The organism is Vibrio harveyi NBRC 15634 = ATCC 14126 = KCTC 12724 (assembly GCF_001591145.1).
GTDB classification, from domain to species: domain Bacteria; phylum Pseudomonadota; class Gammaproteobacteria; order Enterobacterales; family Vibrionaceae; genus Vibrio; species Vibrio harveyi.
The window spans coordinates 1-57,671 of record NZ_BCUF01000006.1 but is presented as its reverse complement, the minus strand read 5'-3'; the positions used below and the strand labels follow the sequence as shown (position 1 = coordinate 57,671).

56 protein-coding genes and 1 pseudogene (1 of these 57 running past the window's edge) are annotated in these 57,671 nt (G+C 44.7%); 32 read left to right on the top strand and 25 right to left on the bottom strand.

What is annotated here, in order from left to right; all coding sequences use genetic code 11:
• A protein-coding gene (locus tag VHA02S_RS04955; protein WP_005444837.1) for a patatin-like phospholipase family protein crosses the window boundary here: on the top strand, positions 1–509 show its 3' portion. Its footprint begins 637 nt before the window's first position; the window shows 509 of its 1,146 coding nt (coding positions 638–1,146); the start codon falls outside the window, past its left edge; its stop codon occupies positions 507–509.
• Between the two features lie 49 nt (positions 510–558).
• Here VHA02S_RS04955 and pyk read toward each other — a convergent pair whose 3' ends face one another.
• Complete coding sequence (pyk, locus tag VHA02S_RS04950) at positions 559–2,001, bottom strand: pyruvate kinase (RefSeq protein ID WP_038897693.1); 1,443 nt, start codon at positions 1,999–2,001, stop codon at positions 559–561.
• Positions 2,002–2,320: 319 nt separating this feature from the next.
• Here pyk and mlc point away from each other — a divergent pair, with 319 nt between their 5' ends.
• Both mlc and VHA02S_RS04940 read left to right on the top strand, forming a co-directional pair.
• Complete coding sequence (gene mlc, locus VHA02S_RS04945) at positions 2,321–3,538, top strand: sugar metabolism global transcriptional regulator Mlc (RefSeq protein WP_005444840.1); 1,218 nt, start codon at positions 2,321–2,323, stop codon at positions 3,536–3,538.
• Between the two features lie 232 nt (positions 3,539–3,770).
• Positions 3,771–4,718 (top strand): chemotaxis protein CheV, encoded by a 948-nt coding sequence (locus tag VHA02S_RS04940; protein ID WP_005444843.1) that lies wholly within the window; start codon positions 3,771–3,773, stop codon positions 4,716–4,718.
• Positions 4,719–5,062: 344 nt separating this feature from the next.
• Here the strand turns inward: VHA02S_RS04940 and VHA02S_RS04935 are convergent, their stop codons facing one another.
• The 4 genes from VHA02S_RS04935 to VHA02S_RS04920 form a co-directional block, all read right to left on the bottom strand.
• Positions 5,063–8,137, bottom strand: coding sequence for an error-prone DNA polymerase (locus VHA02S_RS04935; RefSeq protein WP_038897694.1), 3,075 nt, complete (start codon positions 8,135–8,137; stop codon positions 5,063–5,065).
• Between the two features lie 27 nt (positions 8,138–8,164).
• On the bottom strand, positions 8,165–9,568 hold the full coding sequence (locus tag VHA02S_RS04930) for a Y-family DNA polymerase (protein WP_038897695.1): 1,404 nt from the start codon (positions 9,566–9,568) through the stop codon (positions 8,165–8,167).
• 4 nt (positions 9,569–9,572) lie between these two features.
• Complete coding sequence (gene imuA / locus VHA02S_RS04925) at positions 9,573–10,265, bottom strand: translesion DNA synthesis-associated protein ImuA (protein ID WP_038897696.1); 693 nt, start codon at positions 10,263–10,265, stop codon at positions 9,573–9,575.
• Between the two features lie 131 nt (positions 10,266–10,396).
• Entirely contained in the window at positions 10,397–11,143 is a 747-nt protein-coding gene (locus tag VHA02S_RS04920; RefSeq protein ID WP_005444850.1) for a YciK family oxidoreductase, read from the bottom strand.
• A 278-nt stretch (positions 11,144–11,421) separates the two neighbouring features.
• On the opposite strand from VHA02S_RS04920, the gene sohB reads away from it, so the two are divergent.
• The 8 genes from sohB to VHA02S_RS04880 all read left to right on the top strand — a co-directional run bounded on the left by sohB (position 11,422) and on the right by VHA02S_RS04880 (position 20,339).
• Positions 11,422–12,483, top strand: coding sequence for a protease SohB (sohB, locus tag VHA02S_RS04915; protein ID WP_005444853.1), 1,062 nt, complete (start codon positions 11,422–11,424; stop codon positions 12,481–12,483).
• 212 nt (positions 12,484–12,695) lie between these two features.
• The gene (gene cmk / locus VHA02S_RS04910) at positions 12,696–13,376 is read left to right on the top strand and encodes a (d)CMP kinase (RefSeq protein ID WP_038897697.1); all 681 of its coding nucleotides are present in this window, start codon (positions 12,696–12,698) and stop codon (positions 13,374–13,376) included.
• Positions 13,377–13,486: 110 nt separating this feature from the next.
• Positions 13,487–15,157 (top strand): 30S ribosomal protein S1, encoded by a 1,671-nt coding sequence (gene rpsA / locus VHA02S_RS04905; protein WP_005444855.1) that lies wholly within the window; start codon positions 13,487–13,489, stop codon positions 15,155–15,157.
• Positions 15,158–15,370: 213 nt separating this feature from the next.
• Entirely contained in the window at positions 15,371–15,655 is a 285-nt protein-coding gene (gene ihfB, locus VHA02S_RS04900; protein WP_005444856.1) for an integration host factor subunit beta, read from the top strand.
• Positions 15,656–15,795: 140 nt separating this feature from the next.
• Positions 15,796–16,089 carry a lipopolysaccharide assembly protein LapA domain-containing protein gene (locus VHA02S_RS04895; protein ID WP_005444857.1) on the top strand — a complete coding sequence of 98 codons (294 nt, stop codon included), beginning with the start codon at positions 15,796–15,798 and terminating at the stop codon, positions 16,087–16,089.
• 18 nt (positions 16,090–16,107) lie between these two features.
• Complete coding sequence (lapB, locus tag VHA02S_RS04890; protein ID WP_005444858.1) at positions 16,108–17,283, top strand: lipopolysaccharide assembly protein LapB; 1,176 nt, start codon at positions 16,108–16,110, stop codon at positions 17,281–17,283.
• Between the two features lie 83 nt (positions 17,284–17,366).
• Positions 17,367–18,068: an orotidine-5'-phosphate decarboxylase gene (gene pyrF / locus VHA02S_RS04885; RefSeq protein WP_005444860.1), complete on the top strand. Its 702-nt coding sequence runs from the start codon at positions 17,367–17,369 to the stop codon at positions 18,066–18,068.
• Between the two features lie 423 nt (positions 18,069–18,491).
• A complete protein-coding gene (locus VHA02S_RS04880) occupies positions 18,492–20,339 on the top strand; it encodes an extracellular solute-binding protein (RefSeq protein WP_038898656.1) in 1,848 nt (615 codons plus the stop codon).
• Between the two features lie 90 nt (positions 20,340–20,429).
• Here VHA02S_RS04880 and VHA02S_RS04875 read toward each other — a convergent pair whose 3' ends face one another.
• The 5 genes from VHA02S_RS04875 to VHA02S_RS04855 are packed head-to-tail and all read right to left on the bottom strand — an operon-like array spanning position 20,430 to position 24,191.
• Positions 20,430–22,490, bottom strand: coding sequence for a heavy metal translocating P-type ATPase (locus VHA02S_RS04875; protein WP_009698469.1), 2,061 nt, complete (start codon positions 22,488–22,490; stop codon positions 20,430–20,432).
• Entirely contained in the window at positions 22,487–22,807 is a 321-nt protein-coding gene (locus tag VHA02S_RS04870; protein WP_005444865.1) for a hypothetical protein, read from the bottom strand. The genes VHA02S_RS04875 and VHA02S_RS04870 overlap by 4 nt, the downstream gene beginning before the upstream one ends.
• On the bottom strand, positions 22,797–23,102 hold the full coding sequence (locus VHA02S_RS04865) for a magnetosome protein MamC family protein (protein ID WP_005444866.1): 306 nt from the start codon (positions 23,100–23,102) through the stop codon (positions 22,797–22,799). Before VHA02S_RS04865 ends, VHA02S_RS04870 begins: the two co-directional genes overlap by 11 nt.
• A complete protein-coding gene (locus VHA02S_RS04860; RefSeq protein WP_038898655.1) occupies positions 23,095–23,862 on the bottom strand; it encodes a YtxH domain-containing protein in 768 nt (255 codons plus the stop codon). The genes VHA02S_RS04865 and VHA02S_RS04860 overlap by 8 nt, the downstream gene beginning before the upstream one ends.
• Positions 23,859–24,191, bottom strand: coding sequence for an HMA2 domain-containing protein (locus tag VHA02S_RS04855; protein ID WP_005444868.1), 333 nt, complete (start codon positions 24,189–24,191; stop codon positions 23,859–23,861). Before VHA02S_RS04855 ends, VHA02S_RS04860 begins: the two co-directional genes overlap by 4 nt.
• A gap of 224 nt (positions 24,192–24,415) precedes the next feature.
• On the opposite strand from VHA02S_RS04855, the gene VHA02S_RS04850 reads away from it, so the two are divergent.
• Positions 24,416–24,694 carry a hypothetical protein gene (locus VHA02S_RS04850; protein ID WP_250160380.1) on the top strand — a complete coding sequence of 93 codons (279 nt, stop codon included), beginning with the start codon at positions 24,416–24,418 and terminating at the stop codon, positions 24,692–24,694.
• Between the two features lie 88 nt (positions 24,695–24,782).
• Here VHA02S_RS04850 and VHA02S_RS04845 read toward each other — a convergent pair whose 3' ends face one another.
• The 8 genes from VHA02S_RS04845 to VHA02S_RS04810 all read right to left on the bottom strand — a co-directional run bounded on the left by VHA02S_RS04845 (position 24,783) and on the right by VHA02S_RS04810 (position 31,930).
• A complete protein-coding gene (locus tag VHA02S_RS04845; protein WP_038898654.1) occupies positions 24,783–25,235 on the bottom strand; it encodes a hypothetical protein in 453 nt (150 codons plus the stop codon).
• Positions 25,236–25,342: 107 nt separating this feature from the next.
• Positions 25,343–25,582, bottom strand: coding sequence for a hypothetical protein (locus tag VHA02S_RS04840; RefSeq protein ID WP_005444872.1), 240 nt, complete (start codon positions 25,580–25,582; stop codon positions 25,343–25,345).
• A 159-nt stretch (positions 25,583–25,741) separates the two neighbouring features.
• Complete coding sequence (locus VHA02S_RS04835) at positions 25,742–26,224, bottom strand: SRPBCC domain-containing protein (RefSeq protein WP_009698463.1); 483 nt, start codon at positions 26,222–26,224, stop codon at positions 25,742–25,744.
• Between the two features lie 84 nt (positions 26,225–26,308).
• The gene (locus VHA02S_RS04830; RefSeq protein ID WP_038898653.1) at positions 26,309–27,088 is read right to left on the bottom strand and encodes a hypothetical protein; all 780 of its coding nucleotides are present in this window, start codon (positions 27,086–27,088) and stop codon (positions 26,309–26,311) included.
• 221 nt (positions 27,089–27,309) lie between these two features.
• Positions 27,310–27,879, bottom strand: a complete 570-nt coding sequence (locus VHA02S_RS04825; RefSeq protein WP_009698461.1) for a PqiC family protein — start codon at positions 27,877–27,879, stop codon at positions 27,310–27,312.
• Complete coding sequence (gene pqiB / locus VHA02S_RS04820; protein ID WP_009702050.1) at positions 27,879–29,525, bottom strand: intermembrane transport protein PqiB; 1,647 nt, start codon at positions 29,523–29,525, stop codon at positions 27,879–27,881. Before pqiB ends, VHA02S_RS04825 begins: the two co-directional genes overlap by 1 nt.
• Positions 29,518–30,849 carry a paraquat-inducible protein A gene (locus VHA02S_RS04815; RefSeq protein ID WP_005444882.1) on the bottom strand — a complete coding sequence of 444 codons (1,332 nt, stop codon included), beginning with the start codon at positions 30,847–30,849 and terminating at the stop codon, positions 29,518–29,520. The genes pqiB and VHA02S_RS04815 overlap by 8 nt, the downstream gene beginning before the upstream one ends.
• A gap of 175 nt (positions 30,850–31,024) precedes the next feature.
• Positions 31,025–31,930 (bottom strand): LysR family transcriptional regulator, encoded by a 906-nt coding sequence (locus VHA02S_RS04810; protein ID WP_005444884.1) that lies wholly within the window; start codon positions 31,928–31,930, stop codon positions 31,025–31,027.
• A 139-nt stretch (positions 31,931–32,069) separates the two neighbouring features.
• Between VHA02S_RS04810 and VHA02S_RS04805 the strand changes: the two genes are divergently transcribed.
• From VHA02S_RS04805 to VHA02S_RS04775, 7 genes are all read left to right on the top strand, one after another.
• Entirely contained in the window at positions 32,070–32,483 is a 414-nt protein-coding gene (locus VHA02S_RS04805) for a hypothetical protein (RefSeq protein WP_005444886.1), read from the top strand.
• A gap of 66 nt (positions 32,484–32,549) precedes the next feature.
• Positions 32,550–34,661, top strand: coding sequence for a protein-disulfide reductase DsbD family protein (locus tag VHA02S_RS04800; protein WP_038898652.1), 2,112 nt, complete (start codon positions 32,550–32,552; stop codon positions 34,659–34,661).
• Positions 34,658–35,170 (top strand): protein disulfide oxidoreductase, encoded by a 513-nt coding sequence (locus VHA02S_RS04795; RefSeq protein WP_009700000.1) that lies wholly within the window; start codon positions 34,658–34,660, stop codon positions 35,168–35,170. Before VHA02S_RS04800 ends, VHA02S_RS04795 begins: the two co-directional genes overlap by 4 nt.
• Positions 35,171–35,277: 107 nt before the next feature.
• The gene (locus VHA02S_RS04790; protein WP_038898651.1) at positions 35,278–35,907 is read left to right on the top strand and encodes a class I SAM-dependent DNA methyltransferase; all 630 of its coding nucleotides are present in this window, start codon (positions 35,278–35,280) and stop codon (positions 35,905–35,907) included.
• Between the two features lie 102 nt (positions 35,908–36,009).
• Positions 36,010–36,420 carry a hypothetical protein gene (locus VHA02S_RS04785; protein WP_038898650.1) on the top strand — a complete coding sequence of 137 codons (411 nt, stop codon included), beginning with the start codon at positions 36,010–36,012 and terminating at the stop codon, positions 36,418–36,420.
• 192 nt (positions 36,421–36,612) lie between these two features.
• A complete protein-coding gene (locus VHA02S_RS04780; RefSeq protein WP_009698451.1) occupies positions 36,613–36,981 on the top strand; it encodes a hypothetical protein in 369 nt (122 codons plus the stop codon).
• 4 nt (positions 36,982–36,985) lie between these two features.
• Complete coding sequence (locus tag VHA02S_RS04775) at positions 36,986–37,309, top strand: helix-turn-helix domain-containing protein (RefSeq protein ID WP_005444913.1); 324 nt, start codon at positions 36,986–36,988, stop codon at positions 37,307–37,309.
• Positions 37,310–37,369: 60 nt separating this feature from the next.
• On the opposite strand, the gene VHA02S_RS04770 is transcribed toward VHA02S_RS04775, so the two are convergent.
• Both VHA02S_RS04770 and VHA02S_RS04765 read right to left on the bottom strand, forming a co-directional pair.
• A complete protein-coding gene (locus VHA02S_RS04770) occupies positions 37,370–37,879 on the bottom strand; it encodes a GNAT family N-acetyltransferase (RefSeq protein ID WP_005444916.1) in 510 nt (169 codons plus the stop codon).
• A gap of 107 nt (positions 37,880–37,986) precedes the next feature.
• Complete coding sequence (locus VHA02S_RS04765; RefSeq protein WP_005444918.1) at positions 37,987–38,526, bottom strand: TetR/AcrR family transcriptional regulator; 540 nt, start codon at positions 38,524–38,526, stop codon at positions 37,987–37,989.
• 126 nt (positions 38,527–38,652) lie between these two features.
• Here VHA02S_RS04765 and VHA02S_RS26545 point away from each other — a divergent pair.
• The 8 genes and pseudogenes from VHA02S_RS26545 to VHA02S_RS04730 form a co-directional block, all read left to right on the top strand.
• Positions 38,653–38,778: pseudogene (locus VHA02S_RS26545) on the top strand (MBL fold metallo-hydrolase); the annotation flags it as partial.
• Positions 38,779–38,902: 124 nt separating this feature from the next.
• Complete coding sequence (locus VHA02S_RS04760) at positions 38,903–40,039, top strand: efflux RND transporter periplasmic adaptor subunit (RefSeq protein WP_005444921.1); 1,137 nt, start codon at positions 38,903–38,905, stop codon at positions 40,037–40,039.
• Positions 40,032–41,303, top strand: coding sequence for a TolC family protein (locus VHA02S_RS04755; protein WP_038898649.1), 1,272 nt, complete (start codon positions 40,032–40,034; stop codon positions 41,301–41,303). The genes VHA02S_RS04760 and VHA02S_RS04755 overlap by 8 nt, the downstream gene beginning before the upstream one ends.
• Positions 41,300–42,514: an ABC transporter permease gene (locus VHA02S_RS04750; protein ID WP_038898648.1), complete on the top strand. Its 1,215-nt coding sequence runs from the start codon at positions 41,300–41,302 to the stop codon at positions 42,512–42,514. Before VHA02S_RS04755 ends, VHA02S_RS04750 begins: the two co-directional genes overlap by 4 nt.
• A gap of 2 nt (positions 42,515–42,516) precedes the next feature.
• Positions 42,517–43,800 carry an ABC transporter permease gene (locus VHA02S_RS04745; protein WP_038898646.1) on the top strand — a complete coding sequence of 428 codons (1,284 nt, stop codon included), beginning with the start codon at positions 42,517–42,519 and terminating at the stop codon, positions 43,798–43,800.
• Positions 43,801–43,819: 19 nt separating this feature from the next.
• Positions 43,820–44,512: an ABC transporter ATP-binding protein gene (locus VHA02S_RS04740; RefSeq protein WP_038898645.1), complete on the top strand. Its 693-nt coding sequence runs from the start codon at positions 43,820–43,822 to the stop codon at positions 44,510–44,512.
• Between the two features lie 266 nt (positions 44,513–44,778).
• A complete protein-coding gene (locus VHA02S_RS04735) occupies positions 44,779–46,545 on the top strand; it encodes a hypothetical protein (RefSeq protein WP_038898657.1) in 1,767 nt (588 codons plus the stop codon).
• Between the two features lie 228 nt (positions 46,546–46,773).
• Positions 46,774–48,045 (top strand): polysaccharide biosynthesis protein, encoded by a 1,272-nt coding sequence (locus tag VHA02S_RS04730; protein ID WP_038898644.1) that lies wholly within the window; start codon positions 46,774–46,776, stop codon positions 48,043–48,045.
• Positions 48,046–48,196: 151 nt separating this feature from the next.
• Here VHA02S_RS04730 and ati2 read toward each other — a convergent pair whose 3' ends face one another.
• Together ati2 and ati1 are read right to left on the bottom strand one after the other, a co-directional pair.
• Entirely contained in the window at positions 48,197–49,684 is a 1,488-nt protein-coding gene (gene ati2 / locus VHA02S_RS04725) for a T3SS effector inositol phosphatase Ati2 (protein WP_009698443.1), read from the bottom strand.
• 42 nt (positions 49,685–49,726) lie between these two features.
• Positions 49,727–50,176, bottom strand: coding sequence for an Ati1 family type III secretion system chaperone (ati1, locus tag VHA02S_RS04720; RefSeq protein WP_005444944.1), 450 nt, complete (start codon positions 50,174–50,176; stop codon positions 49,727–49,729).
• Between the two features lie 378 nt (positions 50,177–50,554).
• On the opposite strand from ati1, the gene VHA02S_RS04715 reads away from it, so the two are divergent.
• Both VHA02S_RS04715 and VHA02S_RS04710 read left to right on the top strand, forming a co-directional pair.
• Complete coding sequence (locus VHA02S_RS04715; protein ID WP_005444946.1) at positions 50,555–51,529, top strand: DUF1852 domain-containing protein; 975 nt, start codon at positions 50,555–50,557, stop codon at positions 51,527–51,529.
• Positions 51,530–51,557: 28 nt separating this feature from the next.
• Positions 51,558–52,586, top strand: coding sequence for a methionine synthase (locus VHA02S_RS04710; RefSeq protein ID WP_005444948.1), 1,029 nt, complete (start codon positions 51,558–51,560; stop codon positions 52,584–52,586).
• A gap of 87 nt (positions 52,587–52,673) precedes the next feature.
• On the opposite strand, the gene VHA02S_RS04705 is transcribed toward VHA02S_RS04710, so the two are convergent.
• Entirely contained in the window at positions 52,674–53,567 is an 894-nt protein-coding gene (locus tag VHA02S_RS04705) for a DMT family transporter (RefSeq protein ID WP_038898643.1), read from the bottom strand.
• Positions 53,568–53,750: 183 nt separating this feature from the next.
• On the opposite strand from VHA02S_RS04705, the gene VHA02S_RS04700 reads away from it, so the two are divergent.
• Positions 53,751–53,936 carry a hypothetical protein gene (locus tag VHA02S_RS04700; protein ID WP_227740459.1) on the top strand — a complete coding sequence of 62 codons (186 nt, stop codon included), beginning with the start codon at positions 53,751–53,753 and terminating at the stop codon, positions 53,934–53,936.
• Between the two features lie 41 nt (positions 53,937–53,977).
• Positions 53,978–54,451 (top strand): MarR family winged helix-turn-helix transcriptional regulator, encoded by a 474-nt coding sequence (locus tag VHA02S_RS04695; protein ID WP_038898641.1) that lies wholly within the window; start codon positions 53,978–53,980, stop codon positions 54,449–54,451.
• 95 nt (positions 54,452–54,546) lie between these two features.
• On the opposite strand, the gene VHA02S_RS04690 is transcribed toward VHA02S_RS04695, so the two are convergent.
• Together VHA02S_RS04690 and VHA02S_RS04685 are read right to left on the bottom strand one after the other, a co-directional pair.
• Entirely contained in the window at positions 54,547–55,566 is a 1,020-nt protein-coding gene (locus VHA02S_RS04690; RefSeq protein WP_038898640.1) for a DUF2955 domain-containing protein, read from the bottom strand.
• Positions 55,567–55,575: 9 nt separating this feature from the next.
• Complete coding sequence (locus VHA02S_RS04685; protein WP_005444962.1) at positions 55,576–56,640, bottom strand: HlyD family secretion protein; 1,065 nt, start codon at positions 56,638–56,640, stop codon at positions 55,576–55,578.
• A 114-nt stretch (positions 56,641–56,754) separates the two neighbouring features.
• Between VHA02S_RS04685 and VHA02S_RS04680 the strand changes: the two genes are divergently transcribed.
• Complete coding sequence (locus tag VHA02S_RS04680) at positions 56,755–57,615, top strand: LysR family transcriptional regulator (RefSeq protein WP_005444964.1); 861 nt, start codon at positions 56,755–56,757, stop codon at positions 57,613–57,615.
• Positions 57,616–57,671 lie beyond the last annotated feature (56 nt).

Genomic DNA, 57,671 nt, shown 5'->3' with positions numbered 1-57,671 from the left:
CTTTCTCTGAATCGGAAGCCAAAGCGCAAAGTGAGCTTGGTGAAGAAGGGATCAAATGGTACCGAGAGTCCATAAACTCGGTTCAAGAATCTTGGCAAGATAAGGTCCATCAATGGAAGGAAGATTGGAGCAATTTCTTGCAGCAAAAAATTAACGCAGCACATCAATCTAAATTGTCTGGCAGAAAGTTATTAAATGGTGGGCGCTGGCTATTTGGAGCCGATAACCTCTATCGTTTGAGCCATTTGATTGGTGAGAATTTTGATTCTGGATTAGCAGACATGTTGATGATCCATTATCAAACCTTCGAGTTGACGCAAGCTTTCCTTAGCGCACCGCCTGACGATACTTTTATTTTGCAATTGGCGCCGAAAGAGGAGCTGCAATCCTCATCTCTTTTAAGTGACCCTGAAGCTCTTGAGCATGATTATCAGCTTGGTTTGCAAACCGGTTTTAACCTGATTCAGCTTTACGACAAATTAAATATGGAAGGTCGAGAGACAGCCTAGATAATAAAAAGGGCACCATTTCGGTGCCCTTGCTTATCAAGTGTTGAACTTATGCTGACAGGATTCGCATGCAGTTGGTTGAACCAACCACGTCCATAACATCACCTTGAGTGATGATCACCAAATCCCCTTCATCCAATAAGCCTTGTTCTTTTAACGTCACAATTGCATCGTGTGCGGTAGTTAGACCTGCGCCACCTTTTGAGTCAAAGTACACCGGAGTTACCCCACGATAAAGCGCAGCACGATTCAGTGTCGATTCGTTGCGTGATAACGCGAAAATAGGCAGACCTGAACTCAAACGAGACATCATGAGCGCGGTGCGACCAGATTCGGTCAAGGCAATCATCGCTTTTACGCCTTCCATGTGGTTAGCTGCGTACATAGTGGACATTGCGATGGTTTCTTCTGCGGTTGCAAAGGTGCGATCTAAGCGATACGTCGACAAGCTTGCTTCAGCCATCTTCTCTGCGCCCATACATACTTCTGCCATGGACTTGACAGTTTCTACTGGGAATTGGCCCGCCGCCGTTTCTCCAGAAAGCATTACTGCATCTGTACCATCTAGCACGGCATTGGCAACGTCCATGACCTCTGCTCGGGTTGGCATCGGTGCCGCAATCATAGACTCCATCATTTGAGTCGCAGTAATCACGATGCGGTTTAAGCTGCGAGCACGACGGATGAGTTTTTTCTGCACGCCAACAAGCTCTGGATCACCAATTTCTACACCCAAGTCGCCGCGAGCAACCATCACTACATCGGACGCAAGAATAATGTCATCAATCGACTCGCTGGTGGCTACCGTTTCTGCTCGTTCAACTTTGGCAACGAGTTTTGCTTCTAGACCTGCATCTCTTGCCAAACGGCGAGCATAGTGCATATCTTCGCCATTACGAGGGAAAGAAATCGCAAGGTAATCGACTTTGATTTTTGCGGCAGTGAGAATGTCCGCTTTGTCTTTCTCTGTTAATGCATCGGCAGATAAACCGCCACCTTTTTTGTTGATTCCTTTGTTATTAGACAAGGGACCACCAACGGTGACGCGTGTATGAACTTTATTCCCTTCGACACTAGTGACTTGCAGTTGAACACGTCCATCGTCAAGGAGCAGGATATCGTTAGGTGAAACGTCTTGCGGTAGCTCTTTGTAATCCAAACCAACGGACTCTTGGTTTCCCTCACCTTTTGGTAAATCACTGTCTAGTGTGAATTTGTCACCGACATCAAGATAAATTTTGCCATCTTTGAAGGTGGATACGCGGATTTTTGGGCCTTGTAAATCACCAAGAATGGCAACTTGACGTCCTAGTTTTGCCGCAATAGCACGGACTTTTTGCGCGCGTTGAATATGATCGTCACTGGTACCGTGAGAGAAGTTCATACGGACGACATTTGCTCCAGCTTTGATGATCTCTTCAAGGACATTGTCTTTATCTGTTGAAGGGCCAAGCGTTGTAACAATTTTGGTTCTTCTTAATATGGAAGTCATAGATTCTCCGAAGAATGCAGGTGTAGGACTAGATAACTCGAATTCTATTCTCGCTAAGTATATGCACAGTATGCGCGGATTGTTGGCATTTAGGTCAAAGTGCTGAAAAAACATCAACACACAGGTGTTGCAACCTAATTTGATGAATAAAATAAGTCATTTTTCAAACAATTTAACAGGAGTCGATTTCTAGTTATTTGATTGAATACACAAACAAACATGTTTATACGTGATGCTTGTCACGGGGATTTATCAATTCACTTCACAATTACTTCGCAAAGTAAAAAAATTATCCCGTTATAGAATTTCGGAGTGCAAGATGTACATGGCTCAACCGGGCCATATTGATCATATCAAACAGGTCAATGCTGGTCGTGTATACAAACTAATTGACCTAAAGGGTCCAATATCTCGAATCGATTTATCCAAGCAAAGTGAGCTTGCGCCTGCGAGTATCACTAAGATCACTCGAGAATTGATTGAAGCCCACCTGATCCATGAAACAACGGTACAGGAAGCAACCAGTCGCGGTCGTCCTGCGGTGGGGTTACAGGTCAATAATGAAGGTTGGCAATTCTTGTCGATGCGTTTAGGTCGAGGCTACTTGACGATTGCACTGCACGAGCTTGGCGGTGACGTTCTTATCGATACCAAAATCGATATCCACGAACGTGACCAAGATGATGTGCTGGAACGTTTACTCTACGAAATTGATGAATTCTTCCAAACCTACGCCGATCAACTTGATCGTGTTACCAGTATTGCGATTACTCTGCCCGGTCTAGTGAACTCAGAGCAGGGTATCGTGTTGCAAATGCCGCATTACAATGTTGAGAACCTAGCGTTAGGTCCTGAAATATACAAAGCAACAGGCTTACCGGTTTTTATTGCCAACGATACGCGTGCATGGGCACTAGCAGAGAAACTGTTTGGTCATTCACAAGACAACGACAACTCGGTTCTTATCTCTATTCACCACGGCTTAGGCGCAGGTATTATCTTGGATGGTCGAGTGCTACAAGGTCGACACGGTAACATCGGTGAACTCGGTCATATCCAAATCGATCCGAATGGCAAGCGTTGTCATTGCGGCAATATTGGTTGCCTTGAAACCGTTGCCAGCTCACAAGCGATTCGAGAAGAGGTTGTGACTCGTATTGCTCAAGGTGAAGCTTCAGTTCTTGCTGAACAAGAAGAAATGAGCATTGAAAGTATCTGTGAGGCGGCTGCAAATGGCGACCCTTTGGCTGTTGATGTTATCGAGAAGCTTGGTCGTTACTTAGGCTCTGCCATTGCGATTGTTATTAACCTATTTAACCCAGAAAAGATCTTAATTGGTGGGGTGATCAACCAAGCGAAAGAGGTGCTTTATCCTGCTGTTCGTCGTTGTATTGAAGAACAAAGTTTGCCGGTTTACCACCAAGACCTTGAACTGGTGGAGTCTCGTTTCTATAAACAAGCGACCATGCCGGGAGCGGCTTTGATTAAGCAAGCACTGTACGACGGTCAGTTGTTGATGAAGGTGATTGAAGGTTAATTTTTCTGACATCAGAATAGGGCATTTACTGAGGGTGAACAGGAAGGTTCGCCCTTTTTTGATCATATGAGCAGAGAAAACTCGAATCTGAGCGCTGCTTCATTGCTATATCAATAGCATTAATGTAATTTTCGTAAGTATTGTAGAACACTCATAAAAAAGTATTACTTTGTTGTTCCAACACAGTTTTCTATAAAGAGTGAAAGGTAGTCGTTCAAAGTTAGGTAGTGGTATGTCCGGAGTGTTAAATACGGTTGATCAGCGTACAAATCTAGTGGGTGAAAACCGACTAGAGCTTTTGCTGTTCACGCTAAATAGTCGCCAGTTATTTGCGATTAACGTTTTTAAAGTGAAAGAGGTGATCAAACTGCCTCCGCTTACTAAGCTGCCAGGTTCTCACTATAACATTCGTGGTGTGGCATCTTTGCGTGGTGAAGCTGTACCTGTGATTGATTTACGTTGCTCGATCGGTTTCCCTCCATTGCGTGGTGAAGTTGAAGAAGAGAACTTGATCATCACCGAGTACAACCGTTCTATTCAAGGTTTCCTTGTTGGACCGGTTCGCAACATCATCAATACTGCATGGACTGAGATTCAGCCGCCACCATCTACATCAGGACGCTCCAACTACCTAACTGCTATCACCCAAGTGAAAGATGGGGATTCATCTCAAATCGTTGAAATTATTGATGTAGAAAAAGTACTGGCTGAAATCGTTCATTATGACGTGACCATCTCTGACGGCATACTAGATCGAGAACTGGCTCAAGCAATGATTGGACAAAATGTCCTCATTGTTGATGATTCATCAACCGCGCGTAATCAGGTAAGAGACACCTTATCTCAGCTTGGTTTGAACATCATCGAATGTCGCGACGGTTTAGAAGCATTAACGGTTCTTAAGCGTTGGTGTGATGAAGGCAAAGACATCGAAAAAGAACTGCTGATGATGATTACGGATGCGGAAATGCCAGAGATGGACGGGTATAGGCTGACTCATGAAGTGCGTTCTGATTCTAGAATGTCCAAGTTGTTTATCACCTTAAACACATCTTTAAGTGGTAGCTTCAACGAAGCCATGGTGCAAAAAGTGGGGTGTGATCGCTTTATTTCTAAGTTCCAGCCTGATCTTTTGGTTGAAGTTGCACAAGACAGAATGCGTCAAGTTTTATATACGTAGAATTAATCAGTGAGCCCTAAATTAATCCATAAGGATAGGTGATTAATTGAACGGTGATTGCTAAACTGTTTTACATATTTCTGAGAATGAAATATGTAAAGTATATCGCGTCACTTTTCACCTATGAGTCTATTTAGACTTATCAATATAGGGTACTTCCGTTTAATGATATGGTTAACATCGAAAGTCATCATGACTTTATCCTTGTTACTGTATAGGAAATACAAGACTAAGCGTACGGAAACGATGACTGAAGATTAATTCAGCAGAATCAAAAAGGGAGGCTTGACCTCCCTTTACTTTTTTCGGTGCAATGCCTTTTCCTACCTCTAAAACATGATTGCTTAATGGAAGTCGCGTGATTTACTTTTCAGCTCAGCAAGATTGTGCGTGCAATCGATGAGCTTACCTGCGATCACGTGCGTGACTTCGCCTTCACGCTCTAAAATTCCTTTGACCATCAACACCTTTGAAGTGAGATAAGCTTGCTTTTGGGCGCGTGCTGTTGCTCGCCATACCACCACATTGATGTTGCCTGTATCGTCTTCCAAAGTGAAAAAGGTCACGCCAGCAGCGGTGCCGGGAGATTGTCTGCCTGTGACAACACCGACAACCGTCACTAAAGATTTATGCTCTTTTTCGACTAACTGCTTCATCCGAGTAAAACGCGGTAACTTACCAGCTTCTTCCAGCAACGTAATCGGATGGCGACTTAGTGATAGTCCGGTACTGGCATAATCTTCAACTAAGTTCTCGTATTCAGAAGGCTGAGCCTGGTAACTTACCATTGGCTCTTCCATGTGATGGAATAAAGGTAAGTCTGATAGTGAATCCATCGCTGCCCAGCGAGCGTTATAGCGATTACCTGAAAGGATTTGAAACGCATTAGCAGAAGCGAGTAACTCAATATCGCGGCGGTTTCTTAAGATTTGCTTCACCTCTTGGATAGCGCGATAGCCGGAGTTTGGTCGTCGTTCAACTAGCCGAAAGGCGCTTTCCTGATTAAAGCCCTTTACTAAGCGAAAACCCAGTTGCACACCAAGGCGACCATTCGGACGTTTGACCAAATGGTGCTGATAGGAGGAATGATTGATGCAAACAGGCAGCACTTCAACACCGTGTCGGCGCGCATCTTGAATCAATTGTGAAGGGCTATAAAAGCCCATCGGTTGGCTATTGAGTAGGGCAGTATAGAACTCAGCAGGGTAGTAATATTTCAACCATGCAGAGCAGTAAGCTAGCACAGCAAAAGAGGCTGAGTGACTTTCCGGGAAGCCATATTCACCAAAGCCGCAGATTTGGTCGAAGATGCGCTCAGCAAACTCCAAGTCATAGCCTCGCTCACGCATTCCGTCGATCAGCTTAGGTTTGAACTTGGCAAGATCGCCGTTTTTCTTCCATGCCGCCATTGCACGGCGTAATTGATCGGCTTCACCACCACTAAATCCTGCCGCTACCATCGCCAGTTTGATTACTTGTTCTTGGAAAATCGGCACGCCCATAGTGCGCTCTAGTACGCTTTTCACTTCTTCTGATGGATAGCTGATTGGCTCTTCACCATTTCGTCGTTTTAAAAACGGATGCACCATATCACCTTGAATTGGACCCGGGCGAACAATGGCAATTTGCACCACCAAGTCATAGTAACGCGCGGGTTTTAAACGCGGCAGCATGCTCATTTGCGCGCGAGACTCAATTTGGAACACACCAACGGTATCGGCTTTTTGGATCATACGATACACGTACGGATCGTCTTGCAATCGCGTGATCTCGGCAATCGACAGTGATCGCTGATGGTGTTTCTCGACCAATTGAAAGCATTTACGGATCGCGTTTAACATGCCGAGCGCGAGGACGTCGACTTTCAGTAGTTTTAAACTTTCTAAATCATCTTTATCCCATTGAATAATGGTGCGATCTTCCATCGAAGCGTTCTCAACAGGCACCAGTTCGTACAAAGGACCAGAAGAAATCACAAAGCCGCCAACGTGTTGGGATAAATGGCGCGGAAAGCCAATGATCTCGTTCACCAACTGGATAAACTGCTGACCTTTTAACGACTCTGGCTGCAATCCTAATTCGATGATTTGCGCTTGCCAACCTTGGCTGCGATCACGTCGATTAACGTTTTTGATGAAGAAATCCAATTGAGTCTCTTCAATCCCCAACGCTTTGCCCACTTCACGCACGGCACTTTTAAAGCGATAGCTGATAACGGTGGCTGCCAGAGCGGCACGCTCGCGCCCGTACTTTTTGTAAATATATTGAATGACTTCTTCACGGCGCTCGTGTTCAAAGTCGACATCAATGTCTGGCGGTTCTTTTCTTTCTCGGCTAATAAAGCGTTCGAACAGGACCGAGATTTGCCTAGGATCGACGGCAGTGATTTCTAAGCAGTAGCACACCACCGAGTTCGCTGCGGAACCTCGCCCTTGATAGAGAATGCCTTGTTGTTTAGCAAACATCACAATGTCGTGAATGGTGAGAAAGTAATAGTGATATTGCAGCTCTTCGATGAGTGTTAATTCATTCTCAATGGTTTGATGAATGTCTGAGGGTACGCCCTCAGGAAAGCGCCGCTTTTTACCACGCTCGACCAACATACGTAGATAAGTAGTAGGAGTGTAACCATCCGGAATCAGTTCTGTTGGGTATTCGTATTTCAACTCTGAAAGCTTGAATGCGCACAAGCTCGCAATATGAGTGCTTTCTGCTAGCCATTCGGATTTGTAAATTCGAGACAGTTTGTTCAATGGACGCAGTGCTCGCTCGGCATTGGATAAGCGACCAAAGCCAAGCTTGTCGACGCTACAACTATGTTTTACGGCGGTTAAGACATGTTGCAATGGTAAGCGCTCAACCGCATGCATTAAGACGCCACCACAAGCGGTAATTGGTAATTCGAACTCGCTTGCCAGTAACTCACAGTGTGTGGTGTAGGCATTATCGTCGCTGTCTAAATGACGTTGAATCGCGACCCATAATCGATGAGCGTGGTGTTGTTGGAGCCAACGCCCCCAATAATGGTCGCTTTCTTGATGAGTAGGGAGCCACAGTACTAAACAGTGACGAATCGACATCAAGTCCCATTCAGACAATTGATAACTGCCTTTCTCGCTACGTCGCCTTGCATTAGTGATGATCCGGCACAGCTCTGCATAAGCTTTACGACAAGGACAAAGCAGCACCACTTGGCACTCATCATTGAGCCAAAACATGCTGCCGACAATTTGCTTGATGTCGAGTTTATGCTGCTCGATGGTCGTATGGGCTTTCACAATGCCCGCGACGGAGCACTCATCGGTGATTGCAATGGCTTGATAGCGATAAAACGCCGCCTGCAACACTAATTCTTCTGCATGAGAAGCGCCAGTGAGAAAGGAGAAGTTGGACTGACAAAACAGTTCTGCGTAACTCATAACGATCTAATAAAAATAACTGTCGATTTAACAAAAATAGCCATGGAGAAACCAATGTTTGTGCTGATCGCGAAATACCCATAACCAGCGACCTTGCTTGGTGTGCGCAATGTAATAATCACGCATGATCTCATCACCATCCCACCATCCAGAGACAATACGCTCAGGTCCATGTACTAGAGATATTTGCTCTTGTAGCGCGATAGGTGCGGGCAATTGCATCGCGGGGCGCAGTAGAGCAGGAACGGTGTTAATTGAGACATCTGGCTCATCGGCTGGGCGATATTGGCTGGCTTTCTCTGGTCTTGGATCGCAGGCAATATTGGGTTTGAGTATTGCGCTTTTGCCCAATTTGGCTTGCAGTAAAGAGAGCAGCTCTAATGCGTTCATTTGCCCTTTTTGCCCAGCAAAAAAATCGCGTGCAGAACTTAAAGGCTCACCTTGGCGTTCTACTTTTAACGTCAGACCGATAACAGGGCCGTTTAACGTGACGGATTCCAAACTCAAACTCGCGAGCTGTTGCCAACGTTGGCACAAGTAATCACCTTGTGCGGATGTGAGCGGAAGGTGCTGCGCTTGCTTGTCTCGCTGGTGGAGGGTTAAAGAGAGTTCAAACGCGACTTTATCACGCAGCTTGAGAAAGGTTTCGAGCTGACGAAGCAACTTAGCTAGTGGCTTTTCAATCCATTGGACGTTTTCAATCTCAAACAGCAGTTCTAAATAAACTTGGAAGGATTCGGTAGGGTGATAAAAGTCGACAGGGTGTTTAAACTGTCCAGTCAGTCGGCCAACGTAGTTCACCAAATCAATATCGAATCGGCGTGCAATGTCTTGTAGTGGCAGTTCAAGTAAGCCTTGCAGTGTGGTGACGCCTACACGTTGTAACTTCTCTACAGTAGCGCTTGATAAATCTGTCAGTGTTAACGGTAGTGGCGATAAGGCTTGTTGTATGGCAGATTTGTCTTCGTTGATGACGTTCGTCCCTGCTAATGCCATCAATTTGGCAGAAAAAGGCGAAAAGCCACATCCGAATTGAAAACTCAGTTTCAGCTCCGATAAGTGAGCTCTGACTTTATTCCAATAGTTTTGGAGCCCTTCATAGAGATTAAGCATTGGAGTTGCGCGCAGTAAAATACCTTGGTTTGGCATCAATACGACGTCAGATGTGATCAAATACAGCCATTGCGCAATTTCTTGTAACTTGCTCAATTCGGTTTGCGGATGATAAGGATGCACTTGCAAATCTCGGCACAAAGAAGCCGCACTACCCAAGCCCATATTTGGTTTAATGCCTTGTTGCTCGGCAATCTCGTTGTATTGAATGATCCGACAACGTTGGCTTTCTACGATCACCACGGGTTGCTCTTGGTTATCGCCAAAGAGTGCGTCTAGCTGCAGGCGAGGGAAGTGCAAATAAATCCACAAAGCCATACCACTAACCTTGATTCGCCAATGGGAAATTGACCACAGTTGATGGAATGTGAGTCGTGGTTGGCATCACCAATTGTGGGTAGTGGTGTTGGAAATTGATGTCGACACTACCTTTGCTCCAACCGCCTTTTCGTTTGAGAACTTCCACGCTAACGCCTTGTTCATGACCTTGCAATTTCAGACTCAACGAAACAGGTAAAGACAAGCGGTTTGTCATATTAGGTTTGAGCATAAACAGAGGGCAAGATCCTTGCTCGCTCGCCACTTGCAGACGTTTTACTTGGTGGATCTCTAGTTCATCTTGCCATAGCAAAACGTTGGTACAAACACCGCTCTTGAGGCACTGCTCCGCTGCCCATAATGTATCGCGCTGATGTTGAGGCGTGACCACCCACACCTGGTTGATGTCTAGCCCAATGCCGTGTAGGAACAATGAATTCATCAATGCTGGTGGCTGAATGAATGCCGTGACTCCTCTCGAAAGGGATGCTTTTAAGTAAGGCGCAAGCAAACGCAGCTCGCCAATGCTGCCTATGGATTCCATTTCCACCACTCCGTGAGGAGGAAAGCCGCCACCAAGCAGAGCATCTAGCTCCGGAAAACCAGAACTATTAAGGAACTGATGATCGTCAGCTTTGGTTAGATTTGCTTGCCAAACAAGATGCTGGCTTTTTAAGTGTTGGATGATGTCTTGCATAAATAAAATACCTGTATGTACATACAGTATATTTCTGTGATGGAAAGTCGCAAGATTTTTATAGGCAGAAATACGAAAAAAGGCAGCATTTGCTGCCTTTTCAATCAATTATGTGAGGTAACCTAAGTGGGTTATTTACGCTTTGGTTGAGCGTCGATGCACTGACCGTTTACATCAGTGACTGCTGGGTCCATCAAGTGAAGGTAAAGCGGCATGATGTCCAGCGGTGTTTTTAACGTGTTTGCATCTTCACCTGGGTAGGCTTTTTCACGCATACGAGTACGAGTTGCACCAGGGTTAATTGCATTCACACGTATTGGTGTATCACTCAACTCATCAGCCAAGACTTGCATCATACCTTCTACAGCAAACTTAGAAATAGCGTATGGACCCCAGAAAGCACGACCAGAGTGACCAACGGTTGAAGAGGTAAAGACAATACGACCCGCTTCTGATTTACGCATGATCGGTAGTAGCGCCTGAGTCATCAGTACTTCCGCTTTCACGTTGATCTGCATGATGTCGTCGAAGTCTTCTTCATTGATTTGCTCAAACGGACACAGCGTGCTGAGAACACCGGCGTTGTGCAATAGACCATCCAAACGACCAAATTGACCTTCGATGGTTTCTGCCATGTCGATGTAGTGTTGCTTTGTTGCACCTTTTAGATCGAGTGGGATGATCGCTGGTTGAGGGTAGCCCGCAGACTCGATTTCATCGTAAATGGATTCAAGGTTTTGAACGTTTCGACCCAGTAGAATCACAGTCGCACCGTGCTGAGCGTAAGAAAGGGCGGCTTGGCGACCGATACCATTGCCTGCGCCAGTGACAAGAATGACTTTACCTTTTAGGGCATCTGCTGAAACGGAGTAGTTCACGGTAGTTAATCCTTATTATTGTATCTAGTTCCGACGTACAGGCTTCATGTTCGTTTGTGTAGAAATGCGCCTGTTTCTCAATGGAAAATCTTGGTAATCGTGACAAGTTGGTTACAATACACCAATTCATGTGTTATACCAATTCCAGAACGGTTGTCCGGTATGTTATTTGAACGCTATCAATCAGAACAAGAGGTTGCTGATTTTCTTGCCTTCTTTCTGATTTTTCTACGTAACATATTGATGACTATCACTGGTATGAGATAGAGGAACTCTCATTGGAATTTTTATTAGATTACGGTCTGTTTTTGGCTAAGATTGTTACCGTTGTTGCAGCAGTAATTGTGCTGTTGATTATCGCAAAATCAGCGAGTGGTAAGTCGGGTGCAGCAAAAGGCGAATTGGAAGTTACCAACCTTTCTGAACGTCATAAAGATGCGGTAGAGCAGTTGGAGCATCACCTGCACGATGACGCTTTCATCAAAGCTCGTGATAAAGCAGTCAAGAAAGAAGAGAAAGAGAAGAACAAATCTCGCGAGAAAGAAATCAAACAAGCGAGCAAAGAAGGTTCTCTCGATAGCAAGCGCGAACCGCATCTGTTCGTGTTGGACTTCAACGGCAGCATTGATGCAAAAGAAGTAGGCTCGCTACGTGAAGAGATCACTGCAGTATTAGCTGTCGCTCGTGAAGGCGATGAGGTTTTGCTGCGTCTAGAGTCTGGCGGTGGCATGGTTCATGGTTATGGCTTGGCATCTTCTCAACTTGACCGAATCAAAGCAGCGGGTCTGCCTCTGACGATTTCTGTCGACAAAGTTGCAGCAAGTGGCGGTTACATGATGGCGTGTGTGGCAGACAAGATTGTCTCAGCTCCGTTTGCGATTGTGGGTTCTATCGGTGTTATCGCACAGATCCCTAACTTCAACAAACTGTTGAAAAAGCACGATATCGAGTACGAACAGCTAACGGCTGGTGAGTACAAACGCACACTGACTATGTTTGGTGAGAACACTGACAAAGCGCGCGATAAGTTCAAGCAAGAACTTGAAGAAACACACGTACTATTTAAAGACTTTATCCGTGAGCGTCGCCCAGATCTAGAGCTTGAAAAAGTGGCAACGGGTGAGCACTGGTTTGGTACGCAAGCGAAAGAGCTAGGGCTGGTGGATGAAATCAGCACTTCCGACGATCTGGTTGTCGCTGCATGCAAAGAGAAAACCGTACTAGCAGTGCATTACGTGCAGAAGAAGAAACTGGCAGACAAGCTCGCTGGTGTTGCAGGTAAAGTGGCAGACAGTGTCGTGCTTAAACTTGCAGAGCGTGGTCAAAAACCGATTGTTTAATCGATAAGATAACGAGTAAAACTTAAAACGGCGAGAGTGAAAATTCTCGCCGTTTTTTATTGGAACTTTTCTCAATAGCGTGAATCCAAGTGCGCGTTGGGTGTAATGCTTTACACGACATTTTTACTCGCTCCAAAAGGCAATTACCCGTATAATACGCGCCTCGAAAACCGAGCAAATTGCTGAAAAAGAAATTATAGGTGGAGAAGAACATGTCCTCTCAAACTCCGGTTGTTACCGTAGATGGACCTAGTGGTGCAGGTAAAGGCACTTTATGTATGTTGCTGGCGAGGAAGTTGGGCTTTCATCTTCTTGATTCTGGCGCAATTTATCGTGTACTTGCACTCGCAGCGATTCACCACGGCGTAGACACTGAGTCAGAAGATGCGCTTGTTCCACTTGCTACTCATCTAGACGTGCAGTTTGTTGCTGAAGGTGACCTAGTAAAAGTGATTCTAGAAGGCGAAGACGTCTCTGGTGAACTTCGTAAAGAAGAAACTGGGATGGCGGCGTCTAAAGTGGCAGCTTTGCCACGCGTTCGTGAAGCATTATTGCGTCGTCAGCGTGCATTTGAGACTGCTCCGGGTCTTGTTGCTGATGGTCGTGACATGGGTACGGTTGTATTCACGGGTGCACAAGCGAAAATTTTCCTTGATGCGAGTGCAGAAGAGCGTGCAAATCGACGCCTTAAACAGTTGCAAGATAAAGGGTTAGATGTTAGATTTGCTGACCTTTTGAGCGAGATCCAAGAGCGTGACGATCGAGATCGTAACCGCCCAGTGGCGCCACTACGCCCTGCAGAGGATGCGCTTGTGCTAGATTCTACGTCGATGACTATCGACGAAGTGGTAGAAAAGGCACTACAATATATCGAATCGAAGCTAGCTGAGTAATTACGCTCGGCTAGGCTAAGAGCGTCGGTCGCAAGGATGATGATTGGCGAATTTAATAACCCCATGCGGTAGGATACCCGTGGACGTTTAATTTATTGAAGATTAAATAAATGACTGAATCTTTTGCTCAACTCTTTGAAGAGTTTCTAAACGAAACAGAATTCCAACAAGGCAGCATCGTTAAAGGTACTGTAGTAGCTATCGAGAACGGTTTCGTTCTTGTTGACGCTGGTCTTAAGTCTGAATCTGCTATCCCTGCTGAACAGTTCAAGAACGCTGCTGGCGAACTTGAAGTTGAAGTTGGCGCTGAAGTAGACGTAGCTCTAGACGCTGTTGAAGATGGTTTCGGTGAAACTCAACTTTCTCGTGAGAAAGCTAAGCGTCACGAAGCTTGGATCGTTCTTGAGAAAGCTTACGAAGAAGCTGAAACTGTTGTTGGTATCATCAACGGTAAAGTTAAAGGCGGTTTCACTGTTGAACTAAACGGTATCCGTGCTTTCCTTCCTGGCTCTCTAGTAGACGTACGTCCAATCCGCGACACTGCTCACCTAGAAAACAAAGAGCTAGAGTTCAAAGTTATCAAACTTGACCAAAAACGTAACAACGTAGTTGTTTCACGTCGTGCAGTTATCGAATCTGAGAACAGCGTTGAACGTGACGAGCTTCTAGAAACTCTACAAGAAGGTTCTGAAGTTAAAGGTATCGTTAAGAACCTTACTGACTACGGTGCGTTCGTTGACCTAGGTGGCGTTGACGGTCTTCTACATATCACTGATATGGCTTGGAAGCGTGTTAAGCACCCATCTGAAATCGTTAACGTTGGTGATGAGATCCAAGTTAAAGTTCTTAAGTTCGACCGTGAGCGTACTCGCGTATCACTAGGTCTTAAGCAACTAGGCGAAGATCCATGGGTAGCAATCGCTAAGCGTTACCCAGAAGGTCACAAACTAACTGGTCGCGTAACTAACCTAACTGACTACGGCTGCTTCGTTGAAATCGAAGAAGGCGTTGAAGGTCTAGTACACGTTTCTGAAATGGATTGGACTAACAAGAACATCCACCCTTCTAAAGTTGTTAATGTTGGCGACGAAGTTGAGGTTATGGTTCTTGAAATCGACGAAGAACGTCGTCGTATCTCTCTAGGTCTGAAACAGTGTAAAGCTAACCCATGGCAGTCATTCGCTGAAGCACAAGCTAAAGGCGACAAAGTTACTGGTAAGATCAAGTCTATCACTGACTTCGGTATCTTCATCGGTCTAGAAGGCGGCATCGACGGTCTAGTTCACCTATCTGACATTTCTTGGAATGTTGCTGGCGAAGAAGCTGTACGTGAGTACAAGAAAGGCGACGAGATCTCTGCAGTTGTTCTAGCAGTAGACGCTGAGCGTGAGCGCATCTCTCTAGGCATCAAGCAAATGGAAAACGACCCATTCAATGCTTACGTTGCTGACAACAAGAAAGGTGTTCTAGTTAACGCTACTGTAACTGCTGTTGACGCTAAAGGCGCTACAGTTGAAATCGCAGAAGGCGTTGAAGGCTACATCCGTGCTTCTGAAGTATCTCGCGATCGCGTAGAAGATGCTTCTCTAATCCTAAGCGCTGGTGATGTTGTTGAAGCGAAGTTCACAGGTGTTGACCGTAAGAACCGCGTAATCAACCTATCTATCAAAGCTAAAGATGAAGCTGAAGAGCAAGAAGCAATGGCATCTATCAACAAGCAAGACGAAGCTGCTTTTGGTAATGCAATGGCTGACGCTTTCAAAGCTGCTAAAGGCGAATAATTTACTCGCTTAAGCTAAAAAGGAGCCGCAAGGCTCCTTTTTTATGCTTGCTACTTTGCGAGTAGTAATACTAATGTTGATAAACTATGCTAAAAAAAGACATTTTTTGATTGCGCATTTTGTGTAAAATTTGTCTAGAATTGATAGCAAGTGTTTGTTGGAATTAGTATTACTTACTATAATGAGTGATAAAGATACTCAAAGAGGGCAACTATGACTAAGTCTGAACTGATTGAAAGACTCTGCGCTGAGCAAACACATTTATCAGCGAAAGAGGTAGAAGATGCTGTAAAAGATATTTTAGAGCACATGGCTTCTACACTAGAGAGCGGTGACCGTATCGAGATCCGTGGCTTTGGTAGTTTTTCTCTTCATTACCGCGAGCCTCGCGTAGGTCGTAACCCTAAAACGGGCGATAAAGTGGAGTTGGAAGGTAAATACGTTCCTCACTTCAAACCTGGTAAAGAGCTTCGTGAACGTGTAAATATGGTTGGCTAAGGCTCTCTTATTAGTTTGAAAAAGCGGCATACTCTCGTGTATGCCGCTTTTTTATAACTAGATTATTGGTAATATACATGGTCTGAAGAAACATTTTACTGCATAATCTTACCTACTTACTCCTCGAAGGGTGATGTAACATGAAAATTATAAAAATCGTTGCTGTTTTAGCTCTCTTTTTAATTGCACTGGCTTTAGGTTCTCAAAACCAAGAGATCGTGACTTTCAATTACCTTTTAGCGAAGGGTGAATTCCACTTATCAACGCTACTAGGTGTGGTCTTTGTGGTTGGCTTTGCTCTGGCATGGGTTATCTTTGCTAGCATCCAATTCAAGACTCAACTTCAGGTTCGTCGTCTGAAAAAGAAACTTAAAAAGTATGAGCCCGCTGAAGCAGAGAAACCTGCTAAACCAGCAGTAGCAAAACAGGCATAAGGATAAGGCTTAACTTTAATGCTTGAACTACTCTTCTTGTTATTGCCGATAGCCGCCGCCTATGGTTGGTACATGGGGCATCGCAGCGCTCAGCAAGACAAGCAGAAGCAATCTCATCAGATATCCCGTCAGTACGTGACGGGTCTTAACCTGCTTTTATCTGATCAGTCAGATAAGGCGGTTGACCACTTTATTGAATTGCTCCAAGTTGATAACGAAACGATAGATACACACCTAGCGTTAGGTAATCTTTTCCGTTCTCGTGGTGAAGTCGACCGTGCAATTCGTATCCACCAAAACCTGATTTCCCGTTCTGGTCTGACTCTGGATCAGAAAAACCTTGCTCTCCAGCAACTGGCGAAAGACTACATGGCTTCCGGCTTTTTAGACCGTGCCGAGAAGATCTTTGAGCAGCTAGTTGATGAGCCAGACCATCGTGAAAGTGCCCTTCAACAGTTGGTGACTATTTACCAACAAACCCGTGAGTGGGAAAAAGCGATTCACTACGCAAACCAGTTAGCGAAAATGGGCAAAAAACGCACTCGTATTCGCGCTAACATTGCGCACTTCTGGTGTGAGCTGGCGATGCTTGACCAAGCGGATGGCAATACCAATAAAGCCATTCAACATTTCAAGAAAGCACTTTCAGAAGATCCTAAATGTGTCCGTGCGAGTATTGCTCTTGGTCGCGTGTACTTGGAATCAGAAGACTACAAACACACCATCAAATACCTGACTGGCGTGCTTGAGCAAGATAAAGACTTTATTAGTGATGTACTGCCAACAATTGCCGAGTGTTATCACCACCTTGGTCAAGAAGATGAGCTGGTGGAATTTTTACGAGCATGTATCGATAAGAAAGCCGGTGTATCGTCTGAATTGATGTTGGCACAGTTAGTTGCGCACCATGAGAGTGTGGGAGCCGCACAAGAACTACTAACCAAACAACTATTGAAAAACCCAACTATGAAGGGCTTCTACCGCCTTATTGACTACCATATTGCAGAAGCAGAAGATGGTCGTGCAAAAGACAGCCTTTCTACACTACAAGCGATGGTTGGTGAGCAATTAAAAGTTAAACCGCACTACCGATGCAGGAAATGTGGTTTCTCCACTCATTCCCTTTACTGGCACTGTCCATCGTGTAAAGGGTGGGGGACGATCAAGCCAATCCGAGGATTGGACGGTGAATAATTTTAATGCAGCTGGCAGAGTTTCTGTCCGCTGCATTTTTTTGACCTTTATTTAATAAGAACCAAAAACAGTTAGGAGATGAAATGATCGACCAAAAAGTTATTGTCGCACTGGATTATGATAACCAAGCTGATGCGCTTGCGTTTGTAGACAGAATTGATCCTGCGTCATGTCGCCTTAAAGTAGGCAAAGAAATGTTTACGCTATTTGGTCCTGATTTCGTACGTGAGCTTCATAAACGCGGTTTCTCTGTATTCCTAGATCTGAAGTTTCACGATATCCCGAATACGTGTTCAAAAGCGGTTCGCGCAGCAGCTGAACTGGGCGTATGGATGGTGAATGTACACGCAAGTGGTGGCGAGCGCATGATGACAGCATCGCGTGAAATTCTTGAACCTTACGGTAAAGACCGCCCGCTACTTATTGGTGTGACAGTGTTAACAAGCATGGAGCAGAGCGATCTTGCTGGAATCGGTCTGAACGTCGCTCCTCAAGAGCAGGTTATTCGCCTAGCAACTCTGACAAAGAACGCTGGTCTTGATGGCGTAGTGTGCTCTGCGCAAGAGTCATCTCTACTTAAAAATGAACTTGGAAAAGAATTTAAGCTAATCACTCCAGGTATCCGCCCAGCAGGTTCTGAGCAAGGTGATCAACGCCGCATCATGACGCCAGTAGATGCAATCCAAGCGGGTTCTGACTACCTTGTAATTGGTCGTCCGATTACTCAGGCTGTGGATCCTGCATCGGTCCTTAAGTCAATCAACGATAGCTTAGCAAATATGTAATGTTGATTTGAACCGAACGAAAAAGGTGAAGTGGGAACGCTTCGCCTTTTTTGTTTTTGCTGCACTGAAAAAATAGAGGTAGCTGTAATTGATATCGTTTTGCCTTGACTGTATGGCTAATGGCACTGCTAGGTTCACACTTTGCTAACATAAACCGCTGTGATACTCGGAAAGTGCAACCATGTGTTATGGATGGGTTGCGTTACAAATGTGTAACGAATACTATGGAGTGGATGCATTCACTGCGTTGTAAGGTCAGGATGACCTAGTGAAACTCTCTGATATTTATACGGAAGTGAACAGGACTTCACTTTGTATTCGCTCCCATTATTTCCTTTACTGTGTATTAAACACAGTCGCTTCGAGATTCACTTGTTGTCGTTCTTCTGGTCTTACTGCGCAAACACGACAAGGAAGAAAACAATGATAAAAACTCTGCCATTCTCGGCATTGGCAATGTTAATGGCGAGCAGCTTTCAGTTAAATGCTGCGGAGCTACCTGCTGACATCGAATGGATTTCGAATAATAACGAGCCTCTTTTCGCTTCTGATGAAGCTGTACGAGGCGGCACTCTGCGCACATATATGATGAGCTTTCCACAGACTCTTCGTAGCGTTGGTCCTGATGCTAACTCAGGTCTACGTCACTACTTTATGGATGGCGCACCTAAATTGGCACAGCGCCATCCAAACACCGGTAAATGGATCCCACAATTAGCCAAAGAGTGGGCGTTCGGTGAAGATAATAAAACAGTTTACTTTAAGCTGGATGAAACCGCTAAATGGTCAGATGGTGAGAAGATCACCGCAGACGACTACGTATTTATGATGAAGTATTACACTTCAGAAGACATCATCGATCCTTGGTACAACGACTTCTTTAAAAACAGTATTGTGAGCGTAGAGAAGATTGATGAATACACAATTCGCGTTAATCTTTCTGTTGCGCAAAGCCACGACTCTCTCATGGTTTTGATCAATATGCCAAGTAACGGCTTCCAACCTCGTCCAGAACACTTCTTTGAGGGTGAAAAGGACGAAAACAAAGACGGTATGCCAGATAACTTCGTCCGCAAGTTCAACTTCAAGGCAGAACCGACCGCCGCCCCTTACTACCTTGATAAGATCAAAAAGGGTAAGAGTGTTACCTTTAAGCACGTTGGTGAAGATTGGTGGGGCTATAACAACCGTTATTACAAAAACCGTTACAACGTAGACAAAGTACGTATCACTGTAATTCGTGACCAAGACATCGCGATGAAGCACTTCGAAAAAGGCAAGCTTGATTACTTTGATATGGTGCTACCTAACCTTTGGCACGACAAAACAAACAGCGATGGCTACACCAAGGGTTATATCCAAAAGTATTGGGGCTTCAACCAATCACCTCAAGGTGCGGGTGGTCTGTGGATTAACACAGCAATGCCGATGCTAGGCAATATAGAAGTACGTAAAGGCATCATGGCTGCAACAGACTACGATGGCATGATTGAAAACATCATGCGTGGTGATTATTCACGTAAGCCACACGGTTTAGGCTTTGGTCATGGTGAGTATGATGATCCAAACAATACACCACCAAAATTTGATCCAGCAGAAGCGGTTAAGCATTTCGAGAAAGCGGGTTTCGATAAAATAGGGGCGGATGGTATTCGTGTTAATGACAAAGGCGAGCGCCTAAGTTTTGCGATTACTTACGGTTACAATTCTCATACTCCTAGAATTGCTTATCTAAAAGAACAAGCGAAATTAGCGGGTCTTGAGTTTACCCTTAACCTTGTTGATGGCTCCTCTGCGTTTAAATACATCCTAGAGAAAAAGCACCAACTGGCATTCTTAAATATGGGCTCAGGTGAAATCCCAGCATATTGGGAATACTTCCACTCAGCGAATGCGAACAAGCCGCAAACGAATGCACATACGAACTACAGTAGCCCTGAGCTAGATAAGTTAATTGAAGCGTATGACAACGAGTTTGAACAACAAAAGCGTTATGACTTGTCACGTCAGATCCAGAAGTATGTTGGTGATGCAAACGTGATCGTCCCAGGTTACATGGTACCTTATACTCGTGTTGCACATTGGCGCTGGCTGATTACACCAAAGGATGCAATGACCAAATCCACCGAGAGCATGTTCCATCCAATGGATATTGGTAACTTCTGGATTGATAAGTCTGTGAAGAAAGAAACAGAGAAAGCGATGAAGAGTGGCAAAGCGTTCCCAGAAGTGACAGTCATTGATGATCGTTACAAGCTTTCATCAAACTAATGCTCTCCCTTAGATAATAAAAAGCCCCGATACTCGATTGAGTCGGGGCTTTTCTCATCGCTTTCAGGAGTCTTTTCTTAAAGCGTGCATTTATCCATGTCTAAGCGCTGCAGAGCGACCAAGGATAGATAATGTTGTGCCGTTATGGAGTAGAGCACTCATCGTTGGATTGAGCCAACCTAACGCAGCAGCAAGCATGATTCCGCTATTCACGTATTCTGCGATCTTGATGTTAGAGTTGATCACATGCATGGCGATATTGGCAAGCTCACGCGCTTCTGCCAGTCCGTATAGCTGATCACGAAGAAGCACGACATCGGCAACTTGGCGGGCAAGTTCAGTACCTCGACCCATTGCGACACCGACATCCGCTGCGGTTAAAGCCGGCGCATCATTTACGCCGTCACCAACAAACATAACAGTGCGTCCTTCAGCCTGAAGCGCTTCAACGATAGTTGATTTCTCTGAAGGGACTGCTTCAGCGAAGACTCGATCTAGTTTCAGTTCATCAGCAAGAATGCTGGCTTTGAATTGGCTGTCACCAGTAATCATGATCAGCTCTTTGACACCAAACTGGTGCAGTGCATTTAGCGTGTCTAATGCATCTTCACGCAAGTGATCGCGTAAGCCAATCATGCCGATCAACACATTTTGATGCGAGATGAAGATAAGGTGACGACCTTGCGCTTCATACTTTTTGATCACATCTTCAAATGGTGTGAAGTCAACACTCTCATGCACTTCTAAGAAGTGGCGACTGCCCATTACCAACTCATGATCATTCATGGTGCTCTTGAGACCATGGGCAATCACGTATTCCACTTCACCGTGCTCGATGTGTGGTAGTTGATTGTGTTTTGCCGCGTTTACCACAGCCTGAGAAAGTGGGTGGTTGCTGTGTTCTTCGACAGACGCTGCAATAGCGAGTAAATCACGAGCCGTGTTGGAATCGCATAATGGAATCACATCCGTTACCTGCATATCACCATGAGTGAGCGTGCCCGTTTTATCAAACACACAGGTGTCTATTTTTACCAATTTTTCAATTGCGCTGCCGCCTTTGAACAAGATCCCTTGTTGTGCCGCACGGTACATGATGGATTTGAAGGTTACTGGCGTACTGAGTTTGAGCGCACAGGAGTAATCTACAAGGAATACAGACGCGACGCGGTTAATATCCTGAGTTAGCGCAAAGACTGCGGCTCCGATACCCAAGGTAATTTTCACGCGGCGGTTTGCCATGTCTTGTGTAACCTGCTGAATTTCGCTCTTTTCACTCAGCGAGTCATAAATCAGTTTGGCAATTTTTGCGGTGGTCGCTTCGCTACCGACCTTGTCGACGCGAACTTGAATTGTACCTTCGTGCACGCTAGTTCCAGAGTAGACGACAGCACTTTCCTCACGACGAACTGGCACATTTTCACCAGTCAAAGAGGATTGGTTAATCAGTGCTGCCCCTTTGATGATAGTGCCATCAACAGGAATAGACACACCAGGAGCCAGCTCAATGACATCACCAACGTCAAGCTCCGTTGAGTTCACTTGTGTGCGTTGTGTTCCGTCTACGCGCCAAACAATCGATTCCTGAGGACGCATCAAATCAGCCAGTAGTTGATCACTGTTGCGACTGGTCTTTTGCTCCATGTATTCGCCAAGACTGATTAAGCTTTGCGTCATCATCGCAGTACGGTAATCACCGCGCCAAGCCGATAAACCAACAGCAATTGCATCTAAGACTTCAACAGAAATGTTCTTGTCTTTTAGATCGCTGACCCCTTCAAATAAGGTTGGAGCAATCAATGTTGCGGTTGATAGTGCTCCCCATTTGTTGGGCAGTAAAGCCGCCGCGATAGTGCCAATCACGTTCATGGCAATGTCGCCACGCGTAAACTTGTGTTCTGCTTCTTCTTGAGTGGCTTCTGCTAAATCAAGTTGGCTTAGACGTTCTTCAACCGTTTTTGCTTGTAGCAGTTGTGTGTCATATTCGACGACAACAGATTGAGCAGACTCATTGACCCGCACAGCACTGATGCCTTGGATTGCCATTAAACTGGTTTCAATCCAAGTGCCGACATCTTTGTGATGCCTTAATGCTGATGCTTTAAAGCGGATCCGACCGGGAAAGTGATGCTTTACCTGAATCGAGATCATTCTTCGCCTTTGTATAGGTTACGGTAGTATTCCAGCTCTGCTTGTGTGTCTTCTAAGCGTTCTTTAAGCTCTTCTACTTCACCACGGACTGCGGACCAAGCTTTCTCACCAGTAGTCGTAACACCTTGCTGAAACTTTTTGTTTGTCAATAGGTAAGCAACTGCTGCCCCGGCTGCCATACCCATCATAAAATGCGTTTTTGTGTTTTGCTTTTTATATGGTTGCTCTGCAGCCTGCTGTTGTGGATCCACTGCTTGGTTTTGTTGCTGTGGGTAGCCGTAGTAAGGGTAACCGTAGTATGGGTTGTTATTGTTCATCTTTAGATTCCGAAACTTGATCCATTAAGTAAAGACCCGCTGCACCTACGCTGAGAATTGTCAGCATAGAGAGTGCAGGGCGACCGGCCATTTTTTCTGCCACATACGTTGTCGCACCAGCGATTGCTGCAGTCTTAAGTGCAGATTTTGCGGCGCTGGTAGCCATTTCATTAGTGTCGATATTGCCCGCTTTATGCTCTTTCCACTGGCTGGCAATTGTCGCGCTGCCACCTGCGATAGCACCGACTAACATGGCACGATTGGCAGAACTGAGTTTATTGGCTGAATTACTCATGTTCTTTGATAACTGGTTGACCGTTTTCACCTTCGTTTTCTTCACTAGGTGCTTTTTCGGCAACTTCTTTGATTGCAGGTTCTGCTTTGTGACGCTCTACAGATTCTTGGAAGCCTTGTTTACCCGCAGCATAAGTCTCTTTAAAGATTTCACTTCCTGTCGACACGTTCTCTTTCACTGCACTTGCAGTGTTTACGGCGCCTTCTTTTACGCTTGAACCACCAGATTTCAGCATGTCGCCAGCACCTGATATCAAGCCCATTAGTTTGCCGCGCACATTTTCATTGCTTAATAGAAGTGCTGCTGCAGCGCCTACCATAGCGCCTTTCCAAAACTCTTTATCGTTCATACCGAAAGTTCCTAATATCTCTTTAAACATGCCTGCTTCTTCACCGAGAGCGCCTTCTAGCATCGCCTGAGCTTGCTCGAATAATGGATCGCTTTCTGGTGTTTCAGAGGTTTGAGGTGGTTGTTGAGGTTGCTGTGGGTGTTGCATCATCCCCGCATGCGGCCAGTGTGGGGGCGGTGGCATCATTCCCGGGTGGAATTGTGCGCCCATGCCCGGTGGCATTTGGTGAGGATGACAAAATGCAGGATGTGGGAAATGCGGCATCATACCCATTTGATGAGGCATCATCATTGGTGGCATTTCACCGTTTTGCATGCTTGCCATGTAAGCATTCGCCATTTCCTTTTGCATTTCCATCATGGCCTTGAAGTAGGCTTCGTATGGATTTGCGTTGTTCAATGAGTCACTCATGAACGTTCTCCATCTAAGTCTAGTTGCTCAGCTATCGCGTAGCATGCTCGTTCAGCAACCTCTTTTGACTCCGAAAACAACGCGTCAATTGCTTTGGGGTTGACTGTTGTTGGGTCGTATTCAATGACGATACTGCCCGTCGCATTATTCAACTTATAGTTTTTGAATGCCGGAATTGAAGAAATGGCTTTCTCGATGTCGTCACTTCGGAAACTGGCAAGATGCGCTACGATGCCGAGCTTGTATTTGAGTCTTACTCTTCCCGGGATATGGTGGCCAATCGATACCCACTTTCTTAGTTTTAAGGCCTGGTCGACGTACTGTTTCATAAAAAAATTATACGGTAAGCGAGGTCAGATTCATTGAGAAAAAGGATCATGTGACGAACTAATTACAAATGCTTTGCGCTTAATCAATTTCAATGCTACTGTTGAAAAAAGTAATGGTTATCATTTGGATTGGCGCTAGCATGAATACTTACATTCACAAGACAAATCATAGGCTTAGGGTTCGTTCTGACTATATTAAAGATCACCCCAAAGAAGTCGAAGAATTGATTTGTCAGTTGGAAGGGATTGATGCTGTACGTGAAGTAAAGCATAAGAAATATGCAGGATCTGTAGCGATCAGCTTCGATAGTCGTGAGCTAGATTGTGACAGTTTGATGGAAATTCTAGAAAGTCATCATTGGACGCTAAGCAGCGAAAAGCCTTCTTTTGTTGAGAAAGCAATGGTGAGCGGAACAAAGAGTCTAGTGAAAGGATTAACAGGGATCGCATTGACTCGTATCGTTGGTCCATCAGTCAGCCGAGTTATCATGAATTTGGCATAAGCGGTTGAGAAAAAAGAACATTAAAAAGCCCGGCATCAAGTCGGGCTTTTTTGATCAAGTACGTTTGGCTATCGCTTTACTTGTGACGTTAAGCACTAAGCTTAAACTTCTTCGCTGCGCACTTACAAATGCCATTCGAGAGAGCTGGGCAACGCTTGCAAGGTGGTGATTTCAAGGGCAAATGACCGACTGATTTAACTGAAAATGCAGGTGTTGAATCGTTCGCTGACTGTTTTGATAACGGTACTGAGGGTTTTTTAGGCGCAGTGGTGAAATCAACGACACCGCCAGCATCGTTAAACCAAGATAATAGTGGATTGAGAGGAGCTGCGAGCTCATACGCTGCACTCATTACAGCTTGGTTTGCGACGCCTTTCAGCTCATTAACGAGTTCACTTTGTGAAGAGAAAGTGTGAGATTTTGATGTGGCAGGGCTGCCTAATGCGTTGTTCTTTAAAGCACTAAGCTGTTTATGTGAAGAAGAAGCCATTTTTCTTACGGTTTTCTTCTTCAATTTTTTTAGCGCTTTCTTCGCGTTCATTGCAAAACCTCATACGATAACTGCCGATAATTTAACAGTAATGCGATTAAAAATAAATCTCATTTAAGGTTTGAAAGCGCAATTTTTTACTTTAGCTGGCTTGGTTTCTAAGCAACTAAGTAAGAAGCCTCTAGTAGGTAAGTTTTAGCATCGCCCAACAAAGCAAATTCTTTGTCGATAGCTTTAAAACGCTCATCAATAGAGTCCGTTGCCACAATTTGGCTAAAGGCTTGTACCGAGAAAGTTTCGTTAGACTTAAAGAATTGATGCACATTTTCCAATTGGACTTTATGTATGTGCTCCACCTTGCTTAATGCGGTGGTTAGATCTGAAATGTTAATCGACATTGCTGCTCAAGCGCCTTATCTATTGACCATTAGGTCATAGGATTGGGGATTTATAGTTTTCGCTAAGGGTATCCTAAGCGACGTGCTTCAAACATGATTGAGATCAGGCTGAGCGCATTTATTGAGCATATTAAGTAGCAAGTAGAGTGTATATTTTCATTATTTCTCGCAATTGCCGTGAGATTGGCGGCACAACTCTTCTAACCATTTTAGGTGGTACTTTCTTAGCTGTTTTGGTGCAAAGTATTTTGTAAGCCAGGTCATTCCACCGCGTTGGGTACTTTCCGTTGTAATACAGCAACCTGTTTTTGTCGGCTCTAAAACCCAAGCGTGGTACATATCAACACCTCCTTTTTTACCTTTCCATGCCAAGCGTTGATTCAAGGTGTATTCGACTACTGTGCAGTGAAAATCAACCCAAGATGTTTTCCAACGAAACATGGTGTTTTTGCATAACGTGCTATCGCCACTTAAGATCTGAACCATGGTTTTAGAGTGACGCCATGCCGGCCACTCAGGAGCACGAACTAGATGTTGCCAAACAACTTCTGGTGGTTCAGGGATCTCGATTTGGCTGCGTACGTGTATATGAGAATGTTTAGGGTGGTAATAATCTGGCCAGATAACTTCCGATTTATTCATCATTAAGCTTTGCCTAAGTGAGAAGGTTATTACTAGCTTAGAAGATCCTGCGTTAGCGTGCTGCAGCACCTTATGTTGAGGGGACTAAAAATATAGTCCAAGACCAATAAGAAAACCATGAGAGGCAGTATCGTATTCGAAGGTTCCTTTATTGACATAGTCCACCCAAGTCGATTTGTAAGCCAGGTTAATGTCCGACCAATCGTTCATGTGATAACGCAAGCCTATTTGTGTCGCATAAGTAAAGTTCGTATCTGCTCCAAGACCAGCGTCTAAGCTTGCATGAAAACGCCAGTCTTTAGTGAGATTGTTTAACCAACGCACGCCCACTAAGAAATCAACCCAGTCCTCTTTGATGTTTAATCTGTCTACGAGAATGCGGTTATCGTTACGGTAGACTTTACCTTTGATGTCGTTATCCCACCAACGTAAGCCAAACATGTAATCAATCATGCCAAATGAATGGATTTCTCGTTGGAACACTTTTGCTTCAAGTACGCCTTGTCTGACGTCCAGATCTGCACGATAAGTAACATTAGGTAAAATGCCAGATAGATTATTCGCACTGCCATTTAGATCCATAAAGCTGTAATCGAGGTAATAACCCCATTTATTTTTGTACACTCCTTCAAGCCTTGCCATCGCACCAATATCAAGATGATCCATGATGAACTTAGGATCTACGTCAAGGTCAGTTGAGAAATTCCCCATTGTGGAATCGCCATTAATATTCAGAGCCTGCATGTAGATTTCAACACTATGCTGCCAATGGCTTGGTGACGAGTATGTATCGTCTGCCATTGTAAAAGGTGCAATCAGATAAGAAGAGAGCAGAGAAAGAACCGGCAGGATTTTCTTAACCATATCAACGTCCATATTTTAATTAAATGAGTTGCATAAAGATTAGCGTAGGGCATGGAGTGGGGTAATTCAAAAACGACGACTAACGGAAACGCTTTATTTCACTCACAGTATCGCTAGATATGGCTTAATAGTGTTTTCTCTGGATGATGTTGAGAGAAGAGGGCGATTAGAGATTTGAGGAAGAAAACGCCCACTCCTCAATTGGAGTGGGCGAGAGAGTTTTATAGTTGAGCAGCGATTTGATCAGTAAGGTTATTCAACCCAGCGGAAAGCGCGTCAACAAGCGCATCATAACCTTCGTCTTGTAAAGGCAGTTTGATTGTTACAGGTGCACTGTTTTTCACTTTGCCATTCGCATCAATGATAAGCCATTCGCCTTCAATTTCTGCGTTTCCTTCATAGCTACCATTAAACTTACTCAGCGATAACTGAAGTTTACTTTGGTCACTTTGGTCGAGTAAGTTGTTCACTTCTACCGGCCAGTATTGGCTTTGCTTAGCACGTAGATCATCAATCATGCGTTGAGTAATTTGCTCAGAGATACTGTGCGCCCACTGGTTGTGTTTTGCTTGAATGATTTGAGTCTCAGATGTTCGGTACACAATGCCACTGTCAGCAAGATAGCTTGCTAGTTGAGCTGGACGAACAACAAGCTGTGGACGTTGTGCAATCATGGTGTCGCTGATTTTCGCTGAGCTTGCTTCAGGCAACACATACAATGCCCCGGTGTTTTCTGGTGCACTGCTACAACCTGCCAATAGGGCAGAAATCAATAAAAGTCCGCGTTTCATTATTTTTGCCCTCTAACAGGAATTGGATCATTCACTTCATCTTCACCAAAGACCAATGAGTTTGGTTTTTCATTTAGTTGCTTAAGAACGGGCTTGAACTCCGTCATTACCTGCTCCAACTCTTTCAATGTGGACTCCATCTCACTATACATAGTGGAATTCGGGCCATAACCATCCAAGGTTTTCTGCAACTGTTCTAAGCTCTTGCGAATGTCTTGTGGAATGGCTTTGGTATCGTCTTGGTTAAGCAATTTGTCGACACTGCTTGCAACGCGCTCAGCAGAAGCGAGAGTGCGCTCTGATGTTTTCAGGGTTTTATTTAATGATTGAAGCGTCTCTTCCATCGGTAAGCTATTAATTTTGGTCAGGAAGTCATTTACTTGGCGTTGTACTTGAGCGAACCCACCTTGTTTGGTCGGGAATACGTCTAAGCCTTCAAACTCGCTTGGGACGTATGGGTCTTCATCAGGATAAAAATCGGTATCAATGTACAATGCGCCAGTCAGCAGGTTGCCGGTTTTTAGTGTTCCACGAAGCCCTTTAGCAAACTCTTCTTTCAGTTTCTGTTTGAAAAGAGGTAGCTTGTCGGCAGGCAAGTCGTTGTACACGCGTCCAAGTTCAATACGAACTAAGACAGGAATTTTTTTCGCAGAGAAATCTTCGTCTGGCGTTGGCATACGCATTGGCACTTTCATTACAGTACCGATACGTAGACCGCGATATTCCACGGGTGCTTTACGTTTAAGACCACGCACTGACTCTTCAAACATCATGACAAACTGGATGTAGTCGTCGTACATGCCTTCACGCACTTGCTTGACGTCATCGAATAAACGGAAGTGCGTCATATCCTCTTTGACTTCATCTCCCGCCCCTAAGCCTGGTAAGGTATCAAAGACAACCCCTCCAGTGATTAAGCTTTCAAGAGAGCCAAACTTCACCTCAAAACCTTCGGCGTTCAGTTGTAAGTCAACACCTGAACTTAGCCAAAAATGAGTCTTAGTGCGCACAAGGCTGTCGTATGGTTTGAAGATAAACAGTTGGTACAGTGCTCGGCGAGTATCCACGTCAAAGCTGGTGGTTTCTACACGCCCAACGGTGAAGCCTTTGTAAATCACCGGATCGCCAACGCCGAGTTTGCCTGCTTCGCGGTGGGTCAAGACAATGCGTAGACCCTCTGCATCAGGGGAGGCAACGGGTGGAACGTCAAGTACGTTAAAGTGTTCCTTTTCAACTTTGGAGTTGCCTGGTTGCAGCTGGATATAGGCACCGGAAAGTAGCGTTTCTAAACCAGAAACTCCCTCCCGACCAATACGCGGTTTGACGACCCAAAACATCGAATCTTCACGCAGCATACGATCGGCATCTTTGTTCATTTGTGCCGTGGCAATAATGTGGTCGTAATCTTTGCTGAGCTTAACATCTGTGATCACTCCCACTTTTACATTGAGTGCCTTGATTTCAGTCTTGCCGACTTCAATGCCTTCTGCTGTTGGTAGCTTCAGAGTGATTTCGGGACCAGTACTGTTGATGTATTGAAACAACATCCACGCTCCCATCGCCAGTGCAAGGATCGGGATGATCCAAATTGCAGAGACCTGCTTTTGCGGTTTTATTTGAGCGGTTGCTTTGTTCTCATCACTCATATTTAGCTTTCTCAGTTAAGTTATTCGTCATTGGCTTCTGCGCTTCGTTTTGTGGTAATTGCCATAACAAACGCGAGTCAAAAATCATGGCAGAGAGCATGGTGAAAATGACCACTGCCGCAAATGAAAGGGCAGCAGGACCAGGGTAGATCGCCATTAGGTTTTGCAGTTGTACTAACGCAACCAAAATCGCGACCACAAAAATATCAATCATTGACCAGCGCCCAATAAACTCGGTCATTCGGTACACTTTTAAACGCGAGATACTTTCCTCTGGTGGCAAGTATTGAGCTTTCTGCGCGTTGTAATAAAGCCATGCTAAGGCGAGCATTTTTGCCATAGGAATGAAGACACTAGCAAAGAAAATAACGGCAGCGATTGGGTAGGAGCCTAGTTGCCACAGCAGCACCACACCCTCCATGATGGTTGAACCTTCGGAATGACCAAGGCTAACGGTATACATCATTGGATAAAGGTTGGCTGGAATGTAAAAGATGATAGAGGCAAACAACAGTGCCCATGCTTTCTGTAAGTTATTCGCAGGATTGTATTTATGAACTGGGCTATGGCAACGAAGGCACTTTTGATGTTTAGTATCTTCGATAGGGTTAAGCTGATGGCACGTGTGGCAACCAATGTGATTATTGTCATGGTGCGTATCACCTTCTTTCACATTTGGTAGTTCGATAGATGGGATGAAATGCCCCCATAGCCAGCTCTTATCTACCATAGAAATACACTTCACCACCAAAACTGTGTACACACAGAATGCCCAGAATGAACTGCCCATGCCTATCTCAGCCAGCGAAGCAATCTTAATTAGGCTCACTAATACGCCAATTAAAAAGACATCGACCATCAACCAAGGTTCGACTCTAAACAGAATTCGACACAGAGTCTTCGCCATGCGAATTTGTTTTTTACTCAATGGATGCTTGAGCGACTTCAAGGCTTCAAGGTGAAGGAAAAGAATCAAACCGACGTAGATAGCGGGAAGGATGACAACGGTCGCAAGTAATAAAGCGCCAAGGAGCGCATTATGAAATTCCGCTAGCATCTTCGCTGCGTGCATTAGAGTGATTTCTTGAGATAAACCTTGAACGCTGAACGACATGAATGGGAAAGAGACACTCAAAACTAGCATGATCAAACAAGCGACCGAGACAGCAAGAACGCTTTGATACGGTTTCGCGTTGATTTTAGTTAGCGAATGCTCACAGCGAGGACACTGTGCTTTTTGACCTTGTTCGATATCAGGAATACGAACGACCAAGCCGCACTCTTCGCAGGAGATCAATTGACGTGAATTAGGTTGGGTGCTCATTCATTAATTATTTCGTACTTTTAATAACTAAGAATAACCCTTTTTCACGTTATGCGCTTGTTTTTGCGGGATTGTTTACACGTTTCTTACCTGTTTAATGCAAAACCAGCCTTAGAGACTGGTTGTTGCGTTATCCAGAGAGGGTGAGGAGCGACGAGACGCTCTAATGTTCGTTTTAAGCTTTCGCGTCTTGTTCAAACTTGGCTTTGATGAAATCAATGAAGGTTCGCAGACGTTTAGGCTGGTAGCGGTCACGATGGAAAATCGCTGACAGAGGTACCGATGGGATTTCCCATTCTGGCATCACTTTGACCAACTTGCCTTGCTCTACTTCTTTGTCACAGTAACTTAAGGGTACGCGAATAATGCCGTTACCGTAGAGTGCGCCCATCACAAGAGCGCGACCATTCTTACAACGTAAGTTACCTTTCACTATCACGTCACTGTGTTCAGTTGGTGTAGCAACGTTACGGTAGCTCCAACGCGTAACTGAGCCTGTGAGAGTACGGTGTTTCGCCAGCTCTTTGGGGGCGACTGGTTCGCCATGTATTTTAAGGTAACGTGGGCTCGCGAGTGTGACCATGTCGATCATCATCAACTTACGCGCAACGAATCCAGCGTCTTCCAGTTCTCCCATACGAATAGCAACGTCGAACTGGTCTTCGATCAAATCAATTCGAGGCGAAGAGAAGTCCAAATCCACAAATACATCTGGGTATTCCAACATGAATTCATTGACGTATTTAGCGACGATGTCTTCGCCGATATAACCGCCGACGCAGTTCACTCGGATCAACCCTCGAACTTCTTGAGTATCGTCGACAGCGGCAATTAATGCTTGGTCGATATCATGCAGTGCTTTTTCGCATTCTTGGTAAAAACGTTCACCGGCATGAGTCAAACGCAATGTTCGCGTAGTTCGAGTGAGTAGAGTCACGCCCATTTGCGCTTCGAGCCCACTGATTTGGCGAGATACATGGGAACGCGATACTGAAAGGGCTTCTGCCGCTTTGGTGAAGTTGCCCAGTTGAGCAATCAAAACAAAGGAGCGAATATCAGCAAGATTAACTTTATTGAGCATGTTGAATTATTTACGGAAATGGTAGTCATAAGACTATCATAATTAGCTACCAATGAGAGCGGCGCAGAAAATTCATACCACTTGAGGTTTATATAAACTTGCGTATGATTCCCGCCAACGATTGACAATCAAAACGAATATGCTTGCATCCACTTCACAATCTGCTGCATCCCAACATCAAGGGAAATGGCTCCTAGCTTTGATTGGCTGGGTGATTGTGGTGTGCCTGTTGAAAAACTCCGGCTTGATGTTCAGTTGCGCCATGCAATATGACTCGAACACGACCTCGGTGTTGGTTGATGGGGGGCGAGTTAATGATGTCACAAAGATTGAGAGAGCCGACAGTGGGCACGATACGGGTAAATGTGAGTTATCTGAAAAACTGATTCAATTTGCTCAACAGCAACTGGAAACCATGGTTGTTGTACTGTTTATTGGTCTCTTCGTATTAGCCGTGTGGCGCTGCTGCGCATTTGCTAACCAAAGGCAATGGACAGAACCGATAATCCATAAGTATCGGGTCCATCTCACCCTATGTGTATTCCGTGAATAACAAGTGATTTCTGACGAGTATTTTTCCGTCAGTAATTTCTACACTTGTTTTTAACTAGGAATCACTATGAACCACATTAAAAAAACAACTCAAGCTGCGGTTATGATCTTCATGACGTTAGCGCTGAGCTTATTCTCGTTATTTGCCCAAGCACAGACGACAGACACCGGGTGGCTGACCAACCCTCAACATCCACCTGTACAGACGCGCTTTGTACTTACCGGACAACAAGATCCCAATACCAACACACTTACTGGTTATCTTGATGTCAAACTCACCGGCGATTGGAAAACCTACTGGCGTTCACCGGGTGAAGGTGGCGTCGCGCCTTCTATTGATTGGGAAAAATCACAAAACCTAACCAAAGTGGATTGGCAATGGCCGTACCCGCAGAAATACGAACTGCTTGGTATTGAAACGCTGGGTTATAAAGGTGACACCGTTTTCCCAATGACGTTGCACGTCGAAGACATGAATAAACCAGTGACGATTGATGCGACGCTGACACTGTCTTCGTGCACGACCATTTGTGTCCTGACGGATTATCGCATTCAACTGTCTTTCCTACCTTCCGACTTACAAGTTGATGAAGGAGTGATGTTTACTTACGCGCAAGCAGTGAGCAGTGTGCCTCAGCCTTCTCCTTTTGTTGAAGTTACGCAAGCAAACTGGGATGCGAGCCAATCTAAGTTGCAAATCAAACTGACCAACTCACAAGGATGGCAGAAGCCAGAAGTGTTAGTCGATGGTGTCGATGAAACAACGAGCGATTACAGCTTCAAGTTGGAAGGGCTGCATCAAGAGGGCAATACGCTTACCGCAAACTATTTAGTGAATACTTGGTTGGGTGACGTAGAACTGGATAACCAATCGCTTTACGTCTCAATCAAAGATAACAACCTACTGGCGCAAGAAACCGCGCAAGCAAAAGCGGGTGTTATCACGCAAGCTTTGCCAACCACTTCACTGGTGAACATATTCTTGTTTGCGCTACTAGGCGGCTTGATTCTGAATATCATGCCTTGCGTACTACCAGTACTAGGTATGAAGTTAAGCAGCATTGTGGCCGCACAAGGTGTTGAACGTCGCCAAATTCGCACTCAATTCATCGCTTCTTCGTTAGGTATTCTGACTTCGTTCTGGCTTTTGGCTGGGTTTATCTTAGTGTTGAAGCTGACAGGTAATGCTATCGGCTGGGGTGTGCAATTCCAAAGCCCTTGGTTCTTAGGCTTAATGCTGCTGGTGACCGGATTATTTGGCGCCAACATGCTTGGTTTGTTTGAAATTCGCCTGTCTTCAGGTACGAATACTTGGCTAGCGTCGAAGGGCGATAACTCGCTATTTGGACACTACGTGCAAGGAATGTTCGCGACTCTGCTTGCAACGCCTTGTTCTGCGCCTTTCTTAGGTACCGCCGTTGCGTTTGCACTGGGTGCGGACGTAGCAACGCTGTTTGCTATTTTCACCGCACTGGCATTAGGCATGGCACTGCCTTGGATCTTAGTCGCTATCTTCCCGGGTATCGCGTTGAGGTTACCAAAGCCAGGGCAGTGGATGAATGTCGTGAAAATCGTATTCGGCATCATGATGCTGGCAACCAGTGCATGGTTGTTGTCATTGATGGCGAATCACTTACCAGTATTTTGGGTCATCTTAATCGGCTTGGTTGCATTCATCGTTATTATGGCGCGTGTCAAGCGAGTCTACGGTAACAAAGCGCTGGCAGTGTCAGGTACGGCATCGCTCATCTTAATCGCTGGTGGACTGATGCTAGGCAGCATGACAGCGAATCATTGGGCAACCCCATTGCCTGAAGACTTGGCTTGGGAAAAGTTATCGAATGAAGCGATTGCGGAACACGTGAAAAATGGTCGCGTAGTATTTGTGGATGTGACTGCTGACTGGTGTGTCACTTGTAAAGCCAACAAGATCGGTGTGATCTGGCAAGATCCAGTTTACTCATTGCTGCAAAGCCCTAATGTTGCGACGTTAAAAGGCGACTGGACGCATCCTAATAGTTCAGTCACCGATTTCTTAAGAGCACATGGTCGTTTTGGTGTGCCATTCAACATAGTTTATGGTCCTGCTGCACCAGAAGGTATTCCTTTACCAGTGATTTTGACTGACGATGTTGTGGTGAAAGCCATTGAGCAAGCAAGCGGAGGTGTGATTAAGTGAACACCGTAAAAAAGCGCAAGTCGCTGAAATATTGGCTTGGTCAAGCGCTACAAATCATCCTCATGGTGACTGTTATATCGGTCGCGATGGATTGGTACCGCACCAAAGACATTCCCAAAGAGCATGCGCCGCCTCTTAGTGCAATCATGGCGGACGGTGAGTTCGTCGATGTGATTGCCAAAAGCCATGACGAGCCTGTTGTCGTGTATTTTTGGGCAACGTGGTGCCCTGCGTGTAAGTTTGTTAGCCCTAGCGTGAGTTGGTTGAGCAACTATTATGAAGTCGTTGCTGTTTCTGGTGCCTCTGGTCCAGAAGAACGTGTACAAAAATTCATGCAGGCAAAAGACTACCAGTTCGATAATGTCAATGATCCCAAAAGCACCATCATGCAAGAATGGAGCATTAGCGTAACTCCGACTATCTATGTTGTAAAAGATGGGAAGGTAAGTTCAATTACAACGGGTGTTACCACACCAGTAGGTATTTTAGCGAGGATCTGGATGGCTTAAATCAATGCGTAGCACGTCGACTTTTTTCACGTTTTTACAAGGACATAAGTGTATAGGTGAGTAGGGCGTGCTACATTGGCAAGCGTTCAAGAATTCAAGGAGGAATCATGGACGTTGCCAAAATGTATGATGAAGTATCTGAGCGCTACCAAAAGTTAATTGAAGACAGCCAATATGTTGGCCCACGTTGGGTCGACGGGAAGCTAAAAACACTCAATCTACAGCAAGGCTCAGCCCTTGATTTGGCTTGCGCCACAGGCAGCATCGGGGAAGTCATAAAATCTCATTACCCTGATGTCGTTCTACATGGCTTGGACATCTCCTCCAATATGGTGAACAAAGCGCGCGAAACCAACTTATATCAAAGCGTCAATGTTCATGATCTTGACCAACCTTTTTCCCCACTTTTCAATCAAACCTTCGACATCATTACCGCTCTCGGATTCACGGAATTTCTCGTCGATCCCCAGTCGCTACTTCAATGTATTGCTGAGCTGCTAAATGCTGATGGGCGTTGCTTTATCAGTTTCCAATGTCACGACCCAGATGGAAAAGATCTGCCGAGAAACACCTACAGTGGCACAGTCGTACACACCGCTTACACCGAGAACGAAGTTCGCGAGTTCAGCCAAAACACAGGGCTTAAAGTCGTATCGCTTGAAAATCTTGTCGGTTATACATCAGGTGCAGGTTATATATGCCGTTACCTGCTCTTAGAGCTACGAAAGCCAAGTTAATCAATCAAATAAACAAGGCGTGCTGAAGGAATACACGGTATTTCCTGCGTTAAGTATGTTTCCGCAGGACTGTTTAAGTATGCGGTTTAAAAGGGGATAAGCATGAAGTGGACGCTATGGTTTATTGCTTTTATCGCGGTAGAAGTTATGGTAAAAGAACCACTTAGAGTTGCGATCAATCAAGCACCGTATTCCGCCGTTTTACGGCTCACGAGTTTTGAAGAAATAAAGCAAGGTGTTGATGCATACTACGAAATTCAAGCTGACGTACTCGAAGAGATTCGAGGGAATTTTTCGTCTCACATATCTTTCAAAATGTATGCAGCGAAGGGAGATGAGCCAAATTTAGGAGCTGCAGCATCGATTATTGTGCTCTGTCATGATGACCAAGGGTATTTTTGGCCCGGCACTGGTTCTGAGTTTAAGGCGAGTAAGCAAAATATCGCTATCGCTAAAGAGGCGGCTGAATATCAAACTGAAGAACAAGAGTTGTTTTCTCTATGCCCGCAATAGTGGATATTGAACCACGGAGACGGCAGAGGTTTGTCCTCAAGTTGATTACTTAACTTATTGAAAATTAAGAACTGTCATACCATTGTCGCCATGGTGTCACATGACAAAAAGGCGACTGTCGTCTGTGCGTCGTTTTTATAGTGTCGATCTTGCGGCACGATGTGAACATCATTGAATGAATAGGGATATGTGATGCAAACAGGGAAAACAATTTTAACCAGCTACTTTGAATGGAAAGGACATGACATTACTGTCCAAATCTCAATGTTAAGTGGCAAAGAGTGGGTTTACGTCGATGGTGAACTCGTATCCCAAAAGTCCAATTGGTACTTTAAATCCAGTCATATGATTGAGATTGAAGGAGAGAAATTAGAAGTCCAAATTTGCCTAAACGGTAAGTGGATGATAACGGTCTTCCTAAAAAAGGGTTATCGAAGTATTGATGAGTATGAATTTGGGCTAACTCATCTCCAAATTCTCAAAGGCATTGGTGTTGCTTTTGCATGTGGTTTGCTTGTTGGTTTTGTCACTATCGCTGTGTTTTTTGGTGGGAAAGGGTGAATGGATGCAATTAGATACCTCAAAAATTCGCCACCTAAGGCAGCACAAAGCATGGACCCAACAACAACTCGCCGATATCTGTGGGTTAAGTTTACGCACCATACAACGTGTTGAGCTTCACGGAAGTGCTTCTTTGGAGACGGGGCGTTCTCTGGCGGCTGCATTTGATACCGAATACACGGCACTTTTGGTCAATGCTAAACCTGATAACTATGGGAGTAACGAACCTTCATCTTTTAGCTATTCTCCTAACCTTATATTAATTAGTGTAGGAATGTTTGTATTCGGTGTATTGGTCGGTGCACTTGCAATGCTCCTATTAAGATAGATTGGGTTACACCGCATGCCCAAAGCAATGTGCTCTGGGCATAACAGATTGATTTTGATATTAGACGACTTGCTCGTCTGGATGACTCCACATCAATGGATCAGAAAAAGGTCCCTTGATGGATGAAGTGGACTCACCAACCCCAGTTAACGCGTCTGCTGTTAACTCTCGTGCAAACCAGCAATCTAAAGGCGCATTGGACGGTACAGGTAGTAATACGCTGTGAGTCGTGTTGTAACGATTCGCATAATGCATCGGATCGCCCATTACAAAGATAACGTCAGCGTTTAACTGCTTTTCTGCTTCTTCCATCAATCTTGTCGCATAACCTTTGCCTTGGAACTCAGGTAGTACCGCAAGTGGTGCAAGTACATAGCATTTTAGGTGTGGTGCTGCGTCAATCACGATAGGGGTATAGCAGGCGTGTGCTACGCCTTCGTAGACGATTGAAAAGCTGCCATCTGCAATAAGATTGTCGGCAAATTCTGCATAGAGTTTGGCGTGTCTCTCATCATATAGCCCACCGGCTTTCGCGAACGCTTCGTATTGAATTTGATAAGGTGTATTCATTGGTTTCTCCTTAGTTTTTATATTTAATTTATCAACCGACTGACCGTGCAGTCGGTTGGTTCAAGCAAAAAAATCACGCAACGAGATGTGCATGATTTTTGGTTGGTTTAGCAGTACTTTTTGATGAACTCTTGCCTGATTTCTTCGATAGGGAAGTCCTCATTGAGTAAATAGTTCATGGCAATACCATCGATCTCCGCGATGAACATTTTTGTCACGACAACAGGGTTCGGGTGCCCCAGTGAGCGAAAAACTTCTTCAGTGGATACTTGTAAACCTTGGTAGCGTTCGTCTATCAGATCGACAACAATCGCTCTGGTGGTCGGGTGAACCATCACACTAAAATTGAACTGATAAATCTTGCGGTGTTCAGGAACGGTCATACCATCGAAGATCGAGTGGATCATTGCTTCTAAGCGATCGTCATTCTCTGATACGTGTTCATCACTCTTATCTGTTTCTTCGATAATCTGAGTTATATGAACAAAAACTTCTCTTAACAGTTCGTTTTTATTTTTGAAGTGGTGAAACACCAAGCCTTTTGAAATTTCAGCCTTCTCACAAATGGTGGAGACGGGCGTTTTCTCAAAACCATGTTCCGCAAATAACTGCGTTGCAACTTCAATGATCTGTTGTCTTTTGTCCATAGTACTCGCTCTAAATACCGACTGACCAATTGGTCAGTTTTGCGAATGATAGTGTGTTTTTTGATCTTCCGTCAAGTCTTAACAGGATCAAAACAGCAGTGTTGGTGCTTTCGAAGTGAAGTAAAAAGCATTGAGTCATTTCCAAACTGCAAAATCAAAGCGGTAGTGGGTGGCTTTCATCTCGTGGGCTTGCCCGTATTTAATAGTATTGGTGGTACTTTACGCCAAGTTCAGCGATTCACTCCGGCTATTGTCTTTTAGTGATTACATAGCCATACCAAATATGACAAATATCCTACATTAAAGCCGATATTATCCTAGAACTTTGTGTTCACGAGATGGTCACAAGACTACACAACAATAACTGGTATCAATGATGGCAAAAACTTGGCTTGTCTCTGCTGTGAGCGTTGCGCTGCTCGGTGGCGGTGCGTATTACTATCTGCAATCTTCGGCTCAGCCGGAAGCGTTTCCAACTCTAGCGGTGGAAAAAGGAACCATTGAAAAACAAGCGGTCGCTGTTGGTAATATTGTTCCAGCGCACTCGGTTTCTATTAAGTCACAAATTGACGGTATCGTTGGTGAAATCTATGTCAACGTCGGCGAAAAAGTAAAGCAAGGGCAACCCTTGATTAAGGTGCGTCCTAACCCGACACCTCAAGCACTGACGGATGCGTCTACCGATTTGATGCGCAGTGAAGCGGATCTTGAATCAGCCAAACAAAAGCTTGCTAACCTAGAGAGCTTGGTCAAACAGGACATCATTCCTAAAAACTATGACGAGTATGTGAGTGCGCGATCAGCGGTTAAGTCTGCTCAAGCGAATGTATTGCAAAAACGTCAGAACCTTGAGTTGATTCGTAGCGGCGAAGCCTCTATCGGGAATGCACGTTTGACATCGACCATTTATGCGCCGATTGATGGCACTGTTCTTAACCGTAAAGTGGAAGTCGGTGAGCCGATTATTTCTACACAATCAAGCCAAGAAGCAACGGCAATGATGTCACTGGCTGATATGAATAGCCTGATTTTCAAAGGCAGCGTGAGTGAACATGATGCTGCTCAGCTTTCCCCAGGCATGCCAGTTGTGATCACTGTCGCTCCTTATCCAGATGTTGAGATCTCTGGAGTGCTGACTAAAGTGGCCATTCAGTCTGAGAACTTAAACTCACCTGCTGGAAACGCATCCGCGAAAAGTTTCGATAATGGCTTTGGCGTTGAAGTGGGCGAACTAAGTATTCCGAAAGAAGTGCGTTTGCGCTCGGGTTTTTCGTCGACGGCAAAAATCACGCTAAAGAAATCAGAAAATGTTTTAACACTGCCAGAGCGTGCGCTTCAGTTTAATGGCGATACACCAAGCGTTTTGATCCCAGACACTTCTGAACAAGGTTTCCACTCACAACCAGTCAAACTCGGACTATCGGATGGAATTAATGTGGAAGTGCTTGATGGTGTCGAACTGAATGAAGAAATCATCGACAACAGCATGATGATGGGAGCCGCTCATGGCTAAGTTAACTTTGTCCAAATTAGGCTGCGCGATATTAGCTGCCACGTTAAGTTTGCCTAGCTATGCGATTTCTATCGAGCAAGCGTGGCAACAGGCAAAACAAAACGACCCAAATTATGAAAAAGCTAAGATTGGCGTGCAACTTGGCGAGGTCGGTGTTGATGCGAGTCGCAGTTCACTTTTGCCCGGTTTGACTGCCACGGCGTCTTCAAACTGGAGTGAGTCAGCAGACAATACCAACCGCTACGGGGCATCCCTCTCTCAAACCATTTGGGACAGCAGTTTGTGGTCAGACTTAGACCGAGCAAATGCAAACTACCTTAAAGCGCAGTTGGAGTTGACTCAATCACATAACGAATTGGCGCAAAGGCTCCTATCGTCTTATCTGGATGTTGCGAGTGCGCAAGGCGATTTGCAACTGGCGCAATCTAAGCTAGAAGAAGGCAATAAGTTACTGAAAATAATCGAGAAGCGGTATCGTGCAGGTAAAGTGAAATCGGTTGATGTAGAAGAGATTCGTGCGACACAGGTTTCTGAACAAGCGGGTATTTTAAGTGCTCAAGCTGACTTAGAAGTGAAAAGAGCGACACTGGCAGCTTTAATCAACCAAACGCCACAAAATGTCGATCAAATTCGTACTGATTCGCTCATCCAGCCACCAATGTTGGTGAACTCCCAAGAGCAATGGTTGAAACTGGCAAAAGACAGCAGTCCTGAGCTATTAGTCGCTGCGCAAAATGTCAAAGCCAGTGAGTTTGCCAAAGATTCAGCGAAAGGTGGTTACTACCCCACGTTGAAAGGTGACATTGGTTACAACGATGATGATCGACGCAAAGACGGTGAGTTCAACGCTGGCATCACCTTGAGCGTGCCAATTGACCTCAACGGTGCAACGCGCGCTAAAGTTGATGAAGCGTCACTTAATATCCTCAGTGCGAAACAAGATTTGCGTAAAGTTGAAATCGATATTCATAAGCGCGTTATCCAGCAGTTTACTCAGGTCGAGATCAACTGGAACCAAGTGCTGATGGCAAACGAGCTTGTGCTTTCTCGCGAGAAAGTCTTACGCAGTAAAGAGAAGCTTTACGACGCAGGATTGTTGGAAGTCTCAGAGGTGATCAGTGCGCACAACAGTTTGTTTGAAGCCAAAAATAGCCTAAAAACCAACTTGTACAGCTATTGGCGTCAGCGCATTGGTTTGCTTCAAACCGCAGGAAAGCTGGATGATGACACGATGGCGTTGATTTCTCGAGCTTTTAACTCATGACCAATCTATTGCAGCAAACCTGGCAAACTTTGATGGCGCATCGTATGAAAAGTGCGTTGGCAATCATTGCTATTGCTTGGGGTGTCATTTCAGTGGTGGTGTTGATTGCGTTGGGAGAGGGTTTCTATCGTCATCAAACTCAACAGCTTTCTTTTTTGATGAACAACGTCCAAGTGGCATTTCCCTCAAGCACAAGTAAGGCTTGGCAAGGCTTACCGGCTAGGCGTCAAATCAGTATTTCACAAGAGCAAGTTGAGATGATCAAGAGCGCGGGTTTTGTCGAGGATGTTTCCAGTGTGTATGCCAAGTGGGATGGCAGCGTTACCAATGAAAAAGGACAACGTTTATCGAGTAATGTGAGCGGCATAGATTCGACGTATTTTTCACTAATGCAAAGCAAGTTTGAAACTGGCTCGCGCCATATCTCACCGAGTGATATCCACAATCACACACGCGTCGCAGTATTAGGTGAGCAAATCGCGAAGATGGGGGCACTTACCATCGGTAATACAGTGAAAGTTAATGGCATTCCTTTTCTGGTAATTGGCGTACTCAAAAATGAGGACTCTGGTATTTCTTTTGGTGATAACCGTACCGTCTTCATCCCTCAAACGACCTATCGAGATCTGTGGAACACCAAGCCATGGATGTTGTTGATGAAGCCTGCCGCGGGTATGGATGCCTATTCATTTAGGAAAAACGTTGCTGACTTTTATGCGAAATTGCTTCATTTTGATCCTAACGATAGAGATGCGATTGATATGCCAGATTTTAGTGAAGGAGCCTCATTGATTAAGGGGATCTTCCGTGGCATTCAGGTGTTCTTGGGCGCAAGTGGTGCTATGACCATGGCTGTTGGTGCACTTGGTGTTGCCAATATTATGTTTCTGTCGGTGACAGAGAGAACAAGAGAGATTGGGGTTCGCTTGGCGATAGGCGCTACTCAAAAATCGATACTGAATCAGTTTATTTTAGAAGGGCTCATTCTTGTTGCTGTTGGAACCGGAGTTGGGCTGATTTTTGCTTATAGTATTGTGACCTTACTTAGCTCAATCACCCTTCCTGAATGGGTTGGTATACCGGTGATAACACTCGGCTCTATTGTATGGTCACTCTTAGTCACGCTGATTTTGGCACTGATGGCGTCATACTTTCCTGCAAGACGAGCCTCTCGTCTCACACCAGTAATTGCTTTGAGTGCGAGGGCATAATCATGCTGTTACCAATGAGACAAATCTTCCAAGAGATGTCAGCAGAAAAGTTGCGTTTAGGCTTAACGATTTTGGCGGTGGCGTGGGCAACGCTTTGTATCGCTGCCATGCTGGCTGTTGGTGAGGGAATTCGACAGGGCGTGCTGAAAACGGCGCAAAATGGCAATGGTAATCTGATCTATCTGACTGGGGGGATTGCGACGGTTGATCATGGCGCTTTTCATCAAGGTAAATTTCTTACGCTTAAGATAGATGACGCTAAAGTCATCAAGGCATTACCTGAAGTAGCCAGTGTAGCACCCAGCGCGAAATGGAATGAAAACATCACGGCAGGAAACCGAGGATCATGGCAAAAGCCGCTCGCGGTTCCAACGGATTACGCATCAATGACTAATCTGAAGCCTTTACCCGGCGGGCGATGGTTGAATCCACTTGATCAAAAACAGATGCGCAAAGTGGTTGTGCTCGGTTATTCATTAGCTGCGGATTTGTTCAACCCAGTTGATGATTTTAATTGGTTTGCTGCTGTTACCTTACAAGCCGATCCGGTTGGTAAAAAGGTTAAAATTGGTAGCGAAGAGTTTACTGTGGTCGGGGTACTTGCCAAAAACAGTGGACGCGTTGAGCAAGGCGATGACATCAACTATTCGAGCTTTGTTCCGCTTGCGACTTGGCAACGCTTTCATGCAAATGGTGATATTGGTGGTATTAATGTTGAGCCAAAATCGGAGACCGACCGCAAGAGGTTGGCTGAAACCATTCGCCAAGTGATTGCGCGTAAACATGGAGCCAGTGTCAGTGATGAACAAGTCGTACAAGTGGAAGATATGTTCATGCAACAAAAGAGCATGCAGCAGTTCCTGATTGGTTTGCAAAGCTTTCTCGGCATTATTGGTTTTGTCACGCTAGCTGTGGCTGGTGTTGGGATCGCAAACGTGATGTACGCGACTGTTAAACGCTCTACCCGAGATATTGGAGTTCGTATGGCGGTAGGGGCAACGCCAACGGCGATCCGTCTGCATTACTTAGTTCAATCGTTAATGACCATGATGATGGGAGGCGCGTTGGGGCTCGGTGTTACCTACAGTCTCATTTCCGCAATCAGTGCCATCAATCTAGAAGGGAATGTCTTCTATGAGGATCTCGGTAAACCGGTTCCAGAACTTTCGTGGACTGTGGTTGCGATAGTGATCTCTACCTTGGTGTTTATCGGCGTCGCGTCAGCTTGGTTACCTGCCAATCGGGCAGCCAAAGTGAGTCCGCTGGAGGCACTACAAAGTGAATAATAATAACTCTGGAGAAAGCATGGTGAACAAGCCGCTTGTCGAGCTGACTAATATTTGTAAGTACTACGCGAGTGGTGAGGTCGAAGTACGTGCACTAGACGGCGTTGACTTAACCATCAACCAAGGAGAGTTTCTTTCTATTCTTGGACCATCTGGCTCTGGCAAATCGACGCTGATGAATATGCTTGGTTGCCTGGATAAACCGACGAATGGTGAATACCTTTTGGGTGGTCAAAATGTTGCAAGCTTAACTGCTAATGCTCTAGCAGGGATTCGCAATCAAAAGATTGGTTTTGTGTTTCAGAGCTTTAATTTGCTTGAATACGCAACGGCTCTAGATAATGTCGCATTACCGCTTGTGTATTCGGGTATCAAAGCTAAAGAGCGTCGCCAACGTGCCGCAAAATTGTTAGAACAAGTGGGGCTAGGGGATCGACTCGATCACAAGCCGAACCAGCTTTCAGGTGGTCAAAAACAAAGGGTTGCGATTGCACGAGCTTTGGTTAATGACCCGCAAATTATCCTTGCCGATGAACCAACTGGTGCTTTGGACTCCAAATCAGGTGCAGAGATTGAAGCCTTGTTCAACCAACTTCATGCAGAAGGTCGAACCCTCATCATCGTCACACACGACAACGCTTTGGCAGAGCGTACTAAACGCATCATTACGATTAAAGATGGTAAGGTGATTTCAGACCGCAAACCGGATTAGAGATTGTCCTTAGGTGTCTATCGTTCGCTTAAGCGTTGATACTTAACTGTTGATACTTGACTGTTGTCGATGAAAGCGCACTTGGATGTCTGTCTGAGATGCGCTTTTTTATTGAATATTGAGCGAAAAAAAGCGTGAGCTAGGTTTTTAAATAAGCTTATCAATCTGTTAGTTAAACTCTTCTAGTTGCTGAGATTGCGCTAATGTGCCATTGTCGAATCTACGTTTCATGCTAGCGTGATATGACATTCATAGCGGATAAACTTATGCCAAACCCAACGCCAAGAAAAAGTGGAGATCTCCACGTTCAAGCGGTTACTTCTGAAATCCAGCACTATTTACAGGCGAAAACGCTTCCGAAAGCTGATGGGATTGCTTCGGGGACTGCGCGATTTATCATTGAGCAGCAAAGTAACATCTCTCAAGTCCAGAACAAATTTGAGGCTGACAACTCAAATGTCGCTCCTGATCTAACCTTGCATCTAGCTAATGGAGACGTTGTTTGTGTCAACCTGTTCAAAATAAGGCCTAAAAGAGTGATACAGCCAAAGAATTTAGGAGCAAAAAGCTTTATTGCAAAATACTTTGGATCAGCTTCCCTTCAGAGTGAATTCAATGATTACTTTGCTAAGGTTTACCGTCAGTTTTTACTCGATAGTGCCAATCGCATAGTGGGTGATGTGCCTAGCGAGGTCACGGAAAGTGAGTTGCGGCGTTTACTAAAAGAGTCTTGTCCTAAGTTCACGCAAGAACTTGAAGAGTTTCGTAGTAAGCTTCTTTATGAGCTGAGAGAGAAATGCTTTGGCTTGTTTCTGGATGAATATAACCAAGCCTCTGAAACCATCGAAAAGGCATTTAACTCCTTATTTATGACTGACTCCTTCAATGTTATCACTCAGTATGATGGCGAAAGGTTAAAGGGTGTTGAAGAATTTAAAATTGATGTTCACGAGATAAAAAACGTCAGTATATCCAAGGTTGGCTCGAATTCCGTTGGCATTACTGCCGACAATATTACGCTGTTGATCCGATTTAAGTTTGAAAGTGGTCCTGACTCTGCGATCAAGCTAGCGACCAGCTACGCAACACCTAAAGCTGAGAATAAGATCGCTCAGGATAATGCGCGATCTTTGCAGCAGTTTAACGATGCTTTGTCTGTTACACATAAACCTGAAGGTGGGAAAGCGAATTCCAACGCAATCGGCAAGTGCTCCGAAGCTATTTTTTATGCTCAGCTTCTCAAGGTAAACCCAAATGTCATCCAGCTTGATAATCATGCGTTTATTGAGATGTTCGCGAAATATGCACCGGATATTACTGCTACAGAGTTCGAAGGGATACGAGCGACTTCTGTTGGTGCAGTGGATGGTTTAAGCGCGTTTTTGAAAGAAAAGCATGGTGACTTTAAGATCGATTCTATCGAGCTAGTGCCTGATGCGTATTTGGACAACCGCCTCAACACTGCCGATATTGAGTTAGTGCTACGAGTAGGAGATAAGTACGTAACGGAACCTATCTCTCTGAAGGCAATTGCTAAGGCGACCAATACCATTAACTGTAAAAACCCGGGTATTGGGCAAATTTTGGGGAACACTTATTTCGACCTCAGACAAGAAGAGCTCAATGGCACGCTTGAGGCGCTGAAAGAAACGTTCATTAATGATGATGCAGGACGAAGTAGGACGTTGGAATGTCTCTCGGGCAATATTGGTAAACAGCTCGCTAACGCGGTAGAAAATGAGCCACAAAAGCTCATTAAAGGCACTAAAGCGTTGTTGGGTAGTGCGCTGGTGGTTGTGGTCTATTATGCGGACAACAAGTATGCAGTGCTAGAACATGACTTTTCGATTACCAAAGTTCAGGTGCATCGAGACACTCCTTCTTTAATTCAAAACACCTTGTCTTGGTCTCATGGTGGGGATCAAGTGAGATTACGGGTCAAATTCAGTGGGGGTCAATCTCACGGCTGGACATCAATCAAGTTGGCATGCGCTTATACCTTTGCCAAAGAAAGAATCCGCAGTAATGTGTGATTGATATATACCCAAGTGACCTCAAGGCGCCGGATTCAGTGAGATTGGTTTAGGTATATGGATCGAATGTTTTCTGTTCAGCCCTTTGTTTGAAGGGCTTTCTACGGTTGAGAAGTTAAGTAGGTTGTATTTCTGCAACCTTTGTTTGGTCATATAAAACTTGCTTGTAAATGAGAATTACTTTCAATAACATGAAAGATCTCAGTTAAATGGACATCAGTATCTGGAATGCAGTCAGAATCAGTGACCAAAGTAAAGAATGCGTTTCTTTCTGGAATATGGGCGACCTTAGTCAGTATAGGCATCGGATTTACATTCAAAATCTGGCTTGCTGCTTGGGTGCCGAAAACCGACCTAGCCCTATTTCACAGTGTGGTTGATATCATCTCGCTTTCTATGATTCTAATGACTGGGTTTCGATCTTCTATGGTCGTTACTTATTCTCAAACTCAGAATGACACGGATATTATCAATATCTTTCGATTCACTCTGATTTTGGTTGTTTTGATTACTTGGGGAGGTGTGATTCCCTATATCAAACACAGCCTTAGTATCGGAGTGGAGTATCTTCAGTTAGTCGGGATAATCTTTGGTCTTGGACTTAAACTATACTTTACGAACCTCGTCGCGATGTACCGCCTGTACGATATTACTAACCGTACGACTTGGCTTGACCCTTCACTCAATGTTCTTCTGTTTTTGTTCGCCTATTATGTTGCTGGATACAGCGCACTAACGGCATTGTTTTATGGGTTGACCATTTCTTCACTCATTACCGCTTTGTACATGTACATCAGCCGCCGCAAAGTGATTTCTACTCTCCCAATTAAACCGGTACGTTTAGATCCGGACATGTTTGGTTATGTGAAGAAGAGTTTTACAGCTACGCTTGAGGCGGGTGCCAGCATTCTGATGATCTACATCGCGGTGTTACTGACGATTCGTTACTTTAGTGTCGATGAGCTGGGGGACTTTCAGGTGGTAGTTCGCCCAGTATTTACGTATATGACCATGTTGTTTGTTTTCCCTATCTACCGGTTCGTATTGCCAGAGCTGTCGGTCAAAATCCGTAACGGGGAATACCAAGAGATTCAGTTGATACGACGTTGGGTGTTTAAACTGTCGTTTATTGTCAGCGCTGTTTTCTTCACGACGATGCTGCTGTTTGGTTCAAACATTGTCGCTGGGCTTTTCCCGCCGGAATATATGGGTGCAGTACCAGTGCTGTTTCATTTTTCTATCTTCTTTATTTTCATGATGCTCAACGCTTATCAACTTGCGTATATCAAAGCGAATGGTTATTTCAAAACCAGCTTGTTTATTCGTTTGTCAGGTATCGTGACCTTAGTTGTTATGTTCTACGTGATATCCGCATTTACCCACAATGTCGTCGCCATCATTGTCGCTTTGTGTCTTGGTTATCTGATGATGTTTATCTTATCGAGTTTCAAAGAAAAGCAGATTCGTGAATCACTATTGCTCGATCCGGTTCAACCGTAGAAAGCCGCAGTTAATCGGTCTTGCGGGGAAGTGGGAGGCGGGATTGGCTCTGTCCTAAAACGTAAAAAGGTGACCTTACGATCACCTTTTGTATTCATCATTCCTATTCATCTAAATAGATTCACAAATAGGTATTCTGGTTGCGTCTGTCTTAAAGGTTAGCAACGAACTGCTGGTTAAACTGAGCGTTTACTTTGTCACTTAGCTGTTCGTATTTCTCGCTCAATGCAATTTGTTGAGTCTGTAGTTGACCTGTGGTCAGGTTAGCTGTGTGAAGCTGACCCATCTCTTCCATAAAGCCACTTGTTAGCTGGCTAAAGATGGCATCTTTGCCGATGATAAAGCTAGCGAAGTTCTCTTTTACAAACGCTTGTTCATCACTACTCAAGTTTTCTAGGCCAAGACGAGCTTGGTTCGCTGAGGTCACATCATCAAACGTCGCTTTTGCCGGATCAGTACCAGGCTTTAAGTACGCTGCTTCATTTTTGAAGTCTGCTGCTGTATGTGTTTGTGCGTTTTCAATCAGCTTTTGAGAAAAGCCTCTTACTTCAAAAGTAGACTGTACTGGCTTATGGTCGCTGATATTCTCAAAACCTTCAGTGATAACACTGGTTTCATGGTTTTGTAAGTTGCCTGTTTTGTTGGTTAAGCCGGTATTATCGAGCTCACCGAAGTCAGGACGGTCACGACCTTCTTTCTGTTTAATGTTGCCAGTGTGCTTATCAAGTTGCATGTAGGTGTGGCTATTAAGTGGTTTGAACTTAAAACCGTGCTTGGCTAGGTGCGTATCATCGTGTGCGACAGGATCGTACATTACGTCAGAACCTTCAGCGATACGCTTTTCACGCTCATTTAGGTCACCAGTGATCAGAACCTCTTCGTTCGGTTTGATCCCCTCCATCAACTTGTTACCTTCGAATTCACGTTTGACTTCTTTGTTAGAGTCCAAGTGTGCAGAAATGACGTTTAAGGCTTGACCATTGATCTCCAAAGCCGTTTTTACGCCACCCTTGTTACCAGTGATACCCATGAAGAATTCCATGTTTCGACCACCGATACCGTGACGGTATTCAGACTCTTTTTTGACATTAATATCAACGCCGTCTTTTGCAAAAACAGACATTGAAGTATAGCTAACACCTTCACCAAGACCTTTCGTCATAACTTTCATTTTGTTTTGACTCAGAAGGTTCATACCATCAAGCTCAAGATCGTTAGCAAGCAATTTAGACTCTTGTTCCGCAAACAAGACCACATCATAGTCGCCTTTTTGAATCAGGTTCTGGAAGTAGTTCTTTGTGTCTTCCGGCATCTTTTGGTTTGCTTGGTTATAGGTCAAAGTTAAGACCTTAACGTTGCCGCTGCCTTCTTTTTTATGCAGTTGCTGATTCATCTGATTTAGCTTTAAATCACCGTTTTTTGAAGAATCGGCTTTACTAAAGAAACGATTAAAAAAACTGCGATTCTCTTTTTGTTTTAGAGTAACGTCACCATCGCTATTTTTAGTTACGCTGTACTCTTTACCAAATACAGAACCAAATTTAACGGTATCGCCTTCTTTGGCGTTAGTTTTGATATTTTGAATATCTGCGAGGTCTAAATTACCTCGATGCTGGCTATTAATTTGAATTGTAGACATACATTAAACTCGTATTTTAAATAGGGGAATTCGCAGTAGAGATTAAATAAAGATCCCAGCAGGAAGTGTTTCTGGGATTGTCTCTGCGTTATCCGCTTGCTCAATAAAATGGTGCCATTGCTCCATTCTTTCTAACAGTTGCTGAAAAGTGTTCTGCACATAATCTTGAGGTTTGTTTGAGAGAGAAATAACCTTGTAGATAGTTAATCTTCGGCTATCAGGCATTAGACCGATACCAAAACCACCACGGAAAGGTTCAAGTGCGTGTTCGCCAATCGCGATGGCAATCTTTTCTGGAAGAGGGGTTGGTAACTCCACAGGGCTGGTGAGAGACATGTGTAAGTTAATGGTGGCTTCGTTCTTAAATACGGTTAAGAAAAGTGCGTCATCATGGTTATTCGTATCCGATGATAACTCGCACTGAAATAATCCGTTTTCATCAAAATCCGCGCCGTTACCTAAAAAGCTGATACTTTCTTGATAAATATCCATTGTGTTCCTTCTCTGTATTTTTCTGATGGTTCTTATTTGAATGAGAAGAATTATAAAGATGAGGGAATCGCAAGATATTAAGTATGGACGTAAGTTTTTATAATTACTTTCATTCGCTTTGTTGGCTGGTTTTGTCTAAGCCATGAATTTCTTTCATGTTCAACGTGAAGTAATACCAATATTCTTCACGTAATGAAGCAAGTATAAAAAACAGACTGCTCTAGTGTCAGGCACTGTACAGCTGTTTTTGGTCCGAATCCTTCAAGGTAGAACGCTGCACAAACTGACGATTGGGATAATCAAAAAACAAAACCATCCCCAAGAACAGAGCGAGTAATCAGTCAGCGTTTATCTAAGGAAATAGGATACCAAGTCACCATGAATAACGATTTCACCTTTGCTATCAAAAGCATTCGTTTTGATGAGAACTACCAACCGTCAGACAGCACCCGTATCACCACTAACTTTGCAAACTTGGCTCGTGGAAGCAGTCGTCAAGACAACCTACGTAATGCACTACGAATGATCGACAACCGCTTTAATGCATTGGCACATTGGGATAACCCGACTGGCGATCGTTATTGTGTGGAATTAGAAATCATCTCGGTTGATATGGATATCCAAGGCAGTGGTGAAGCATTCCCTTCCATCGAAGTGCTTAAAACCAACATTGTTGACCGCAAAACCAACGAACGTATCGAGGGGATTGTGGGCAACAACTTCTCTTCTTATGTGCGTGACTATGACTTTAGTGTTTTACTGTTGGACCACAATAAAGACCAGCCGAAATTCAGTATCCCAGCAGGTTTTGGTGAACTGCATGGCAAGCTGTTTAAAGCCTTTGTGAAATCAGAATCGTACCAACAACATTTCCAGAAGCCGCCAGTGATTTGCTTGAGTGTATCGGACAATAAAGTGTACCGCCGCACGGAAAACCAGCATCCGGTTCTAGGTTTTGAATACCAGCCAAATGAATCATCACTAACCGAGCAGTACTTCAAAAAGATGGGCTTGCAAGTGCGCTACTTTATGCCGCCAAACAGTGTCGCGCCGTTGGCGTTCTACTTCTTCGGTGACCTTTTGAATGACTATTCGAACCTAGAGCTGATCAGTACCATCAGTACCATGGAGACGTTCCAAAAGATTTATCGACCAGAGATTTACAATGCGAACGCGGTAGCAGGGCAGTGTTACCAGCCAAACTTGAAGAACCTCGATCACTCGTTGACCCAAATCGTTTATGACCGCGAAGAGCGCAGCCAGCTTGCAATTGAACAAGGGAAATTTGCTGAGGAGCATTTCATTAAACCTTATCAATCAATCCTTGAGCAATGGTCTGCCGCTTACGCGTAATCAATTTAGAATTTGAAAGGGAATGACGATGAAAACACTATTACCGACTTCAACAGCAGGCAGCTTACCTAAGCCATCTTGGCTTGCAGAGCCTGAAACGCTTTGGTCACCATGGAAACTGCAAGGCGAGGAACTCATTGATGGTAAACGCGATGCGCTGCGTGTCTCTTTACAAGAGCAAGAATTAGCAGGCGTCGATATTGTTAGTGACGGAGAGCAAACTCGCCAACACTTTGTGACGACATTTATTGAACACCTTAGTGGCGTAGACTTTGAGAACCGAAAAACTGTGACTATCCGTAACCGCTATGATGCGAGCGTGCCGACGGTTGTAGGTCCAGTAAGTCGAACCAAACCCGTGTTTGTGGAAGATGCGAAGTTCTTGCGTCAGCAAACCAAACAACCGATCAAATGGGCGCTGCCGGGACCAATGACGATGATCGATACGCTTTACGACGCTCACTATGGAAGCCGTGAAAAATTAGCATGGGAGTTTGCCAAGATCCTTAATCAAGAAGCAAAAGAGCTTGAGGCGGCAGGTGTCGACATTATCCAATTTGATGAGCCGGCATTTAACGTCTTTTTTGATGACGTGAATGACTGGGGTATTGCTTGCTTAGAGCGCGCTATCGAAGGACTAAAATGCGAAACGGCAGTGCATATTTGTTATGGCTACGGCATCAAAGCTAACACGGATTGGAAGAAAACTTTAGGCACTGAATGGCGACAGTACGAAGAAGTGTTCCCAAAACTGCAAAAATCAAACATCGATATTATCTCGCTTGAGTGTCACAACTCGCGCGTGCCTATCGAACTACTTGAACTGATCCGTGGCAAGAAAGTGATGGTTGGTGCAATTGATGTGGCAACCAACGAGATTGAAACGCCAGAAGAAGTAGCAAATACATTACGAGAAGCACTTAAGTATGTCGATGCCGATAAACTCTATCCTTGTACTAACTGTGGCATGGCACCTTTACCTCGTGAAGTTTCAACTGCAAAGCTGAATGCACTGAGTTTAGGGGCGCAAATCATCCGTAACGAGATTGCTGATTAATTTTTGTATCGATAGTTAAGGATACAGAGAAAACCAAGACTGAGTGCTTGGTTTTTTCTTTACGCACAATGTTAACGACACCAGAGGTTAATAATTGATTACTTCCTGCTCAGTAGGGAGCTTCTTCCTGTATTCAAAGAACTGGGCGATCAAGTTGCAGACGACCATTAATGTCATCACACCAATCTGTACGTGAGTCAGGGAATCTCCCATGAGCGTGACGCCTAAGATCATCGCCAGAATCGGGTTAAAGGTGCCAAAGAAGCTGAGCTCATTAGTGGTAATTAAAGGGATGGTATAGACATAAGCTCCGTAGGCCACTGAGGTTAACCCGATGACAATCCAACCCATCGCTAGCCATTGTTCTAAGTTCTCTGGCAATAAAGGAACAGTGATGACTCCCCCCGAAAAAACGTCCCAATAGGCGAGAGGCAATAAAATGATGCCGCCAAAGATGAGCTTCCATGTCAGTAACTTCCACCAATGGATTTTCTTCATCACGTGTTTAGCAACAACACTTCCTGCAATCAATGCACTCATGGCACCAACCAAGAGTAATACCGCTGATAGGCTGATGGGTGCGCGGCTGGTTAAGAATAGATAAGCGGAACACGCCAATAGCACCATTGCCGATATCAATTGGATCATGGAGGGTTTGATTTGATGCGCGATCCCCATGATTGCCAAGCTCACAACAGGCAAAGCGATCATGCCTACTCCAACCAAAGTGCTAGGCAGTCGCAGTGCTGCAGCAAATAACAAACCAAAAAACAACGCAATATTAAGGAAGCCAATTAAAAGCAGAGCAGGGAGCTCTGATAACTTGGGCATAGTTGGCTTTAAAATCAATAGGATGAAGCCAGCAGGTAGGGCTCGCCATACTGCTAGTGCAAAAGGTGACCAACCCACAAACTCTGATGAAACGACGGCGTAAGTCGTTCCCCAAAGTAAGGGCGCTAAGATTGCCAAGATGATTTTCATGCGTTGCCTCGATCCAGTTTTAAGTAAATTATGTTTAAGTAAACATAATTTACTTAAACATAAAATGAGGTTAAAGTCACCTTAATTGATCTTTTCTCTGATCTGCTGAATCTAAAATCAGATCATGCGGACGTCAGGCAAGAGAAAGGAGTAAAAGCATGAGTGAAATAAGAGGTGATGAAGGTGTTGGATTTGGTAAAAGCAGTAATTAAAACCCTAATAGGCTTTTTCGTAGATGTTTTCGCAATTTCAGTAATGGTACTATTTACGCTCGGTCTTATTCTTGAAGTTCTCTACTTCGATGCAAAGCTTGTTTTTAAAAAGCAGCATCGCCGTGTATGGCACAGTGGTGATAAGCAACAAGAGTAGAATGGTATAGAGCGTTATTACACGGATTCATTATTTTGAGCATGACGAGCAAGCAAGTTGCAGAACAGTGGCTATCGATAAACCAAGAGTTGGACGGAAATGTTATTGAACTTGTGACATTGTTTGTTCGGTTTGGTACTTCACTTTCTGACGCCAGAAGCCACTTTTGCAAGAAGCATGGACTAAACCCGTCGGAGTTTGATGTTTTAGCGACATTATACCGTTCTGGCGAGCCTTATGAGCTGACGGCAAAAGCACTCAAAGAGCAGACATTATTGCCATCTTCAGGCGCACTATCAAACCGATTGGAGCGCTTAGAAGCAAAAGAGCTTGTCGTCCGAAAACATGATTTAGTTGATAAGCGCTCAGTTAAAATATCGTTGTCAAAACAAGGGCTAGCGCTGGTTGCCGCAATGGGGCCCGAGTTTTTTGGTGAAATGGCAACGTTATTTGCAGCACTTCCCAATGAACAGCGACAATCGCTGTTGAGTTTGATGAGCTCACTTCAGTCTTAAGCGCGTAACCTTAGTTAAGCATTACGGGATATAAAGCTCGAATGCCGCTCACAGTAAAGTGAGCGGCATACTTCGTTTTCCGCCTCAGACAAGGCTTAATTCAATTCCACGTTCTTCACCTCAGGATGCTTCAATAACATCACTCGAATCCAATGGTGTACTACCCACATCACCATGGCAGTCAGCAATACCGCAACAAAGATAGAGCTAAAACGGTACAAGATGGAGAAGAATGCGTCTTTCTGTTCTGGCACTAAGGAAGTGGTGAGTGGTACAGATAACGCCGACATTGCCGAGAAGGCGATAGCTGCTTTGACCTGACCTTTAGTCAGCCACAAGCAGAAAGGTCCCATTGCAATAGTAAACGCCAGCCAAAACAACAGACCGTAGCCAAACCAACTGCCCAAGATTAACTGCACCGCCATACCCGCGATACAACCTAGCGCTGTACCGATGATACGGATTTTCGCCATGGCCATTGAGCCCGCCAGTGTCATTGGCGTTAGGATGATGAGGATCGAAGCCTGCGCCGAAAGCGAGTCGTACAAATCACCTATTTGGAACACCAAAAATGCCGCCATTGCTACCACCCAACCCATAGCAACTTGGCTGATGTAGTCGATATCGCTTTTTACTGGCGTGGTCATTTCTATTTGCAAGATCTTCGACTCTGGCTCTGGGAATAACCAATAAGCGAGAGCACAAACGAAGATGTTACTGAAAGAGATCACCCAAAGATTGACGTTGAACTCTTCAATATCCATGAAATCGTAGCTAGCAAAGTTCAGAACAATCGAGCCAACCAATAACCCCATGTAGCCAAATAAATACGTCTTTGGGTTCATCATTGCAACGCACTTAAACAACATCATAATGCCCACCGCAGCAAACATTAGTAAGGGATGAAACTGAAGGTATTCAAGAATAAAGGTCGCTTGTACTGTGGTCCAAATTGCGGAGAAGAAGACCATCAAAACTAAGGGTAAGCTGAAGTGGTCCATGCGTCCAAGAACGAACAATGGCAGCATGATGGCAAAAAAGCCGTAAGACCAACCAAAGATCATGCTCAATGCCAATCCCATTGAGCAGCCAAACCAAATGCGTAGTGTCTTCATCACTGCCACCTAATAGATAAAGTGGAACCAGCTTGCGAGGTGGATCTGTGCTTGTGCCATCAGTTCCCAGAATGGACTGTTGTCTGGGTAAAGCACAATGGTGGCACGTGAACCGACGAATAACGATGAAGGAAGCGCCTCTTGGCTGGTCAAATTAACGCGAGTGCGCTGCGCATCACGTACCCAACGATTGTTTACTTCTACTTTGGTCAGTGCACCGTTCGGCGTTTGTTGTGCCGCAGCAACACCATAATCACGACTGGATAAATCGAAATCGTATACTGAGCCTGGATTGGCATCGAACGCCACCATTGCGTGATAGTTTTTATCAACTCCTGCGACGGATTTTTCTCGAAAATCTGCTGCAACCCACATAGAACCAGTTGGGACAAATGTCAGCATTGGCATATTGGTGTTTGCCATGGTCCCCACTTCTAACTGTAGGTTCGTTACAACGCCGTCGCTTGGTGCCATGACTGCCGTATTGGCAAGATCGAGCTGGGCTTTTTCAATGCCATTTTGGGCAATACGTACCGCAGTGCTTTGCCCTTTTTTATCCCCCAGTTGCGCTTCAATCACTTTCAGGTTTTGTTGTTCGGCTTTAAGTGCCGCGCGAGAGACTTGGTTTTGCGCATAAGCGTTGTCTAGCGTGGATTGTGAAATCACCTTTTGTTTAGACAGCTTTTGTAATCGTGTGTACTCACGATGAGCGTTGTTATAAGTCGCTTCGGCGCGCGCAATGTTTGCTTGCGCAGCTTCACGTTGAGAGTAAAGGGTCGCTTCTTTTTCATATGCCGATTGTAGAGACAGTTTGGCTTGCTCTAGAGCAATCTTGTATTTTCTATCGTCAATCTTGAATAGGACATCACCTTGGTGAACTGACTGGTTATTTTCAATCAGTACGTCGGTCACTTTTCCTGAGACTTCAGGTGCAACTTGCACCACATAACCCTGCACTCGACCTTCGGTGGTGATAGGTGCGTGGCGGTCGGCAATAATAATGTAGAAAAATAGTACAATGAACAGGACAATAAGTGTTCGCATCCAGTGTTTGAATTTATGATCCGCTGTCATAACTGATACCTGAATTTATGGGGCTAACAAGCAAATAAGACAAAGGATTATAGAGAAGTTGGTCACAGTTCAGTAGAATGGCAATAAGTGCATGAGCGACCTAAAAGTAGGACAATGAACGTAAGCTTTGATGATCTTCACTTGTTTAGCCAAACCGTGGTGCACGGTGGCATTAGCGCGGCAGCGCAGGCAAATCAATTGCAGCGCTCAAAAGTAAGCCGTCGCTTGCAGGAATTAGAGAAAGCCTTAGGCTGCCCATTATTGATCCGTACAACACGAACGATAGAGTTAACCGAACATGGTAAGCGTTTGTTTGAATTGGTTGGGCAACCGATAGAACATATTCAGCAAGGCTTGAATGTCATGCATGAATATCAACAAGAGTTGACGGGGAAAGTGCGTGTCGCGATTCCATCCGCCTTGATGAGCTCGGCAGCATTTAACTGGATTATAAACGAGTACACCACGCGTTATCCTGAGATGTCGGTTGAGATTGAAAACCATCAAGAGAGTGTGGATCTCAAGCGCCAAGCGTTCGATCTACAACTCCTACCGAGTGTGGCCAAAGTGTCTGATGACAGTTACGTTCAATTCAGCTTGTTGCCATATCGTAGCCACTTCGTTGCATCTCAAGCTTACCTTGAAGCGCATCCACCGCTGCAAAGTATGGAAGATTTAAAGCATCACCGTTTGCTCACAAATCGCTACAACGCCGATTTGTTAGACCCTGAACTTCATGTCGCTGTGAGATCGGACGATTTAAATTTGCTACGTCTAATGGCGATTGCTGGTAATGGCATCGCCTTTATTCCACAGGTGCATTCAAAGCCAGCGCTGGAGGACGGCAAGCTGGTCGAGGTTTTGCCGGAATTTACCCATCCTAAGCAGCATTTGACACTGATTTATCCTTCTAATTTGTTCTTACCCAATAAGGTAAAGGCATTGATTGATTTGTTTAGAGAAAAATTCAAATAGCGTGAGCAGACAGTCACTTTGTCACTTTGCTTGACGGCAGAGATACCGATTCTTGA

Coding starts and splice junctions, on each gene's coding strand:
- VHA02S_RS04790 (WP_038898651.1), top strand. CDS start 35,278: ATGGACGTTGCCAAAATGTATGATGAAGTATCTGAGCGCTACCAAAAG.
- VHA02S_RS04750 (WP_038898648.1), top strand. CDS start 41,300: ATGACCAATCTATTGCAGCAAACCTGGCAAACTTTGATGGCGCATCGT.
- VHA02S_RS04740 (WP_038898645.1), top strand. CDS start 43,820: ATGGTGAACAAGCCGCTTGTCGAGCTGACTAATATTTGTAAGTACTAC.
- VHA02S_RS04730 (WP_038898644.1), top strand. CDS start 46,774: ATGCAGTCAGAATCAGTGACCAAAGTAAAGAATGCGTTTCTTTCTGGA.
- VHA02S_RS04785 (WP_038898650.1), top strand. CDS start 36,010: ATGAAGTGGACGCTATGGTTTATTGCTTTTATCGCGGTAGAAGTTATG.
- VHA02S_RS04825 (WP_009698461.1), bottom strand. CDS start 27,879: ATGAAACGCGGACTTTTATTGATTTCTGCCCTATTGGCAGGTTGTAGC.
- VHA02S_RS04870 (WP_005444865.1), bottom strand. CDS start 22,807: ATGAACAATAACAACCCATACTACGGTTACCCTTACTACGGCTACCCA.
- VHA02S_RS04930 (WP_038897695.1), bottom strand. CDS start 9,568: ATGGCTTTGTGGATTTATTTGCACTTCCCTCGCCTGCAGCTAGACGCA.
- VHA02S_RS04765 (WP_005444918.1), bottom strand. CDS start 38,526: ATGGACAAAAGACAACAGATCATTGAAGTTGCAACGCAGTTATTTGCG.
- VHA02S_RS04780 (WP_009698451.1), top strand. CDS start 36,613: ATGCAAACAGGGAAAACAATTTTAACCAGCTACTTTGAATGGAAAGGA.
- VHA02S_RS04845 (WP_038898654.1), bottom strand. CDS start 25,235: ATGAACGCGAAGAAAGCGCTAAAAAAATTGAAGAAGAAAACCGTAAGA.
- VHA02S_RS04705 (WP_038898643.1), bottom strand. CDS start 53,567: ATGAAAATCATCTTGGCAATCTTAGCGCCCTTACTTTGGGGAACGACT.
- VHA02S_RS04815 (WP_005444882.1), bottom strand. CDS start 30,849: ATGAGCACCCAACCTAATTCACGTCAATTGATCTCCTGCGAAGAGTGC.
- VHA02S_RS04855 (WP_005444868.1), bottom strand. CDS start 24,191: ATGAAACAGTACGTCGACCAGGCCTTAAAACTAAGAAAGTGGGTATCG.
- VHA02S_RS04880 (WP_038898656.1), top strand. CDS start 18,492: ATGATAAAAACTCTGCCATTCTCGGCATTGGCAATGTTAATGGCGAGC.
- pqiB (WP_009702050.1), bottom strand. CDS start 29,525: ATGAGTGATGAGAACAAAGCAACCGCTCAAATAAAACCGCAAAAGCAG.
- VHA02S_RS04695 (WP_038898641.1), top strand. CDS start 53,978: ATGACGAGCAAGCAAGTTGCAGAACAGTGGCTATCGATAAACCAAGAG.
- VHA02S_RS04835 (WP_009698463.1), bottom strand. CDS start 26,224: ATGAATAAATCGGAAGTTATCTGGCCAGATTATTACCACCCTAAACAT.
- ihfB (WP_005444856.1), top strand. CDS start 15,371: ATGACTAAGTCTGAACTGATTGAAAGACTCTGCGCTGAGCAAACACAT.
- VHA02S_RS04680 (WP_005444964.1), top strand. CDS start 56,755: ATGAACGTAAGCTTTGATGATCTTCACTTGTTTAGCCAAACCGTGGTG.
- VHA02S_RS04860 (WP_038898655.1), bottom strand. CDS start 23,862: ATGAGTGACTCATTGAACAACGCAAATCCATACGAAGCCTACTTCAAG.
- VHA02S_RS04755 (WP_038898649.1), top strand. CDS start 40,032: ATGGCTAAGTTAACTTTGTCCAAATTAGGCTGCGCGATATTAGCTGCC.
- VHA02S_RS04690 (WP_038898640.1), bottom strand. CDS start 55,566: ATGAAGACACTACGCATTTGGTTTGGCTGCTCAATGGGATTGGCATTG.
- VHA02S_RS04810 (WP_005444884.1), bottom strand. CDS start 31,930: ATGCTCAATAAAGTTAATCTTGCTGATATTCGCTCCTTTGTTTTGATT.
- VHA02S_RS04875 (WP_009698469.1), bottom strand. CDS start 22,490: ATGATCTCGATTCAGGTAAAGCATCACTTTCCCGGTCGGATCCGCTTT.
- VHA02S_RS04830 (WP_038898653.1), bottom strand. CDS start 27,088: ATGGTTAAGAAAATCCTGCCGGTTCTTTCTCTGCTCTCTTCTTATCTG.
- imuA (WP_038897696.1), bottom strand. CDS start 10,265: ATGCAAGACATCATCCAACACTTAAAAAGCCAGCATCTTGTTTGGCAA.
- mlc (WP_005444840.1), top strand. CDS start 2,321: ATGTACATGGCTCAACCGGGCCATATTGATCATATCAAACAGGTCAAT.
- VHA02S_RS04760 (WP_005444921.1), top strand. CDS start 38,903: ATGGCAAAAACTTGGCTTGTCTCTGCTGTGAGCGTTGCGCTGCTCGGT.
- VHA02S_RS04935 (WP_038897694.1), bottom strand. CDS start 8,137: ATGAGTTACGCAGAACTGTTTTGTCAGTCCAACTTCTCCTTTCTCACT.
- VHA02S_RS04710 (WP_005444948.1), top strand. CDS start 51,558: ATGAAAACACTATTACCGACTTCAACAGCAGGCAGCTTACCTAAGCCA.
- VHA02S_RS04805 (WP_005444886.1), top strand. CDS start 32,070: ATGCTTGCATCCACTTCACAATCTGCTGCATCCCAACATCAAGGGAAA.
- VHA02S_RS04775 (WP_005444913.1), top strand. CDS start 36,986: ATGCAATTAGATACCTCAAAAATTCGCCACCTAAGGCAGCACAAAGCA.
- VHA02S_RS04745 (WP_038898646.1), top strand. CDS start 42,517: ATGCTGTTACCAATGAGACAAATCTTCCAAGAGATGTCAGCAGAAAAG.
- rpsA (WP_005444855.1), top strand. CDS start 13,487: ATGACTGAATCTTTTGCTCAACTCTTTGAAGAGTTTCTAAACGAAACA.
- lapB (WP_005444858.1), top strand. CDS start 16,108: ATGCTTGAACTACTCTTCTTGTTATTGCCGATAGCCGCCGCCTATGGT.
- VHA02S_RS04735 (WP_038898657.1), top strand. CDS start 44,779: ATGCCAAACCCAACGCCAAGAAAAAGTGGAGATCTCCACGTTCAAGCG.
- ati1 (WP_005444944.1), bottom strand. CDS start 50,176: ATGGATATTTATCAAGAAAGTATCAGCTTTTTAGGTAACGGCGCGGAT.
- cmk (WP_038897697.1), top strand. CDS start 12,696: ATGTCCTCTCAAACTCCGGTTGTTACCGTAGATGGACCTAGTGGTGCA.
- VHA02S_RS04865 (WP_005444866.1), bottom strand. CDS start 23,102: ATGAGTAATTCAGCCAATAAACTCAGTTCTGCCAATCGTGCCATGTTA.
- pyk (WP_038897693.1), bottom strand. CDS start 2,001: ATGACTTCCATATTAAGAAGAACCAAAATTGTTACAACGCTTGGCCCT.
- VHA02S_RS04940 (WP_005444843.1), top strand. CDS start 3,771: ATGTCCGGAGTGTTAAATACGGTTGATCAGCGTACAAATCTAGTGGGT.
- VHA02S_RS04770 (WP_005444916.1), bottom strand. CDS start 37,879: ATGAATACACCTTATCAAATTCAATACGAAGCGTTCGCGAAAGCCGGT.
- VHA02S_RS04840 (WP_005444872.1), bottom strand. CDS start 25,582: ATGTCGATTAACATTTCAGATCTAACCACCGCATTAAGCAAGGTGGAG.
- VHA02S_RS04800 (WP_038898652.1), top strand. CDS start 32,550: ATGAACCACATTAAAAAAACAACTCAAGCTGCGGTTATGATCTTCATG.
- pyrF (WP_005444860.1), top strand. CDS start 17,367: ATGATCGACCAAAAAGTTATTGTCGCACTGGATTATGATAACCAAGCT.
- VHA02S_RS04715 (WP_005444946.1), top strand. CDS start 50,555: ATGAATAACGATTTCACCTTTGCTATCAAAAGCATTCGTTTTGATGAG.
- VHA02S_RS04685 (WP_005444962.1), bottom strand. CDS start 56,640: ATGACAGCGGATCATAAATTCAAACACTGGATGCGAACACTTATTGTC.
- ati2 (WP_009698443.1), bottom strand. CDS start 49,684: ATGTCTACAATTCAAATTAATAGCCAGCATCGAGGTAATTTAGACCTC.
- VHA02S_RS04895 (WP_005444857.1), top strand. CDS start 15,796: ATGAAAATTATAAAAATCGTTGCTGTTTTAGCTCTCTTTTTAATTGCA.